Here is a 57,511-nt window from a genome sequence, read left to right as displayed (position 1 = left end):
TGCCAGTAATAGCCTTTAAATTCCTTAAGCAGTTCAGGTGACATTCCTTTTACGTCCTTGCCGAGTTCTTTGTTGTATTTCCTTATGAAATACTGAACAAGCTCTTCTATATCCTCTTTTCTTTCTCTAAGAGGCGGGATGCTTATGCTTACAACATTCAAGCGCCAATAAAGGTCGTCTCTGAACTTACCTATATTTATCAATGATTCAAGATTCTTGTTTGTGGCGGCTATTATTCTGACATCTGTCTTAATCAGCTCTTTTCCACCAAGCCGTTGCAAACATCCATCCTGAAGGACTCTCAGCAATTTTGATTGAAGTGACAGCGGCATATCCCCGATTTCATCAAGAAACATCGTGCCTCTGTCGCACTGCTCAAACTTGCCAATCTTTCTGTTTTCAGCGCCTGTAAAAGCCCCCTTCTCATATCCGAAAAGTTCGCTCTCAAGCAGGGTCTCAGGAATAGCCGCGCAATTAACCGGCAAAAACGGTTTATTGATCCTTTTACTATCGTGGTAAATAGCTCGTGCTATCAGTTCCTTGCCTGTGCCAGTCTCTCCCCTTAAAAGTACTGTAACATCACTTTCTGCTATCTGCCCTATTTTTTTGTATATCGCAAGCATTCCAGGGCTTTTGCCAATAATTCTTTCTCCTTCTTGTGCAGTTCCTTCAAATGTTACAGGAATGGTCATTTTCCCCGCCGCAATAGCTTTTTCCACAAGCGAAATTAACTGGGCATTGTCAACAGGTTTAGTGATAAAATCGTATGCGCCGTACTTCATTGCCGTTATTGCCTTTTCAGAAGTGCTGTAAGCCGTCATGATTATTACAGTGAGGTTCGGATTGTGAGACTTTAACCTCTTAAGCGTTTCAAGGCCGCCGATGTCAGGCATTGTCACATCCATGATAACAAGATTCGGGTGCTCATTGCCCGCCTTTTCAACCGCCTCATGTCCGCTAAGTGCCGTGATGACATCATAGCCGTGACTTCCAAGAATTCTCTTGAACGAGTAGCAAACCCCTTTTTCGTCATCAACAACAAGTATCTTTTCCATTACCCTATTAATTAAAGATTCTCTGTATCCCAGAAACTTCGGGACAGAGAATCTTGAAATGCAAGGAATGTAATTCTTATAACATTCGCTCGCTAACACTGTAGCAAGCTACAGGTAATACGCTCGCTGTGTCATTTTAACATAAGGCAGACGGTTGAGGGAACTGCACCGGAGTGTTCGTTATTAAAAATCCAGCGGGCTCTTCATCTCTTTTACAGTTTTGCTCGGCACGCAGTGAGTGTAAATCATAGTAGTTCTGACATCACTGTGACCGAGCAGTGTCTGGATTGTCCGTATGTCGTAATTAGCCTGAAGCAGGTGCGTGGCAAAACTGCGGCGAAAGGTGTGTGACGTAATACGCTTGGTGAGCTTCGCCCGCCTGACAGCCTCGTAAAGAGCTTCCTGTACATGCTTTTCATGCAAATGGTACCGCCGCCGCTCTTTCGTTTCCGCCACAAAGGTCAATGATTGCTGTGGAAAGAACCATTGCCAGACAAAATCCTTCGCGGCTCTCGGATATTTCCTTTCAAGTTGATCCTCAAGAAACACGCCCGCGCAGCCCGCCGCAATATCCTCATCGTGAAGTTTTTTTTATCAAAGCAAGGATTGGGGTCAGGTCTTGTTTCTTGCATTTTAGAAATTAATATAAAGGGTATCGGGATAAAAAAGAAATCCCTAAAAGCCAGAGATATGCAGACAGGCCAAAGCTTGACATGTTATTTGATGAAAGTATAATAAAAGACAAAACAAAACGGAATAAGATAGCAAAAGAAGCAATAGAGAAATATGGTTATACGCAGAAAGACGTTGCGAATTGCGTTGGGATTCATTATTCTGTAGTAAGTAGAGTGCTAAAAAGCAGCTAATGCAAGAAACAAGACCTGACCCCAAAATCACAAAATCAAATCATAATCATTAGCCTGGAGACGAATGCCCCTTCGGGGCATCGCTCAGCGCCGCATTATCCACACCATTTTACTCATCCACTATGGAACACCACACTTAATTCTTGACATATCAAGTTTTTCAACTTCTGTTCTGGACATTAGTCTAATCGCAAAAAATTACCTCTTGACAATGTAGTGATACCACATATAGTATTATAATATGCCCGATAAAAAAGCGCGGATAGTTCTTGATACGAATGTGCTTTACTCAGGACTTTATTCATCAAAGGGCGCTTCTTTTAGGGTATTACAGGCGATAGAAAACGGAAAGCTTAAAATAATTATTTCTACAACTTTGCTGTTTGAATATGAAGACGTTCTCAAAAGGAATCAGATGGCGTTAGGTTTATCAAACCACGATACAGAGAAGATATTAAATTATTTTTGTCTGGTAAGCGAACATCAAAAGATATATTTCCTGTGGCGCCCTCGTCTGTCTGACCCTAAAGATGATCATATATTGGAATTAGCCATTGCTTCAGGGACTAAGCTTATTGTGACTCACAATACGAAAGATTTCAGAGGGGCAGAGGGTTTTGGCGTAAAATCAATAACACCTAAAGAATTAATGGAGGAAATATTATGAGCGCTTTGAGTTTGAGATTGCCGGAATCAATTCATCGTCATATCAGGGAAATTGCAAAAAAAGAAAAGGTGTCTATTAACCAATTTATTTCATCGGCAGTGGCAGAGAAAATTTCTGCTTTGTTAACGGAAGACTATTTGAAGGCAAGGGCAAAAAGAGCAAAGAAAGAAGATTTCAGGAGAATATTAGCTAAGGTTCCAAGCCGTAGACCAATCCCCGGCGATGAACTATAAATTTACACTGACACATTGGTCATCCCGCTTTCGGCAGTTTTACCGTAAATACCGTCCCGGCCCCTTCTTGGCTGTTAAAAAACAACTTGCCTCCGTGCTCTTTGATTATATTATAAGCTATTGAAAGCCCGAGCCCGGTGCCGCCTGCCTTTGTTGTAAAAAACGGGTCAAAGACCTTTGACTTTATATTTGCCGGTATGCCCGTGCCTTTGTCCCAAACCATTATCTCAACAAAATTACCTTCTGACTTGCCTGAAATTCTTATCTCGCCTCCATCAGGCATTGCCTCAATGGCATTAATAACAAGGTTTAAAAAAACCTGTTCAATGAGCGCCCGGTCTGCCTTTATCGCAGGAAGATTTTCCACAATGTCCTTATGCACTATAATATTTTTGCTTTTGAGATTAAAGGTGGCAAGCGACAGGACATGTTCAATCATTGCATTTATATCAATCTCAGATGTATGCATATCCTTCTGTTTTACAAATCCGAGAAATCTTGTGAGGATATTGTCTATTTTTTCTATTTCACTGTGTATCACTTCGGCATCCTCTTTTGTCATGTCGGGCTGTTCCTTGAACGCCTGAAAAAGCATCTTAAGAGTGGTAATGGGATTTTTAAGCTCATGCGCAAGGCCGGCTGAAATCTGCCCGATGGAAGAAAGCTTCTCTGCCTGAAGCAGGTGCGTGTATGTGTATGCCTCTTCCATTTTTTTCCTTGCCGTCATCAGTTCCAGCGACAGCCTGTTAAAGCTGTACGAAAGGTATCCAATTTCATCACTGGACTGAACCTCCAGTTTCTTGTCAAATTCTCCCCTGCCGAGCCCTTTTGTAAATTCCACAAACCTGTTCAGCGGCTGTGTAATCAAACGGCTCATAAAGATTGAGGCTATTACGGCTAAGAAAATCACAAACATTATAATCGGAACAGTTATTTCCCGCGTTTTTGCAAGTGTGGATTTTAAACTGTCCTCCCTGATGCCGATATGAAGCTCTGACTTTGTGCTATTAATAACACTGACGCCCACATCGCGTATGTAGCCTTTCTCAGTTTCAAGAAGCTGGACATTAACCGCCCTGTTGTTAAGCGGATTCCATGAAAGGATCTCAGGAGGAAAACCGTCTTTAAACGTATGTGCAAACAACCGGCCGTCGGCGTCTGTGACAAATATATATTCCAGATCATTTTCCTTGCTCAGGACCTCATTCAGCGCCTGCGTTGTTTGGAACTGGTCATTCAACGGAATATAGTTTGCGATTCTTTCCGAGAGATTGCCTGCAACAGACCTTGCCTTTTTTTCAAGTTCTTCCCTGAAGGCATTGATGATGACGCCCCTTATAGAAAGTGTGATAAGGAATCCGACCATCAAAACCGATGCTGTTGTTAAAATAATTATTTTCGTTCTTAATTTCATTTCGTCAGCAAGCCGTACCTTCTTGCAAGAACCGCTATCTTGTAAAATTCCGATTCATTTATGCTGATAAAACCGAGCGGCATTTCTGTCTGATTCCAGTCAATAAGCTTGTCTTTATGTCTCCCCTCCGGCTCTAAGACCAAGAGCGCAGACCTGACGGCTTTAACCGTCTCAGCATTCAAAGCGCTGTTATATGCAATAATACTGCTTGGATAGGGTTCGGAAATTTTTAAAATCCTGATCTTTCCTTCCCTCTCAAGCCGCCTGGCAAGCACATCCTGAATTCCCCCTGCTTCGTACTCGCCGTTTAATACAACCCTGACCGTGCTCATATGTGAATCCGTATGAATAAAAGAACTCATATCCCTAACGGTTATGCCTTCATCTTCCAGCATCTTTCTCGGTATAAGGTGTCCCTGCGTTGACATCCTTGGTCCAAAAGCAAACGGCTTGCCTTTTAGATCTTTTATGCTGTGAATACCGGCTCCGGGTCTTGTAAAGATAACCGCCTGGTATCTCGGGTCGCCCTCGTTATTAACTCCGCTCACAAGATACTTAATCCCGTTTCCGTATTTTTCCCTGCCGGCTACATAATTAAGCGGGCCTATGGCTGCAAAGTGTGTAATGCCTTTGCCGAGATTATCAACCGTATCTTCATATTTTTCAGTAAATTTTATGCTGAAACGCTTTCCTGTGGCATTTTGAAGGTATTCAAGAAACGGGCTGTAAATCCTTACGTCTTCTTTGGGGTCCAGCCTGAGGTCAAACCCGAACTTCAGGGTGTTTCTCTCAATGTCGTTAACATCTGCGGAGATCTCAACCGCCCTCTTAAGAAGGCTTGCTTTTTTAGGAGTCTCCTGACGCACACAGCCGGAGAATATTAAAAAAAATAATACGGAAAAACTAAAGAAGAACCTGATGAAAAGCCTTGTAGAGATTTTAAATGGCATTATTGATTTGTCAGCGCCGCTTTTAGATATTATAAAATTACTAAATAGACAAATCAATAAGCGGGAATAAGGCAATTTTTCAATTTACATTTCATTTTTGAATGTGTACACTACTATATGCACAGGGCGGCTGTAATAATTCCGGCTCGCTTTAACTCCACCCGGTTCCCCGGCAAGCCCCTTGCCTCTCTTAAAGGAAAACCAATTATCCAATGGGTTTACGAACATGCTGCGTCTGCGAATTCAATAAATACCACCCTTGTTGCAACTGATAGCAAGCAAATCTATGATACAGTCCTGGGGTTTGGCGGAAAAGTTGTCATGACTTCTGAGAAGCACCAGTCAGGCACAGACAGGATAGCAGAGGCTGCCGGCAGTATAGACTGCGATATAGTCGTAAATGTTCAGGGGGATGAACCGTTTATCATGCCGGAGATGGTGAATGATGTTGTAAGACTTCTGTCAGATGATTCGCGCGCCTCAATCAGCACCCTCGCAAAGAAGATAACGGATCCGGAAGAAATTTTATCTCCCAATGTGGTTAAGGTTGTTTTTGACAATGAGGGTTTTGCCATGTATTTCTCACGGGCGCCAATTCCATATAACAGAGACCTCTGGAAAATTTCATCCCGACTTATTCGGGACAAATTTCAAATTTCAGATTCAACTCATCACGCATTACCCATCACGCATTACGGCTGTTACAAGCATATCGGCATATATGGCTACAGAAAAGACGTCCTGTTCAAGTTTGCTTCAATGCCGCCTGACAAACTTGAACTCACTGAAAAGCTTGAACAACTCAGGGCGCTTGCCTCAGGCATGAAAATCAAGGTAAAAGAAACCCCTTATGATACATTCGGCATTGATACGGCAGAAGACTTAAAAAAAGCAGAAAGGCGGTGGCATATCAACTAAATGGCTAAATTCATCTTTGTGACAGGCGGCGTTGTTTCTTCCCTGGGGAAAGGAATTGCATCTGCGGCAATGGGCGCCCTGCTTGAGGCCAGGGGGCTTAAGGTAACTATTCAGAAATTAGATCCCTACATCAATGTGGACCCCGGGACACTGAGTCCTTTCCAGCACGGAGAGGTTTTTGTCACGGACGACGGCGCTGAGACTGACCTGGACCTCGGACACTATGAGAGATTTACATCCTCACGCTCTTCACAGGCTAACAATTTTACGACCGGAAAGATTTATTACAGCGTTATTTCAAAGGAAAGGCGTGGTGATTATCTCGGCGACACCGTGCAGGTCGTCCCTCACATTACAGATGAGATAAAAAATGCCATAAAATCCGTATCAGGCGATTACGACATTGTCATTGTGGAAATCGGCGGAACCATCGGTGATATAGAAAGCCTTCCGTTTCTTGAGGCCATAAGGCAGTTCAGGTATGACGTAGGAAGAGATCAGGTTCTGTATGTCCATCTTACTTTAGTTCCTTATATAAAAACTTCGGGCGAACTTAAATCCAAGCCGACCCAGCACAGCGTAAAGGAGCTGCGGGAGATAGGTATCCAGCCTGACATACTCCTTTGCCGGACAGACAGATTACTGCCTCCGGAGGTCAAAAGGAAAATAGCCCTCCACTGCAATCTTGATATAGATGCGGTCATCACTGCAAGGGACGTTGACACTATTTATGAAGTTCCCCTTGCCTTAAGGCAGGAAGGTCTTGACGATTTAATTGCCAAAAAGCTTTTGCCCATATCAGTCCCACCTGACCTTAATAAATGGTCAGAGGTCGTTAGAAAAATCAAAGAGCCTGATGATACTGTAACAGTTGCGATAGTGGGAAAGTATGTGGGACTTAAGGACTCTTATAAAAGTCTGATTGAGGCGCTTATTCACGGCGGCATTGCCAATGAGGTTGGTGTTGACATACAGTGGATTAACGCCGAGGAAATAGAAAAACACGGCGCCGATAAGTATCTCCTGGATGTTGACAGCATCCTTGTCCCGGGCGGTTTTGGAGAGAGGGGGATTGAAGGAAAGATTGAAGCAATAAGGCTTGCCAGGGAGAAGAAGATCCCGTTTTTAGGTATTTGCCTCGGCATGCAGTGCGCAGTAATAGAGTTTGCACGTAATGTCTGCGGCATGAAAGGCTCAAACAGCTCTGAATTTGATGAGAATACCCCCTACCCGGTGATTTATCTTATGTCAGAGTGGTATGACTTCAGAAAAATGGCAATAGAAAAAAGAGACGTCACCTCTGAAAAAGGCGGGAGCATGAGGCTCGGCGCTTATCCTTGCGTGATTTCAAAAGACTCATTTGCGCATGACGCTTACAGAATGGCAGAGATCTCCGAGAGGCACAGACACAGATATGAATTTAATAATGCGTTCAGAGAAAATCTCACAGGGAAAGGTTTGAAAATAAGCGGCGCTAGTCCTGACAATCAGCTTGTTGAGATAGTTGAAATAAAGGAGCATCCATGGTTTTTAGGATGCCAATTCCATCCTGAATTCAAATCAAGACCTTTAGAGCCGCACCCTGTGTTCAAGGCTTTTGTCGGGGCAGCGTACAGGGAAAAGAAATTGCTTTTCACGCACACTAAGAAATGGGAAATGAAAAATGAAAAATAAGAAATTAAATGACACTTCTCAGTTCTTAGTGCTTAGTTATCACTTCTCATTTCTCAGTGTAATGCTCCAAAAGCTTTTTGCTATTGTTTTTTGTCATTCCCGTGAAAACGGGAATCCAGACACATGTTTTTACTGGATTCCTGCTTTCGCAGGAATGACAGCGAATTTAGGAACGTCACACAAGTTCTCAGTTCCTATTTCTCAGTTCTCAGTTCTTATTTCTTATTTACTACAGGAGGTATTATGAGTAAAATTTCCGAGATTTTTGCAAGAGAGATTTTAGACAGCAGGGGAAATCCAACGCTTGAAGTTGATGTCTTTCTTGAAAGCGGCGCAGGCGGAAGGGCTGCAGTTCCATCAGGCGCATCAACCGGTCAGAGGGAAGCCGTTGAACTAAGAGACAATGGAAAACGTTATGGAGGCAAAGGGGTAAAAAAAGCCATAAGGAACATCAAAGAGAAAATTACCCCGCGGCTTAAGGGCATAGATGCAGGCAGACAGACATATATTGATAACCTGATGATTTCGCTTGACGGCACTGAAAATAAAGGCCGGCTCGGCGCAAATGCAATACTCGGCGTTTCACTGGCTGCAGCAAAAGCCGCTGCCGCAGAGGTTAAGATGCCGCTTTACAGATACATCGGAGGCGTTAATGCAAAAGAACTGCCGGTCCCTATGATGAATATTTTAAACGGCGGCGCCCATGCCGACAATAATCTTGATATACAGGAATTTATGATAATGCCGGCCGGAGCTCCCAATTTTCATGAGGCAATAAGGATGGGCGCTGAGGTCTTTCACAGTTTAAAAAGCGTATTAAAGAAAAAGGGGTTAAGCGTTTCAGTCGGCGATGAAGGCGGCTTTGCCCCAAACCTTAAGTCAAACGAGGAGGCGCTTTCCCTTATAATTGACGCAATAAAAAAGGCAGGCTATACTGCCGGCAAAGATGTCTATCTGGCCCTGGATGTTGCGGCATCAGAGCTGTACGAGAAGGGTAAATATAGTTTTGAAGGTAAAATGATTGATTCGGGCCGGATGATAGATTATTACGAATCGCTTATAAAAAAATATCCCGTGATTTCAATTGAAGACGGGCTTTCAGAAAATGACTGGGAAGGCTGGCGGGCCATGACTGAAAGGCTCGGTAAAAAACTCCAGATAGTCGGGGACGACGCATTTGTGACTAACCCGAAAATTCTCAGCGAAGGGATACAAAAGGGAATTGCAAATTCTATTTTGATAAAGCTAAACCAGATAGGAACACTTACGGAAACCCTTGAAACTATCTGCATTGCAAAGACAGCCGGTTATACTGCAGTTGTTTCCCACAGGTCCGGCGAAACAGAAGACACGACCCTTGCCGACCTTGCCGTGGCATGCAATGCAGGACAGATTAAGACAGGCTCCTTGTGCCGCACCGACAGGGTGGCAAAATATAACAGACTGCTGAGGATTGAAGAAGAGCTTGGAGGGACGGCTGTTTATAAAGGGAAGAAAGTGTTCTATAATATAAAAAGATAACAGGGTTCATGGATTCCAGGGTTCAAGTGAATCATAGTTATCAGTTATTCGTTTTCCGAATAACTAATAATTTACAAACGAATTTCGTAGGCTGCTTTAACACTTAGCCGCTTGAACCCTTGACCCCTTTTAAAAAATTATTATGCGGAATACACGGCGACAGCAGGTAAGTCAATCAAAAAAGATAAGGCAAATTGTTTTGGTTACGGTAGGAATACTTTGTTTTATCTATCTGACCCTGAGTATTATTTTCGGTGAAAACGGACTTTTGAAATATATGCGGCTTAAATCCGACATGTCCGGACTCAAGGCTGAAATCAACACAATAAAAAACCAGAATACAGAGATAAGGAAACAAATAGAAACATTTAAAAATGATCCTAATGTAGTGGAAGACCTCGCCAGGGGACAGGGACTCACTAAAAAAGGAGAATTGATTTTTAAATACGACGATGAGCAGTAGCCCTCTTTATGTTTCCTTTCTCTGGCATATGCACCAGCCTTATTACAAAAACCCGTTCACAGGGGTTTACCGCCTGCCGTGGGTAAGACTGCACGGCATAAAAGATTATTATGACATGGCCGCCATCCTGGAGGACTTTCCCGCCGTACACCAGACATTCAACCTGGTTCCGTCGCTGATAGAACAGATTTTAGATTATACGGAGGGCGGCGCTTCAGACAATTTCCTTGAAATAAGCAAGGTGCCTGCAGAGGCCCTTACAGAGTCGCAAAGGACCACTATGCTCTCTGATTTCTTCTTCGCTAACTGGGAAAACATGATAGCCCCCCTGCCGCGGTATTACGAACTGCTTTCTAAAAGAGGTAGAACAATCTCAAAGGATGAATTTAAAAAAGTCATGAGGTATTTTTCAACACAGGATTTCCTGGACCTTCAGGTGCTCTTTAACCTCTGCTGGTTTGACCCCATATTCATGGAGAAGCAGCCGTTCCTGAAAGAACTTGCCGGTAAAGGCAGAAACTTCACCGAAGAAGAAAAAGAACTTCTCCTAAAAATGCAGGTTGACATGTTGAAACTCATAATCCCGGAATACAAAAGAATGCACGGCAAAGGGCAGATTGAAATATCAACATCCCCCTTTTATCATCCGATACTGCCTCTTCTTTATAATACAAATTCCGCCAAGGTGGCCATGCCTGACATTAAACTTCCTCAGTTTGTCTTTTCGCATCCGGAGGACGCGGCAGCGCAGGTCAAAATGGCAGTTGAGTATTTTGAAAAGATTTTTGGATTTAAGCCTGAAGGCCTGTGGCCGTCAGAAGGCTCGGTCAGCCCGGATATCCTCAAGACAATAAAAAACGAAGGGATCAAATGGATTGCAACCGACGAAGGAATCCTTGCCGCATCCCTCGGAATTCATCTAAGGGATATTTCAGGCATGGTAAAGGAACCTCAGAAACTTTATAAGCCTTACACTGTAGGAGACGGCTTATCAATAATCTTCAGGGACCACACACTGTCAGACCTTATCGGTTTTGTTTATTCAGGGTGGGATGCAAGAAAGGCGGCAGATAACTTTATTGACAGGCTGTACAAAATAAAAAATTCCCTGCCAAAAGACAGGCCTTTTCTTGTCTCAGTAATACTTGACGGGGAAAACGCCTGGGAATATTACAGAAATGACGGCAGGGATTTTCTTTTCTGTCTTTATGAAAGTTTAAGCAGGGCAGACGGGATTAAGACTGTAACCGTGTCAGAGTATTTAAGGGAACACCCGCCTCACACACAAATAAACAGCCTTTTTTCAGGATCCTGGATTTACAGCAATTTTGCCATCTGGATCGGGCACGAAGAGGATAATCTTGCATGGGATGCGCTTTATGAAGCCAGAGAGTCCCTTGCTGCGCACCAGCAATTGCATCCGGAGGCTGACCTGAAAGAGGCCTGGCAGGCTATATACATTGCAGAGGGCAGCGACTGGTGCTGGTGGTACGGCGATGAGCATGTAACAGAGACTCAGGAGGAGTTTGATGAGCTTTTCAGAGCCAATTTAATGAAGGTCTACAAGCTTATCGGCAAGGAAATTCCTCCAAAACTCAGCATCCCTATCCTGAGGGAAGACAGAAGCGTCAAACCGACTGTTGCAATCAGGGGTTTTATAACGCCTAAGATAGACGGAGAGATAACAAGTTATTACGAGTGGCTTCATTCAGCTTACATGGAAACAAAAAAAATAGGCGGGACCATGCACAGGGCCGAGGCCTTCATTTCCAACATCTTTTACGGGTTTGATTTAAACAACCTCTATCTGAGGACTGATGCGGCAAACTCTTTAATTGAAATTTCAAAGGGAATAACTTTTTCCTTCCACTTCCTCAAACCTGTACAAACCAGACTGGATGTCATCGTGACCGATAAAATCAAGGCAGTATTCTTCAATAGAGTTCAAAACGAGTGGAAACAACTTCAGGAATTGGAAACTGCAGCAATAAATGATATTATGGAAATAGCATTGCCTTTTGCACTGCTCGGCGCAAAGGAGGGCGATGAGGTGGCATTCATCCTCTCGGTTTTGAAAGACGGGAGCGAACTTGAAAGATGGCCGTGTAGGGGATGCATTGCGCTGGAAGTTCCGGGCTCAAGATTTGAGGCAATGATGTGGCAGTGATAAGGGGGCAATATGTATGAACTTTCGGTAGAATCGCAATTCTCTGCTGCGCACCAGCTCAGGGGATATAAAGGGAAATGTGAAAACCTGCACGGCCACAACTGGCGGGTGCAGATATCCGTGTCTGCGGAGAAACTTAATGAAATCGGGCTGGCAATTGATTTTCATGAATTAAAAAACATAGTTATTGAAACGCTGGCAATGCTGGACCATGTAAATCTGAACAATACTTTCCCGTTTACGGAAATCAATCCGTCTTCTGAAAATATTGCGAAATGGATATATGAGTCAATCAGGAAAAAATTAAATAATGATTATGTCAAACTCTCTGCAGTAACGGTATGGGAGGCGGAAACGGCGTCAGCGACGTATTTTGAGTAAAATTTTATATACTGCACCAATCACTGCTTCTCTTTAAGCTGTATTGACACGGTATAAGGCACAAGGACTTCTCCGCCCTGCCCGTCGCTCACTGACACAACTACGCTGTGCTGTCCCTTATCCTCAGGGCTTATATTCCAGCTTATAATTCCGCCTGAATCTATCGTCATTCCCTTAGGCCCCTGTCTAATGCTGTATGCGAGCGCATCCCCGTCAGGGTCTGTCGCATTAATTTTTGCGGTGTAGAAAGAGTTTGAAATATTTGCCTTTATGTTTGAGGAAACCACAGGCAGAGAATTTACAACAACGGCATATAAGGTTATGGCCTGACCATTCTGCTCTCCGTCGGAAGGAGTTATTACAACTGAGACCTTATCGCCCCTCTTAATTGCCGCGCCCCTGAACATGTCAGAAGTTTCGCCAAACACTGTCTCGCCATTCACAAACCATTTATATGAGAGGCTTACTTCGTCATCATCACCATCTAAAGTCTTGACCTCGGTCTGAATGTTGTCGTCCTTCTTAGGGGACTGCGGTATGAGTTTTGCAGACTGAATCTGCGGGATGCTGTTTGCAATGATCAGGGGCTCTGAAGTAAATTCTCCTGCTCCCTTCACCAAAACTATCACCTGAACATTGTCTCTCTTTTTTAGTCCCGGATATTTTAATATACTCCCCTTTACTCCCTCTGTCACCAGGCCGTTTACAGTCCATTTAAAGCTTAAGTCCTGAGGATCCGCTCCCCTTACCGATACAGTAATGACACTGCCTCTTTTTGCATCAGGGGGAGACAGCTCAATCTTATAAATGCCTGTCTTTTGCGGCTCCGAAAAAGAAGAAATCCCCTTTTCTTCTTTTTTACCACAGGCAACAAACAGAAAGACAACCGTCAAGACAGCTACAAAATAGAAGTCAAGCCTTGCGCTTTGTTTTATCTTCATACCCAATATTTCACTTCGTGTTTTTCACTTCTCACTTTATATCACGGTCCCCCGGTTCTCCAGCCGACAATCCCGCTCTTAAGGGCAAACGGCGTTGTCGCCTCCAACTGTAAAATGGCGCCTGTGCTCTGTTGTATAAAAGCCATAGCGCCGGACTGCTCGCCTGACGTCACTGAAAAACCGACAGATGACGGCACGCCCTTGCCGAGATATACATCCCTGAGAACCGTAGTTCCGCTTAAGCCTATAACAGACGAGGTATAAGCAGTTCCTGTCTTATAATATGCGGCATACAGATAGCTGTTTCCGCCAATATAACACACATCACTGGAAGGCGCATATGTTGTCCAGAAGGTTATGCCTCCCAGCACTCCGGGTTTATACAGCGACCTTTCGCCGGCACGCGAGAAGTCCAGATACCAGCCGTTTTTACTGGCGTCATCCAGCGCCGTCTCAAGTCCGCTGAATGTACTTGCCTCAGTCGTGCCTGTCACAACTGCGCTGGTTGAGACCTGCACATTTGTCGCATTAAACAAAGTGCTCTTTAATATCGGATCATACTGGCTTGCGCAGGTGGCATTTGTCCACGGCTGACACTTATCCTTGATGCCGTAAAAGCTCCAGCTTTCAGTGCCGTCAAGGGTGTTATCATCAACATCAAAAAATCTGCCTGTGCCGAAATAAACCCATAGATTGGCCTTGTCGTCAAGGCTTGCCGCCGAGGCGGAAGTTATCGGCTGTGCCGCATTGTAGAGCGTGGAGAGGTTCCAGTTAGACACATCGGAATCGCCTAAATTTGTTACAATCCTGTACATTTTCCCTTTCCAGTTTGAACTTGTGCATGTCGCGCCTGTCTGACAGTAGGTATCTCCCATGTATATGACATCAACCTTATCGTTCAGGTTCACATCAACTGTTATGGGGTCTGCCATAAAAGAATAATTCTCAGTCAAAGTAAAGATCCTTGATACTTCGCCTGTAAAGAGATTTACAATATAAATGTTTGCATACCTGTCGCTTGCGCCTTTATACGAGTCCGTGCCTGCATCAGGACCCGAGCCCATCACCGCATACCATGTGCCGGCAGCAGACACACCCGCACCGACCCTGAGCACAGCCGGGTAAACCGTTGTGAGTCCCAGGTCATAGTTGCCGCTTGGATATGAGCTTGAAGTAACAGGGAGCGTCCACAGCAAAACAGGGTTTAAGGGATCTGTTATATCCAGCGCAAAATACGCCGAGCGGAAGGTCCTCTGAGCCGTCCATGTGGAATCCTGAAAAGCAATGTCCCTTCCCCCAAAACGCATGCCTCCAATAAGAACAGTCCCCCAGCCATAGGGATGAAGGCAGCCTGAAGCGCTTTTGCTTACACTGCATACAAGCTCCTCCGTAAAAATCCTCGCATCAACCACCTTGGGCTTAAGATCAACATAATAGACATGCGTATAATCATTAGAAGTGAGCCACTTCAGATGCGGCAGCAGGCTCTGCGGTATAAACCCCCATAATTCATCCCCGATTCCATAGCTTGATGAATCAGAAAAAGTGCCGCCGGAATAATTCTTCCAGAATTTCAGATTGGCTGCATCATAAAACCCGCCGTTAAAGGCGTGAAGTATGCCGTCGTTGGCGCCGGCATATATGACATGCCTCCGGTTTTTGTGATTACTGACAAACTGCGCATACGTTGAGTCGCTGTAAAGAAGCGAATAATTTTCAGAAGGACGCGCAACTGCCACAGGAGTTGAATAAACTATATCGCCGAGTTTCCAGACCTTGACGCCCTCGCCTGTATCAGAGGTATCACCGTCGCCATTGAGGTCTACGCTGATCTTTCTGGGTCTGTAATCATATGTAGTAGAATTCACTACCGGGTCATCTTCACCGCTGATATATCTTATTATCGCCTCTGCCTCGTCATTTGACGCCGCCCGCAGGAACGGCTTGAGTGTAGATTTATAGGAAGTTGAAAAATCTATCATGCTTGTGCCGTCAACTGTTGTTTTGATGCTTCTGGGGTTTGAAGACAGGTCCCTGGACCACAGTATCCTGCCTCCTTCCCAGATTTTTTTCATGTCATCAAACTCAATGGTTGTATATGTGCCTGTCGGGTTCCCGGTTGTGTCGTCAACAGTGCCGGGGTAAAGCTTAATCCTCGTCCTGTTAGGCACAACCGAATCGTCATAATACATCAGTACGATTTTATCCGTGGACGTACAGCCGGCAGGGTCCCCGCTGCCATAGCAGAGCCTCTTGTCTTCATCAGTGTCCTCGCGCATGTTCCCGTATTTGTCAACAAAGAGTCCGTGCAGATATCCAATCCATTTTATCTCCGTCCCGCCCTCTATCTTGCTCGGCAGGAAGTACGCCTGATAAACCGCGCCCTCGCCTTCTCCTGTGGTTGCAAGCACGGATGCAGACGTGCCTGATGCCGTCCTTCTCAGAATATCGGTCAAGGCCCTGGTGAGCTCGCTTTCAAGCGCTGTTCCTTCCTGAGCCTCAAAATATGTGTCAGGTACACCGTCTTTATCCCGGTCCCATTCAGAGCAGTAGGCATTCGCAGACGATGTCCCGCATGTGCTGTCGGTGTACGGCTTGCCGTCTCCGTTATAATCATCAAACCCTCCGTATTTAGCCGCCTTCTGAAGCAGTGCCCTGCCTATAGGAGAGTCGTCAAAGGCATATACTGTATATGTAGTGATGTTCTGGTCGCCTGTGATATCGCTTCTGATATCATTGACATGCGAATAAAAAGATACTGCCTCCAGATAATAGGTCCCTGACATGCTGTTGGCCATTGTGTCCCACTGGCTTGAGTATCCTTCATTTGCCGCAATGCTGTCCATATAGGTCCTGACTGAAAAATTGCTGTCTGAAATCGTAGACCCCCAATATGACCCCGGGATATTGCGGTCCTGAGTTGATTCTCCGTCTGTTAAAAACAATACAAAATTATCCTGACAGCTTATGCCTCCTTCCATAGGGTCAAAAGCCGTGCTGTAATTGCCGCTGCCGTACGCCTTATTGCCATTCTGGAAAAATCTTACTGCCTCATACATGCTTTCGCCGAGAGGCGTCCAGGTGCTGGGGTCTGTGTTTGATATATCCGTAATAAGACTGGTAAGGTCCGTGCCGACTTTTTTTGCCACATAACCGCCTTCATCGGTGTTAAAGAACATCAATCCGAATCTCATCTGGTCTATGTTGTCATGTAGCAAGCCTGTCGGGACAGTGGCGCCGACCTGCACTCTCACATTATATGTGCTTCCGCTTGTACAGCTTGAGCTTGAACACACCCTTATCTGCTCATAGCTTGCCCCGCTGGATACTTTATAATATTGGGTATTAATCTTTTTCCAGTAATCCCGGTTCGGGTTTTCAGCGGCGATTAGATAGTTGACCTGAGTCTGAGAGCGCGGGGTTGCCTTGCCTCCGACAAGGACCTTTCTTACAACATCCACCCTCCTCATAGCAACCCAGTTCAGGAAGTTGCCGCTCCATGTGCCTGCGGCATCCGCATAGAAAAAGCCTCCGCCGGTGGAATCATAACTGTATTGCGACGACGAATTAAAATATCCGTAATAGGCGGCGTTTGAAATATAGCTGTCATCTGCATTTGAACTGCTCCCGCCTTTGCCCGGGGTTTTATATGCAAATTCATACATACTGCCTGAATTGTCAACAACCAAAAGCACATTCGGCTTTACTCCTGACAGTTGTATAAACGGCGGGTATGCGGTGTAGTCATCAATCACAGGCACGCAGCTTGCAGAGCCTGTCACATCCAATGAGAATGTCTGCGTCCTGGAGACGCCGTTATTATCTGTAAGCTTGACCGTAAATGTTGAGGAGCCTGAAGTTGTAGGAGTTCCTGATATCGTTGTAGAAGGAGAACCCGAGGCGCTTAAAGAAAGTCCTGCCGGCAGGCTGCCGGCTGATAATCCCCATGAATACGGCTGGGCGCCGCCGCTTCCGGTTAATGTGGCTGAGTAACTTGTGCATACAGTTGTAGATAAAGGGCTGAGGTCCACCGTATCAATTGCAAGGTCGCTTAAACGAATAGTAAGTGTAAATGCCTTTGAGGTGTTGTCAGTGCCGTTTGTTAAATAAACCGTGAAGGAATAGGCGCCTCCTGATGTAGGAGTCCCAGAAAGTGTGGTAGACGGTGTTCCTGAAGATGCCAGTGTAAGTCCCGGGGGCAGTCCGTCAGATACCGACCAAGTGTATGTCCCGATCCCTGAACCTGTTATCGTGGTGGAATATGCCGTGCCTTCGGTTCCGTCTGTAAGCGGCGATGTAGTAGTAATCTGAATGGCGCTTGCAATATCCACTGTAAATTCCTGATCATCAGTATTAGGGATGGGGCTGTTGCTGTCTGTTACCCTCACTGTAAATGTATATGTGCCAGCAGTTGTAGGCGTTCCTGAAATAGTGGTAGAGGGGGTGCCGGAAGCGCCTAAAGAAAGCCCTGCAGGCAGACTGCCTGACGATATGGACCACGTATATGAACCTGAGCCGCCGGTTGCAGTTATAGAAGTTGTTGTATAAAGTGTATCTTTAATTCCATCGGGCAGACTTGTTGTTGTAATAGTAAGTGTAGGCGGAGAATTTATTGTAATGCTGTACCAGCCGGATTTAGTAGAGCTGCAGCCGCTGCGTTCCACCTGAAATTTCATCTTATATGTGCCGGTAGTAGTCGGTGTTCCGGAGATGGTAAAAATACTGTCATTCGTTCCACTTGTTGATGTTGTCAGTCCGGGAGGCAGGCTGCCGGACGGCTGGGACCATGTATATGAGCCGCTGCCGCAGCTTCCGCCAGCGGTTATTGTGTCGCTGTATGAGCTTCCCTGTGTGCCTGACGTGAGGGCCACAGCATTGCTCTGACTTGAACCGCCCGAAGGCGTCATTGTGGGAGAGGCGGCCCATATGTTACTGCCTGCAAAAAACATCAAACCAAGACAGATAACCAGAAGGATTAATAACGTTTTAATAATGTGTCTTATCGTTTTCAATTTCTTAATGCCTCCTTCTGAATATTTTTATCTCTGTAATCTCCCCTTTGTCCATTTTGTAGAGAATCTCATCCACCCCTTTCAGTATTTTCAAGTCTTTAGTCAGAATTTCGTCAGAAATATCCTTCATAATTACAGAATCGGATACATAGTGCCTCCTGCCGTCAATGCCGATGGAATTCTCATGCACACTCGTAACACTCCCTTTTTTCCATTCATCCTTGCCTGTTGACTTGGGAAATACAGGCAAAGCCAATGCAAGCAATATTGTACTCATAATCACAATGTTAACAATTTTCTTATCCATTCCCGCCTCCTTCGGCATTCTTACAAAATGCAATTTCACACGCCTATTTAGTAACATATCTATATACTGCATATACGGAATTCTCCGATCCGACACTGCCCTGTCCGACAGAAGTCACTGCATAATAAATGCTCGCGCCCCCTCCGGAAGCGCTCTTGCCAAGCCCCTCATAACCTGATGCAAACTCTACTGCGCTGCCTGCAGAAAAAGCGGCATAAAGGTAATCAACATCTATGGAAACCGTAATTGCTGAAGAGCCGCTTCCCATGGTAAATTGTATATCCGGGGCAGGATTTGTGCAAGTCGGAGACGATACAGGACAATCACCGCTGTCTCCGCCGTTAATCTCATCCAGAAAATCGCTGCTGTCCTGAACCAGCGAAGAATAATTTGAGTCAACACTGCTGTAAAAAGCCGTGTTATCAATGATAGCGGCGCATATATATGCGCCGCTGTCTGCGCCGGCAAAATTGATCTCTTTTACTCTCTGATTACCGGCAATTATAACATTTGTCGTAGATGTTGAGAGCGCTGCTATGCCGACCACAGTTGCCACAAGCAAAAGCAAAAGGCTCACAATAAGGACAATGCCTTTTTCATTTTCTACTGTCAATCGTGACCTGTGACCTGCTGCCTGTTTCTTCATATCGGATTCCTCAGCGATAGTTCCATCGTCCACACCCTTCTCCTGAATTTATCCGTGTCAAGCGTTGTGTTGCCTTCAATGACAATTCCGGTAGAATAGTACGGTTTTGTGGACGGCTCAAGCGTCTGGTCTTCATTTGCAGTGCGCGCAAGGAGACTCACCCTGAGCCGGTCCGTCTTGCCGTCTCCGTCCTGATCTACGGCTGCAACCTGAAAATCCTCAATGTTATTGGCGACTATTTCAGTGCCTCTGCTTGTTGAAACCCTCTGCAGATCGCTTCCGCTGATTTGATATGTAACGCTCTCAACAAGATATATAAACCTGCCGATAGGAAACGGCTTATTTATTCCCCTGTCAAGGGTCAAGGCATATAAAGACGAGCAATTCCCATCCTGCAGGGTGCAGTTGTTTATCTGAGCAAAATCCAGCCCGTCAAGGCTCAGGTATCTCCTGTCGGTTAAATTAAAATAAGTTGTGCCTGTGTAGCTTATACTGATGGTTGTGCCTCCTATAACGGCATCTGCACCATAAAGAGTTGCAATACTTTTGAACCCTGCAAGAAGGGTAATAGTATCGCTGTTGTTCGGTCCTGCCGCATCACTTATAGTGACCGCTCCGGTGCTGCCGTTTATGGAAGGATTCTCAGCAGCCGGATATCCGAAACCGGCATTTCTTACATCATTGGCAATCATGTCAAAAGCAATTTTTGAAGATACCTGTGTCTCTGCCAGTTGATCCTGAGATACAAACGAACGCTGCTGAACTATAAAAGACGTGTAAACCGCCGCAGTCGCAAGGGCCGTTATGACAAGCGCAAGCAATAATTCAGTTAAGGTAAACCCACTCTTAGAACCCAGGGACCAGAGCCCAGAACCCCGACTGTTTTTCCGTGTTCTGTAATCTGTGCTCTGTAATCTGTGTTCTGTAATCTGTATTTTCATGACCTCACCTTCACCCCTGTCATTATTATTGAATGTGCGGCTCCTTTTGCGGTCCAACTTATAGTAACCGTAAGGGTCTTCATGTTCGTTGCAGGGCTGCTGTCCGTCACTGACCAGGTCCTCGTATAAATCTGCGGACCTGTAGTTTGTCCGCGCTCATCTGTGATATTGGCGCTGCCCACACCCACCGCCAGCCCGTCTGACACATCCGTAGAGTCCGGGTGGTTACCCGACAGCAGGGCATTATCAGTGGTTAACGACGTATACTCAAGGGTTCTGAGTTTTTCAAGCATATCCTGTCCAAGCGTTGTTGAAACAGCCATTTCCCTGCCAAACATTCCCCCGCTTATTGACGTTACCTGCATTAAGGCGACACCCAGCAGTCCGATTGAAAGAATTGTCAGCGCTATTAAAACCTCAATTAAAGTAAGACCTTTTTGTCCGTGAACTGTGAACTGTGAACCGTGAACTGTTTTCATCTTATCTCCGTCCATGTCGTAACTGTTGAGTTGTCTTTGTCTCCATTCCATTTCCACATATTCATACTGCCTGAGGTATTGCTTATCTGCACACTATAACTATACCCGCGGCTTGTCTGCTGCATATAAATCAGCCCTGTAGTTTCTGCCGCTCCGTTGGCTGTAAAACTGATAAATGATGCACCGCTATCTAATCCTATGCCTGATGTTGAAATTGCAGCACCGTCAGGCCTGTTGGGCGGAGTAGTTCCGCTCCCATAGCCAAAGACGATGTTGTCCCCGCAATTGTTCAGGTTCACTACCCTCACACAGTCAGGCACGCCGTCTCCGTCAGCGTCTGTATCTCCTTCAGGCAGCCTGTCGCCGTCAGCATCTTTGCAAAAGCCGAACGTATCATTATTCGCGGTGGTAAGCGCATCATCCCCGTCAGCGTCAAAACCGATAAGATATCTTCCGTTTAAAGTATCAAATACTATCAAATATGCCCTATTTTCATTTATCGCCATAGCCCTTGCAAGCCTCATATTCTGAAACAATTCTGTTGCGCACGACCTCAAGTTATAATTTGACTTGAATCTTCCGATCTGGGGGGCTGTAAAAAGAGCTATTATTGCAATTATAGCAACAGCGACTATGAGTTCAATTAATGTCACACCTCTGCTTCCTGTGATAGTCCTTCTGTATCCCCTCACTGCCGTCAGCATTCTCAACTCTCCCTCCATTACCTAAATATGCAAAAAAACTGCCAATAACAAATAGCCTGATTTTACAATGAGATAGTTAAAATTTTAATGCCTCTCTATGTAATGGATTACATATTTATTATGTAATCCATTACATAATTATATCATTAAGATGTCCGGTTCAAAAACAAGTATAATTTTTTATATTGTATAATACAGGTTATGGACACCGGATTATTAGCTTCTGATGCAGTTGAACAAGCCCTAAAAAGCGGCTGCGACGCAGCCGAGGTTTTTATAAAAACCTCCAAAAGACTGTCTGTTGAGGTCAAGTATAAAGCTGTTGAGGCGCTTGAGGCCGCCAATGACTGCGGCATTGCGGTTAGGGTTTTAAAAAACAGGAAACTCGGTTTTTCATATATAACAAAGCCCGAAGAACTCAGGCAGGCGGTGGAAAAGGCAGTTGAAGGGACTTTGTGGACAGAGGCAGACCAATATAATGAAATTCCAAATCCCCCCCATCCCCCCTTTGACAAAGGGGGGATGGGGGGGATTTTAGTGCTGGACAAAGAAATTGAAAACATCAGCGAAGAAGATGCCATAAAAAAGGCTTTTATTCTGGAAGAAGGCGCTGTAAATTTTGATAAGAGGATAAAAAAGGTAAGAAACGCAATGGCGATTTTCAGCGTTTCCACCACTGCAATATATAATTCCAAAGGCATAAACATTTCATACAAAACAAGTGCTGCAACAGCCCATATTCTGGCGCTGGCAAGCGACGGGCAGGACAATCAGCTCGGCGGGGATTTTGCAGTCAGCAGAAGACTGAGTGATATAGATTTCACATCAACCGGCGCAAATGCGTCAAAAATGGCAATAAGCTTTTTAGGCGCAAGGAAGATTTCACCTGTCAAGGCGCCTGTTATACTTGATTCATCAACTGCATTTAACTTTCTCGGCATTTTAAGCGCATCCTTATCCGCAGACGCCGTGCAGAAAAAAAGGTCTTTTCTTGCAGGCAAAATCGGAGAGCAAATCATAAGCCCTCTCATCAATGTGATTGACAATGCCCTTATGCCGTGGGGAATCGGCACTAAGCCTGTTGATGATGAAGGCATGCCCGGCTCAAAAAAGACCCTTATCTCCGAAGGCAGGCTCACCGCCTTTATTCATAATACCTATACCGCAAAAAAAGACGGCGTCGCATCAACCGGAAATGCCGTAAGGGGAAGTTTTAAAAGCCTGCCCGGCGTGGATGTGACTAATTTGTATATAGAACCGTACAAAAAAGTTAGGATTCAAGGATTCAAGGATTTAAGGGGTCAAGTAATTTTTCACTCGAATCCCCGAACCTTTGAACCCTCAAACCCTTTAATAAAGTCGCTATCAAAAGGTCTCCTCGTTCTTGATGCAATGGGCGTGCATACTGCAAATCCGATTTCAGGTGATTTTTCAATAGGCATCTCAGGACTCTGGATTGAAAACGGCTCGGCAGTGTATCCGGTAAAAGAGGCGCTTATTTCAGGCAATATCCTTGAATTGTTTAAAAAAGTAGAAGAAGTTGGAAGCGACCTCAGATTCTACGGCAACATCGGCTCCCCAAGCCTTTTGATAGGGGAAATGGATATAAGCGCATGAAATAAAGAAGGCGCTGAGTGACAAAGGCAAAAAGTTTCTGCCTTTGTGCCGTTGTTCTGCTGTCACTCTGTGCCTTTGTCCCTTTGTGCCTTTTTATCTTTGTTGTTATTAAAAATAGATTTTTTAACGCTGCTTGCGCCATCTTTAAAACGTTTATATAATTTTCTTGCCCAGACAAACTCTGTCGCAAGAATAGCCAGACCAATTGGAATCACTACAGTAGCAGGCCCCGGCAAAACAATCATAGCAACTCCGATAAACAGCACCGTAAATCCAACCACAATCCTGACAACCCGTTTTGCCTGCTGAATGGTTGTTATCGTATGCTTTTTATCTTCATTTATCTGCATGTTTATATTAGTAGTGTCCGGAAAAAATTCTTCAATTCCTATAGCTGTCATTCCCGCGTAGGCGGGAATCCAGGATTATAAAATTCTAGTTCCCCATTTTCATGAGGACGACGTCTGGATTCCGCATTCCCGATGTATCGGGACGGAATGACGAAAATTAAGGTAACCCTGTACCAAAAGCACAGAGAGTTTTCGCAAATTTCTTAAAGTTTTAAAGGCATGTATGCTGTTATTGTCAAGTCTTTATTTACAACACACCCCCGTACCCCTCTTTTTAGAGGGGAAACCAACCTTCATCCCTCATCCTTCAACCTTTTCTATTTCTCTGCTTTTTTCAAAAACGGAGTTACAAGGTCTATGGGCAGCGGGAACAAAATTGTTGAATTCTTCTCTGCCGCCACCTCTGTCAGCGTCTGAAGGTATCTTAATTGCAAAGCCATAGGCGTACTGCCTATTATCACTGCTGCATCAGCGAGTTTCTGGGACGCCTGAAACTCTCCCTCTGCATGAATTATCTTTGCCCTTCTTTCCCTTTCAGCTTCCGCCTGCCTTGCGATGGCCCTCTGCATCTCGGCAGGGAGGTCAACATTTTTTACCTCAACCGCCGTAACCTTAATACCCCACGGCTCTGTCTGCTGGTCTATGATTTTCTGAAGTTCCATATTTAATTCATCCCGCTTGGCAAGGAGGTCGTCAAGCTGGCTCTGTCCGAGAACGCTCCTCAACGTTGTCTGCGCTATCTGGGATGTTGCATAATCAAAAGACTCTACTTCTGTTATTGCCTTTGTAGGGTCAATAACCCTGTAATACATAACTGCGTTTACCTTTACAGTAACATTGTCTCTCGTAATTATATCCTGCGGAGGCACATCCAGCGTCACAGTCCTTAACCCCACCTTGACAAGCTTATCAATGACAGGCCAGATTATCACAAGACCGGGGCCTTTGATAGGTATCAGCCTGCCAAGCCTGAAAACAACACCTCTTTCGTATTCACGGAGAATCTTTATGGCGCTTGACAAAAAGTATATAACCATGATAACAACCAGAATAAAACCTGTTGAAAATATAGGCATCTTACTCCCCCTTTCTTTTTATCCGTCAGAACCGGCTTTTCTAACAGGATAAACCTTCAGCTTTAAGTTTTCAATTGAAACAACTTTGACATTTTCGCCCGTTTTTATCAACTCATCGCTCCACGCCTTCCATATCTCCCCGTGCACAAAGACCGTCCCGCCTTTATCGTTAACATCTGTTTTTGCCACGCCTTCAAGCCCGATTAAGCCTTCCATGCCTGTAACCGGCTTCCGCCTGTAGGCCTTTACCGCAAGCCTGATAGTCAGGGTGAAAAACAATGCGGTAAGCACCACTGCCGGAAGAATAACCTTTATTGAAAGTTTTAAAAACGGCAGCGGCGATTCAAAAAGCATAAGAGAACCAATAAACATGGCTATTATACCGCCCAAGGTAAGCAAACCGTAAGAAACAATTTTAATCTCAAGGATAAAGAAGATAATGCCGAGAATAATCAAAAAAAGTCCGGCATAATTTACAGGCAGTGTCTGCAGTGAATAAAATGCAAGTATCAGCGATATGGCGCCGAATACGCCCGGGAATACAGCGCCCGGGTTTGTAAGTTCAAAAAATATGCCGTAAAAACCAAGCATCAATAATATATATGCCACATTAGGGTCGCTGATGAGGCTTAATAATTTATGCCTCAGATTAATTTCATGATACTTAACCCTGACATCTTTGGTATTTATAACGCGCCTGCCTGCCGCTGTTTCCACCTCCCTGCCGTGGATATCCTTCAGCAACGTGCCCATATCAGGCGCCACTAAATCTATGATGTTCCTTTTAAGCGCCTCCGCCTCAGTAGCAGATATGCTTTTTCTCACAGCATCCTCTGCCCATTTTGAGTCCCTGCCCCTTTTCTCTGCTATTGATTTTATGTATGCGGCGGCATCGTTTTCCACCTTCTCGGACATTGTCTTGTCCATCTTTCCGTCCAGACCAACGGGATGTGCGGCTCCGATATTCGTGCCCGGAGCCATAGCAGCCACATGCGCGGAAAGCGTTATGAAGACGCCGGCAGACGCCGCCCTTGAACCGCTCGGAGATACATAAACCACCACAGGGGTTTCGCTTGCTATTATTTTTTTAACTATAATCCTCATTGATGCATCAAGCCCTCCGGGGGTATCAAGTTCAATAACAAGGGCGCCGGCTTTTTCCTTTACCGCCTCATCAATGCTTTTGGATATATACTCTGCCATTACAGGGTTTACAACGCCGCTTGCCTTAATGATTATTATGTCGGCATTAGAGAGGACAGGCAGGAGAAAAACAGCAGAAACAACAAAAAAAGCAAAAAAGACTTTCTTTTTCATTGAAAAAATTATATCTTTATATTATAAATGGTGTCAAGGACATAAACAGAAAGACAGGATTCAAGGATTCAAGGGGTCAAGTGTTGAAGCAACTTAAGAAATTCGTTATAAGCTATATATTGTTCGGATAACAAATAACATATAACTAAAACTCACAGGAGAAAAAATTATGATAATCAGCAAGCCATTCTTAACAGTAGAGCAAATTCAGCAAAGGGTAAAAGAACTTGCAGGAAAAATCTCCCGTGACTATGAAGGAAAGGAAATTTTGGCAGTTGGAATATTAAAAGGCGCCTTTATGTTTTTTGCCGATATTGTAAGGACCATTCAGGTCCCCATGACAATTGATTTCCTCATTGTGTCAAGTTATGCAAAGACAGAGTCCACAGGGGAAATTGACATACGCACCGATTTAAGGGAAGACATAAAAGGCAAGGATGTAATTTTAATAGAAGATATTGTGGATACAGGCTTTACTCTCAATCATTTAAGGAAGATGCTCCTCACACGCCAGCCTGCCTCGCTTAAGATATGTGCATTTCTGGATAAAAAACCGCGGAGGAAAGTTGATGTGCCGCTGGACTATATCGGCTTTGAGATACCTGACGAATATATAGTCGGCTACGGGCTTGACTATGAAAACAGGTTCAGAAATCTTCCTTATATAGCCATATTCAAAGAAAGCGTCTGAGCTAAAATGTCAAATATCAAAGCTCAAAATTCAAATATTAACGCTTAAATTATAAATTTATTTGGCATTTGGATTTTGAAATTTGGATTTAACCTTACTTTCATGTCTTCAATAAAAACACAAATAATCCCATATGCCGGATGGCAAAACTGCATACAGCTCACAAACGGCATAGTTGATTTAATAGTGACTGTTGATGTAGGTCCGCGCATAATCAGATACGGCTTTGTTGGACAGGAGAATGAGTTTTGCGAGATTGAATCAACTATGGGATTAACAGGCGGGGACGAGTGGCGGATCTACGGAGGGCACCGCCTTTGGCACAGCCCGGAATCAATGCCGCGGACTTATGTGCCTGACAACAATCCGGTAGAATGGGAAAAATTTCATGACGGCATAAAAACCACTCAGGACACTGAACCGCATACCCTAATTAAAAAAGAAATGGAGGTTACACTCTCTACCGGCAACACTGCAGTCAAAATTATTCACCGCCTGATTAATAAAGGGCCATGGCCTGTTGAACTTTCGGTGTGGAGCCTGTCGGCAATGGCAAAAGGAGGCAAGGAGGTCATTCCCCAGAGCAGTAAAGATACAGGACTGCTGCCAAACCGGATAATATCACTCTGGCCTTATACAAAACTGAATGACCCGCGTGCATGCTGGGGAGATAAATATATCATTCTGCAGCAAAATACAGGCATGACAAAGCCCTTTAAATTCGGCGCTTCCAATGAAAACGGGTGGGCTGCATATTTTAATCACAATCATCTCTTCATAAAATATTACACGCATAAAACAGATGCGCGCTATCCTGATTTTGGTGTATCATATGAAACATACACAAATGATTTCATGCTGGAGATGGAAACGCTGTCACCGCTTACCTTGCTTGAGCCGGGGGCAAAAGCAGAGCATATTGAAAGATGGGAGTTGTTTGACAATGTGCCCATGCCGTCTGATAACGAGGATGAAATTGAAACTATTTTATTAAACAAAATAAAAAAAATAATTTGCCACAGATAAACACAGATTCACACAGAAAAAAAGAAACATACAATTTTTTAAAATCTGTGAAAATCAGTGGCTAAATATTAAAATTTTTTAAAGAATATCTGAAAGAAATGAAATACGGCGAAAAAATAATATCAAAGGCAAAACTTGAGAAATGGGAAAACCCCTATCCTGATCGCGACTACAATATAGAAATAGATTTTCCGGAGTTTTCATGCCTCTGTCCGCGCTCCGGCTATCCTGACTACGCAGTAATAAAAATCAACTACATCCCGGATAAATTTATTGTTGAACTCAAATCCCTGAAGCTCTACTTTAACAAATTCAGAAATCTGCACATTTCACATGAGGCAGTGACAAACCGGATTTTTGACGACCTGAAAAAACTTCTTAGGCCGAGGCGGCTGGAGGTTACTGGGGATTTTAATCCGCGGGGAAATGTTAAGACAATTATACGCGTAACGGCGTAATTTACGCTATTGGCCCATGTATTAAATCCCGAAAATGGGCTGTCATTCCCGCAAGCGAAGCGCGTCGGGAATCTCGTAGCGAGTCTCCGCGAAGAGTCGCTACGACCTTCTTAAAGAAAGATTCCGGACAAGCCGGAATGACAACCATTTTGAAATGCTAATTGATAATTTTGCAATGAAAAAAACTTCGTGTCCCCGGCAGGCAGGCTGCTTTCTAAAGATTTTGAGGGTATGCATACCTGCTGGCTACTATCCAATCACTTCCAAAATCATCTTCCTCTTTTCAGGAGGAGTGTCTCCGATTTTCAGCGTACCCATAAATTTCTCCCTTGCCTTTTGAACCAGCGCCTCATCGTGGGTGCAGAAAGAACAAAGCATCTCACCCTTATCAACAAAATCCCCTGTCTTCTTTTTAAGGAGAATCCCTGCCGCAGGATCAATGACAGAATCAATCCGCTCTCTTCCGGCGCCGAGAATCATAGAGGCCGTTCCCACTGCCTCTGCATCAATATGCCTGATATAGCCTTTTTCTTCAGAAAATATATCAACGCTTAAACACGAGTGCGGCAGAAGCGTCGGTCTCTCAATTATCCTTGGATTGCCTCCCTGAAGTTCAACCATTCCCCCGAATTTCTCAAGCGCCGCGCCGCTTTCAATAAGTCTTGCAAGCCTCTTCCTGCCCCCTTCAATATCCAGCTCTATGCCTGCTGTCTTCAGCATCATTGCGCCAAGGTAAAGCGTAACCTCCATCAGATCGTCAGTACCGTTTCCCTTAAAAAACTCTATTACCTCAACCACCTCAATGGAATTTCCTATTGCCATTCCGAGAGGCTCGTTCATATCAGTAATAACAGCGGTTGTCTTAACGCCAAAGGCATTCCCCGTATCCACCATTGCCTTTGCGAGAGTTCTTGCATCTTCAATATCCTTCATGAATGCACCCGAGCCTGTCTTTACATCAAGCACAAGCCCTTCAATGCCTTCGCTCAGCTTCTTAGACATTATACTGCTCGTTATAAGCGGTATGGATTCAACAGCGGCAGTTACGTCCCGCAATGTATAAAGCCTTCTGTCAAGCGGAGCCATCTCATCTGAATAACCAATCATGGCACAATTAATTTTTGAGAGTATTTCCTTAAACTCTTTTACCTTAAGTGAGGTCCTGAAACCCGGGATGCTTTCAAGCTTGTCAAGAGTGCCGCCTGTATGCCCCAGCCCCCTGCCTGACATCATAGGCACCACAACACCGGCAGATGCAGCCAGCGGGGCAAGTATCAGGCTTACCTTGTCTCCGACACCGCCTGTGCTGTGTTTATCAACTTTAGGTCCGGGAATATCCGAGAGGTCAATCACAGGCCCTGAGGAAATCATTATCTCCGTCATATCAGCAGTTTCCTCACGGGTCATGCCCTTAAAAAACACTGCCATGAGAAAAGCAGACATTTGATAGTCAGGAATATCGCCTCTTAAATAGCCTGTCAGAAATCCGGCAAATTCACTGCGGCTTATGCTGTATCCGTCTCTTTTTTTCTTTATAATGTCGTATGCGCGCATTTTACAAATTTTACTCGGTAAAACCTCCCTGCAAATGCATGTATGCCTTTGAAAAACGATTCCGGACAAGCCGGAATGACAGCCTCCCAAAGGCATATGTACCTGAAAAACTTTAAGGGCAACACATTAAAAGTCATGCTGCCTGTATTAAATAGTCCAAAAGCAAATACTTAAAACTTTTTGCAGCATGACAAATAATAATCACAGTTGCTTTCTTAAAGTTTTGAGGGCATATATGCCTTTGAAACCGAAATGACAATCTAAGTAATACCCTCCCTTTGCATCTTCTTCACACGACCCGCCCGTCCAGTATCCTGATAATCCTTCCGCACTTTGATGCAAGGGCATCGTTATGCGTTACGATTAAAAAAGTTATGCCCTTTTTCCTGTTTAAGTCAATCAGAAGATTAAACAGCTCATCCCCTGTCTGAGTGTCAAGGTTGCCGGTGGGTTCATCAGCAAATACAATCTTCGGCTCAAGTATAAGCGCCCTCGCCGCCGCAATCCTCTGCTGTTCGCCGCCTGAGAGTTCTCCCGGCTTGTGATTTCTTCTTTCATATACATCAAGTTCTTTTAAAAGCCTCTCTGCCTTTTCTTTAATCTCTCCATAACTTGACCCCTTGACCCCTTGACCCCTTGACCCCTGACTTATCATCGCCGGCATCATTATATTTTCAACGGCAGTAAATTCCGGCAAAAGATGATGGAACTGAAAAATAAATCCGATTGTCCTGTTCCTGAAGCCTGACAGGGCATTTTCATCAAGTGAAGAAATATCCCTGTCTTCATAAAAAACATCTCCTGATGTCGGCATATCAAGGGTTCCAATGATATGAAGCAGAGTGCTTTTGCCCACGCCTGAAGGTCCCATTATGGCGGCAACCTCCCCTTCATATATCTCAAGGTTTATCCCCTTCAGGACATGAAGCTCTATGCCATTGCCCGAAAAAGTCTTATTCAGATTTCTTACGCTTATTAATGCCTTCATTTTTATCCTGTGCCTGACCCTGCTTTTTATCCTCTTTATTATCCATGCCTTCTTTTATTCCCTTTAATGCCTTTCCCGCCCTTTCCTTCCCTTCCTTTATGCCGTCAACCATGTCGCCGAGCTTTTCAACCGCCCTGCCTGCGGACTCAGTCTTTCTGCCGATCCACCTGAAACCATCCCCACCCTTCCAAACAGCAAGGGCAATAACAGCGACAATCAGGATTACAAAAACAGCAATTATTCTGAAAATAAGCTTAAACATATCCTTAACTTTTAACTCTCAACTTTTAACTTTCTCACTCGTATCTCAGCGGCTCCACAGGATTTAATTTTGCAGCCTGCCACGAAGGATAAATAGTTGCAATAAAACTTATAAAAACAGCAGCGGCTGACACGGCAATAAAATCAGGCAGATTCATCTTTACAGGCAGGTAACTAAGATAATAAACGTCGGCAGGAAGGCTAATAAACTTATATGTCTTCAGCAGATAGCAGACCGTATAACCGCCTGTGATCCCGATAATTGTGCCGACAATTCCTATTATCAGCCCGTGTATCACAAAGATAGACATAATTCCCCTGCTGGTTGCGCCCATTGCCTTAAGGATGGCGATTTCCCTGGATTTTTCAATCACTATCATTACAAGATTGCTTATGATATTGAATGATGCTACAAGCACTATCAGGACAAGTATTATAAACATGACGATTTTCTCCAATTTCAAAGCCGCAAAAAGATTTTTGTTCATCTGTTTCCAGTCCCGCGTGTAATACGGAACACCAAGCGTATTCTCAATCTCAAGGCCTGTCTTTTCTGTGCTGTATATGTCATCAACCTTTATTTCAATTCCAGTAACACTGTCCTGATAATTAAAAAAATCCTGAGCATCTTTTATATTTATATAGGCAAGGCTTGAGTCGTATTCATACATCCCTGCCTCAAAAAACCCGGCGACTTTAAACTTCTTTATCTTCGGGAGCATCCCGAGAGGGCCGGCAATGCCGAACGGCGATATCAGGTTGACCTCATCGCCGACAAACAAACCCAGATTTCTTAAAAGTTCCCTGCCGATTATTATCCCCGGAGTGCCGGTATCTTTCTTCAGCGCATCAATGCTTCCATTTTTAATATTTTTAAAAATATCCGTTGTCATGATTTCAACATCAGGCTCTATGCCCCTTACAACAACGCCATGCCCCTTGGCGCCTGAGCCGAGCATTGCCTGACCATAAACAAATGGGGTGGAATTTTTAATCCCCTTAATCCTGCCGATCTTTTCGCGGAGTTCTGCCTGCCCTTTTAATTTCCCTTCATAACTTAAAACAACAATATGGGCATTCACGCCGAGTATTTTTTTCTGGAGGTCATCCTGAAACCCGCTCATTACCGAAAGGACTATAATCAAAGCCGTAACGCCGAGCGCAACCCCTGCAATGGAGATTGCGGTATTTACCGAAATGCCCCTTTGCTTTTTTTTGGTCCTGAGGTAACGGAGGCTTATGAAAAGCTGATATGGCAGATAAAATGATGTGCCTTTATTAATTTTCTGTTCACTGTTCACTGTATTTATTGTTCCGGTTTTAACTGCGGAAACAGGATTACATCCCTTATTGACTGTGCATTTGCAAGCAGCATCAGCAGCCTGTCAATGCCTATTCCTTCCCCTGCAGTGGGCGGCATGCCGTATTCCAATGCCCTGACAAAATCCTCATCCATAAAACCTGCTTCCTCATCCCCCATTTGCCTTGCCTCCACCTGACTTAAAAATCTCTCCCTCTGGTCTGCCGGGTCATTCAGCTCTGAGAAGGCGTTCGCAATCTCCCGGGCGCCAATAAACAATTCAAACCTCTCCACAAGTCCAGGATCTTCCTTCTTCCTCTTTGCTAGGGGGGAAAGTTCAACAGGATAATCAAGTATAAATGTCGGCTGTATCAGATTGGGTTCAATTTTTTCTTTGAATATTTCGTCAAGAATTTTTCCGTGAGTTGCCTTTTTATCTATATCAATGCCGTTTTTAACTGCGTAATCCCTTGCAGCAGTCAACCCGTTGAAAACAGAAGGGTCAACGCTGTGCATCTGCATTGCGTCATGCATGGTCAGTCTCTTCCACGGCGGAGTAAAATCAATGGTGCCGTCCGCATCTCCGTAAGGCACACTCAATCCGCCGGCAGTCTCTGCGCATAAAAAAGTAATAAGCTCCTCAGTAAAGCCCATCAAATATCTGTAATCAGTATAAGCTATATAAAATTCCAGCATGGTAAATTCAGGGTTGTGCCTTGTGGAAATGCCTTCATTTCTGAAATTTTTGTTGATTTCATAAACCCTCTCGTATCCGCCTACAATAAGCTTCTTTAAATAAAGCTCAGGCGCTATCCTTAGATAAAGGTCCATGCCGAGCGCGTTATGATGGGTCTTAAACGGTTTTGCATTTGCCCCGCCGGGGATGGGATGCATCATAGGTGTCTCAACTTCCATAAAGCCCCTTGCGTCAAAAAAATCCCTGATTGATTTAATAAGCCTGCTCCGTTTTAAAAACATCTCCTTTACGGAAGGATTTGCAATCAGGTCCACATAGCGCTGCCTGTAGCGGGTTTCAATGTCTTTAAGACCGTGCCATTTCTCAGGCAGGGGTCTCAGGGATTTGCAAAGCAGGGTGATATCTTTAGCCTCAATCGTAAGTTCATTTGTCTTGGTCCTGAACACCTTGCCGCTTAAGCCGGCAATATCCCCAATGTCAATATTCTTAAGTATGTCATAGCCTGCGCCGAGGGCATCCTTTCTCAGATAGACCTGAATTTTGCCTGTTGCATCCTGGATGTGGGCAAAGCAGGCCTTTCCAAAGTCCCTCATGGCAATTATCCTGCCTGCAATTGTGCAACTGACATTCTTTGCCTTAAGCTCTTCCTTGCTTAGAGGCCCGTAATTATCAATTATGTCCTTTGCCCTGTCTTTGACATCAAAAGGACCGCCGTAAGGGTCAATCCCGGACTTCTTAAGGGTGTTAAGTTTTTTGAACCGTTCCTGTATTAAATCGTTAGTGTCTTCCATAGCAGTTACTCCACCAGCCCTGACAGAATCTTAGTCTTCTCCTCAATCATCCTGTCAAGATTTTCATGCTCCATCCTGAGCTTAAAGAGTTCATCGGCAATATTAAGAGAAGCCATAATAGCAACTTTAAGGTGGTTTGCCGTAGGGGCGTTGCTGTAAATCTCCCTGAGTTTTTCATCAACATACTGCGCCAGGGATTTTACATATGCCTCATCCTCATCCACCTTGATGGAATAATTCTGCCCTAATATCTGGACTTCAATAGTTTTTGCAGCCATTTGTTTTTTTTCAGGATTCAAGGATTCCAGGGTTCGAGGGTTCAAGTGTTGGTTTTAAAAAGTTTTTCACTTGACCCCTTGAATCCTTTATCACTTGACCCCTTTGTTTTTTACAGCCCTACTGATTCAAGCTCCTTCAGTATTGATTCTATCTGACCCTTTGTGCCTTCCTTCTCCTGCTGCAATTTATTTAAATCAGCGCTCAGCTTGTCGATCTCCTTTGTATTATACTTTAAAGATTCAAGCTGGCTTTCTTTCTTCTTAAGCTCATCTTCAAGCGTTTTTACCCTTGAATTCAGCGTTTTGTTTTCATCTGTTAATCCCTTAATCCTGTCAACCACCTTTAAAATTTTCTCCTCAAGCATCTGCACTTTATCCATATGTGAATCCTCCTTTAAATGCCCTTCCTTCTCCTCAAAAAACGCAAACATGCTCTGTTGCATGGCTTGTAACTTATCAAAATACTGCCAAAAAGTAAACCCCGTTAAGCCGAAGTACATGGATTACAAAGGAGTTTGAAAATCACCCTTGTCCGTCATTGAACCGAAAATACCTTTAAATCCGTCATTGCTCTGAAAATATGTTTAAAAATGTCATTCCCCGATTTAATTGGGGAATCCATTTCCCTTTAAAAAAATCTCTGGATTCCCGCTTAAAACACGCGGGAATGATAACTATAGAGGTATCTCCCCGACGAGGAATTCTCTAACTAAAACGCCGCAGCAGGCAGTCCTTCCATGGCCCTGTACTGCCAGTAGCTTTTTAACACTTTCTTAACATATTTTCTTGTCTCGGCATATGGAATTTCCTCAATAAATTCGTCTATCTCTTTTTTGCCGTTCTGGTCCAGCCATTTCTGCAATACACTTTCCCCTGCGTTATAAGCGGCAATCGCATAAGGCAGGGCTTTAAATTCTTTAATAAGCCATGACAGGTAATGAGCGCCTATCAGAATATTTTTTTCAGCATCGTAAATATCCGAATTATCCTTCAGCTCTATCTTGACCTTACTTTTAAATCTCTGCGCGGTAGCAGGCATAAGCTGCATAAGACCAAGCGCCCCGGCATTAGACGTAGCGGCAGGGTCAAAACGGCTTTCTTCCCTTATTATTGCAGTCACAAGATAGGCATCCACATTTTCACGCTCAGAAGCCATTTTCACAATGTCCCAATAGCCAAGCGGATATGCCATTGGAAGAAATTCATCCTTTTGAATTTCTTCTGTCAGTGCAATTATTTTCCTGTACTCTCCTATGCTCATTGCCGTATAGCCGAGATATAAAAACTCTTCGGGCTTGAGCACCTTTTGAATAACTGCATTTATTTCATTTGCCGCATCATTCTTCATGTCTAAGGATATAAGCGCTTCAATCCTTTCATAAGACTCTCCATCAGGCCTTTGAGTAAATACGCCCCCGCGCTTGATGCCTGCAGGCTGTCCTGAATTTTCAAGAGGACCTGCCGGTACAGCGCTGGATTTAACAAGATAATTGTAATACCCGCTGCCTTCAGAAATTCTTGTTAACACAGCCTCGTCTTTTTCAGGACACCGCTCATCAGCGTTTTTGCCTTCAACCTTAGCCTTCGCACAGTTTTCACTTGATTTCTGAATACTTTTCATCTGCCAGTAAAGATATTTTTTTTGATTATCTCCATTGGAAGATACGGACAGTTTTGAAAAATATTCTGAGGCGGATTTGTAATCCTGCAATGTGTAGCTCATCCATCCAAGCCCCCAGAGGGCATCCTCTGTCATCTGCGGAAAATCTTTTATAATTCTCTTGAATATTTCCCCCGCCTCTGTTGCTTTGCCTGCCTCCCTCAGATTGTCCGCTGATATGAGAAGCAGTTTAGCAAGGCGTTCATCCAAGGGATATTCTTTTTCAAATTTTTTGATAATCCTGCCAAAGCCTTCTTCATCATTAATCCTGTTATACGCCCTGCCCTCCCAAAACATTGCCTCAGGGGTGTTGACTGATGCAAAATTTTTAGCCGCCTTGTCATATTGCCTTAATCTGAACTGGCACATCCCTATTGAAAAAATAATCTTGTTTTTGTCTATAATGCTTTTTGATTCTGGATTTTGAATTCTGGATTCTGCCTTCTGTGTTCCGTAGTCTGTGCCTGCCTGTCCGGTAGGCAGGTTCTGGGTTCTGGATTCTGACTTCTGTCCTTTAAGAACTTCCCTGTAAGTTTCCTCCGCCCTCTGAAAATTACCCTTATCAAAAAGATTATCCGCCCTCTTCAGAAGTTCCTCTGAAGTAAATGTGTCTGCCTTCATATCTTTTAATTCCCATAAGGCGTCAGCGGATACTGGAACTGCATTAATGTATATTTTTTTGAACAAACTGACAGCCTCATCGGTTTTGTTGTGATTTTTTAAAAGCCGTGCAAGAGTTAATCTCAACTCCCATTCATTTGAATAATCTTTGGTGAAGCGCTGAAGCAGGTCCATTGTCTCGTCTTCACGTTTTGCCTTAAACAGCGCTGTAATCTCAGATTTTCTTGCATCTTTTAAAAGAACCTTGTGCTGTATCTGCCGCGCAGTCTCAACGGCTTTATCAAATTTTTCTGCGGAAATATATACATCAGTCAGCAGTTTTAAGGCATAGTCCTTAAGCAGGGGACAGGAACCGACAGCATAAATTAAACGCTCTTCAGCCTTATCAAATAAATTCTGCTCCTTGTAAATCCTGCCGAGCAAAAGATACACCTTACCCTTCCATAAATTATCGCCTGTTAATTTTAAAAGAATTTCCTCTGCATCCTTATAAGAGCCTGTTCTGCTTAATTCAACTGCCTTTTTAAATTGCTCCTTAATCTGCTCCTGAGAATCGTCCTTTACAACCGCAGAAGGTTTATTATCCAGGTCAGAGGCAAAACAGACTAATGGAGATAAAAAAACAAGCAGTATAAAAAAAACTGCGATAAGAAAACGTGGCTTAACTAATACCGGATGCATTGAATTATATTAGCTTAAAAACTTTACGGCAGGCAAGCCTGCTTTGGCAGGCAGTTCACTGATTACCGTTCACTGTCATCTGTCATCCGTCAACTGTTAACTGTATTAAAAAAGTGAAGGCGGCGAGCGGATTTGAACCGCTGCATAAAGGTTTTGCAGACCTCCCCCTTAGCCACTTGGGTACGCCGCCGGTAATCTGTAACCCGTAATGCGTTATGGGTTTATTACTTAGTACTCATCACGCTTAACGCATAACGGTCTTTAAAGTTTAACAAATTTCACCATTTCTTTGCCAATGCTTCCTTCTTCCGTCTGTCCTTACCTGTAAGCATGGTTCTATTGACATATCTTTTTTTGTTGGTTTAAACTACCAACAGACGACGGCAAACCATAAGGGTTCAACATGAAGATTAAAAAAGTGGAAATCAGGATTAAGAGCATCAACAATGTTTTTAATGATGTCAAAGAGACTGTGAAAAAGATTGAACGTGGGGAGAAATTAAAGCCTGTAACAGAGCCTGAGATATACTTCACAAGTTTTGAGGCATTCAGAAAGGCATTAACGCCTAAAAGGCTTGAACTACTGCACATTATCAGGATTAAAAAACCTTCTTCTTTGCATGAGCTTGCAAGAATAACAAAAAGAGACATTAAAAATATAGCTGAGGACGTGGACTATTTAGAGCATATGGGATTGATTGAGAAGAAGGCAGAGAACAAAAAGATAGCGCCTGTCATTAGCTATGACAAAATAGCATTTGAGATAGCCGTGTAGCTTCTGCTCCCATATATAGACTATCCATTCTATATTTTAATATGCCCTTCCAGTGGAGATACTTTCTTTGACCACCAAAGAAAGTATCCAAAGAAATAGAAAAGGGGAGAAATAGAAAAGGGGACGGTTCTATTTTCTTAGTAAAATAGGGAAACAGTGCCCCGTTTTTTATTTCCATCTCTGAAACAAAAGACATCCCGTTAAGTCGTGATTCCCCCTTCGCTCCGCTGCGGGAGAACCATGAGATTATGTCCCAAAATAAAATTTGCTTATGTCATATATAGTACGGTATAATGTACATTATATTGTACGAGGTGATATATGAAAAGATTAAAAGTCAATGAAGATATCAGACCGATGTCTGAATTTAGGACTGGAATCGCTTCCTTTATTAAAAAAATACATGATACAAAACGTCCGCTTATTATTACGCAGCATGGGAAAGGCGTGGCTGTTTTGCTTGACGCTGATGAATTTGAGTCAATGCAGGAAAGGATTGAACTCCTTCAGGATATACAAACATCTATTAACCAGATTGAAGGCGGACAAGGGATTAAACATAACGATGCTAAAGCAGCCGTGCTTAGCAGGATCAAAAAATGAAAATAATATGGTCTCCTCTTGCCATAGAAAGGGCACGCGAGATCGCAGAATATATAGCCCATGACAATATGATTATGGCAGAAAACTGGATTGATACGGTTTTCGCTAAAGTAGAACAACTAAAATCGTTTCCGGGAAGCGGGCGAATAGTTCCGGAAATCAACAGCAGGACAATTAAAGAATTAATCTACGGCAATTATAGAATTATTTGCAGGATAGAAGAAAAACAAATCTCTATTCTTACAGTCCGGCATGGGAAGCAAATCTTACCGACAGATGAAATCATGGCATAACATTTCAATGCACCAAATTAAATATACTCTGCACTCTTAACTATTTTAAAAATGGAGCGGGCGACGGGATTCGAACCCGCGACCCCAACCTTGGCAAGGTTGTGCTCTACCACTGAGCTACACCCGCAACGGAAATTTGTCCCGAAACTTCGGGACAAATTTCCAAGTTAAAAGTTAAAAGTGTAAAGTTAAAACACGTCATTCTCCGACTTGATCGGGGAATCTAGTGGTTTAAATCCATTTTCAAAGGGAAGACGTCTGGATTCCGTGTCAGGCACGGAATGACAGAAACATTTTTCACTCTTCACTTTTAACTTTTCACTGTCTGTTAGGTTATAATACTAAATGTTTTACCCTGATTTCAAGGAATTTGAAGAAAAGGCAAAAGAAGGCAACCTCATTCCGGTCTACAAGGAAATCCTTGCTGACCTTGAAACGCCGCTTTCCGCCTATCTTAAATTAAAGGTAAAAACAGGCTTTCTGCTTGAAAGCGTGGTAGGTGGTGAAAAATGGGCCAGGTACTCCTTTATCGGAGGCAACCCGTCTGTGATAATTGAGGGAAAAGGGAAAAACCTGATAGTTAAAAGAGGGCTTCAAAAAGAAAAAATTAAAACAGACGACCCTTTAAAGGTTATCTCTGATGAATTAAAAAAATACAAGCCAGTAACCATGCTCGGTCTTCCAAGATTTTTCGGAGGATTTGTCGGCTATATCGGCTATGACACGGTAAGGCATTTTGAGAAGCTCCCTGACAAACATCTTGCGGGACTGAACCTTCCTGATTTATTCCTGATGCTTACTGATACTTTGCTGGTTTTTGACGGCTTGACGCAGAAAATAAAGGTCATATCAAATGCACATACAGACGGCAAAAACGCAAAAAAAGCCTATGACGAGGCAATTCAAAAGATAGAAAGCATAGAGAAGAAATTGAAATCAAGGGCAGTGCCGCCAAAAGAAAAAAGTGTCAGTGCCGGTGTCGGTGAACAAAAACAGTTTACATCCAATTTCAAAAAAGAGAATTTTCTAAAGGCAGTTGAAAAGGCAAAGGATTATGTGACGGCAGGCGATGTTATTCAGGTGGTGCTGTCACAGAATTTCCAGAGGGACGTTGATATTCATCCGATAAATGCCTACCGCGCTTTAAGGGTAATTAATCCATCGCCTTACATGTATTATATTGAAACAGGGAAAAGCGCCATTGTTGGCTCATCCCCTGAAATACTTGTAAGACTTGAGGGCAATACGATAGAGCTGAGGCCCATTGCAGGGACCAGGAAAAGGGGGAATACCGCTGAAGAAGACAAGCGGCTTGAGCAAGAGCTTAAGGCTGACCCAAAAGAGCTGGCAGAGCACATCATGCTCGTAGACCTCGGAAGGAATGATGTGGGAAGGGTTGCAGTCACCGGCTCTGTGAATGTTACTGAATTAATGACTGTTGAACGGTATTCGCATGTAATGCATCTCGTCTCTAATGTCACAGGCAAACTCCACAATGGTCTTGATGCATTTGACGTGCTGAGGGCATCCTTTCCTGCAGGGACGGTAACGGGCGCGCCAAAGATACGCGCAATGGAGATTATTGAAGAGCTTGAGCCGACAAAACGCGGACCATATGCAGGATGCGTCGGGTATTTTGATTTCTCAGGAAACATGGACATGTGCATTACAATCAGGACTATAATATTTAAAGGCAAAAAAGCTTACATACAGGCAGGAGCCGGATTAGTGGCTGATTCCGTACCTGAAAATGAATACACAGAGACGGTAAACAAGGCAAAAGGGATGTTCAAGGCAGTTGAAATGGCGGAGAATAATCTTAGTTAAGTTAAGAGCTTACCTGCCGGTTTTTTGGGCAGGTTAAAAGTTATTTGTTATTTGTTAAGAGGTAGGCATTAAGCGTTAAGCAGGCGTTGATGCCTGAAAGAACTTTATTGCAACACATCTGATATGATATGTTGCAATAGTTAAACGTATGGATTTAGATGAAAACCTTCAAATATTTGCAACATAGCATCTAAATAAATCTTGTTGCTTTTCTAAAGTTTTTGAAGGTATCTATGCCTGCTTATACATAAGGTAGGAGTTTAAAATTATGCTTTTAATGATAGACAATTACGATTCTTTCACCTATAACCTCGTTCAATATTTAGGCGAGCTTGGAGAAGACATCCGCGTCTTCAGAAATGATAAGACCTCAATCCCTGCGGTTGAAAAACTAAATCCTAGGCGGATAGTTATTTCACCTGGACCATGCACGCCGAAAGAGGCAGGAATTTCAATAGATGTGATAAAACATTTTGCAGGAAAAGTCCCGATTCTTGGCGTATGCCTCGGGCATCAGTCAATAGGCGCTGCCTTTGACGGTGAAATAATAAGCGCCCCGAGATTAATGCATGGAAAGACTTCCATCATCCATCACGACGGAAAAACAATTTTCGAAGGGCTTCCAAACCCCTTTGAGGCAACAAGGTATCATTCATTGATTATAAAAAAAGAAACACTGCCTGACTGCCTTGAGATAACTGCATGGACTGACAAAGACGAAATTATGGGTGTAAGGCATAAGAAATATGTGATTGAAGGCGTCCAGTTCCATCCCGAGTCAATACTTACAAAGGTCGGGAAGGACCTGCTCAGAAATTTCTTAAGGCTTAGACAGGTTTAGCCTTCAAAATCCCCATCCTCATTCCATTTTGCTATTAAAACAATTAAAACCTTCATCAATTGCCGCATGGTATCTCAATAATTAGTCATTGCATTTCTAAGAGATTTTTATGTACCTTGCCTCCTTGCAAATGCCGTGTTAATTAAGTTAATTGCATTATTCGCAGTATTCCTACTTCAGATTCACCACCATGAGCCTCAGCTCCGTCATCTCCTCAATTGCGTATTTTATCCCTTCACGCCCAAAGCCTGACATCTTTACCCCGCCGTAAGGCATATGGTCAACCCTGTATGCCGGTACATCATTGATAATAACCCCTCCAACTTCAAGGGCTTCAAATGCCGTGTAAGCATGTTTTAAATTGTCCGTAAACACCCCTGCCTGCAGCCCGTAAATAGAATTATTAACGGCATCCAGCCCTTCTTTAAAGTCCTTAATCTTTGTCAGAGTCACAATCGGCGCAAACACCTCCATGCAGTTGACCTTCATCTCCGGCGTTGTATTTCCAAGCACAGTAGGCTCGTAAAAATTGCCGTTCTTTTTTCCGCCTGTAAGCACGGTTGCGCCTTTGTCCACCGCCTCTTTAATCCATGCCTCAACACGCAAAATATTTTCAGCATTTATCATCGGCCCTATGTTTGTAGATTCATCAAGGGGATCTCCTATTTTCAACGTCTTAACCTTTTTAAGAAAACTCTCCTGAAATTTTTCATAGACCTTCTCATGAATATAAATCCTCTGCACCGAGATACAAACCTGTCCGGAATATGAAAAAGCGCCTGTGACGCATCTTGATGTCGCATATTCAAGGTCGCAGGCTTCATCAATAATGACACCGGCGTTCCCGCCAAGCTCAAGAATCACCTTTTTCTGATTTGCCTTTGATTTTAAACTCCAGCCGACTGATGCACTGCCTGTAAAGCTGAATACCTTAATCCTTTCATCTGTGACAATCTTTCCGGCGACCTCATTACTGCAAGGAATTATGCTGAGGCATCCTTCAGGCAAACCTGAATCCATAATAATATCTCCGAGCATCAGCGCGGTAACAGGCGTCTTTGACGCAGGTTTAAGTATTATTGGATTGCCTGCGGCAATGGACGACGCAATCTTATGGCTGACGAGATTTAATGGAAAATTAAAGGGCGCAATGCCGAATACCGGGCCTGCAGAAAATCTCCTTGTCATGCCCCATCTGCCTTCAGAGATTTTATTCCTGTCCAAAGGAATAAGTTCTCCGCCGATTCTTGATGCCTCTTCAGCGGCGATTTGAAACGTGAGCGCCGCCCTGTCAACCTCTGCCCTTGAATCTGAAATTGGCTTGCCGCATTCCAAAGTAATAATCTTTGCAAGCTCTTCCTTTTTTGCGCTGATTCCATTGGAGATGTTTGAGAGGATACCGGCTTTTTCATGCGAAGGCATTTTTGAGATAATGTCTTTTGCCTTGTCAGCAATATCAATTGCTGTTTCTGCCTCTTTTTGCAACGCACGGCAAACACTTGTGATTTGCTTGCCGTTAAACGGATTTATTACATTTAAAAAATCTGTTGTTTCAACATGCCTGCCGCCAAGAAGCAGGGGGTATTTGTCTTTCATAAGATTATTCTATCACATATAAAAGAATAGTCGGTTTGCGGTAATATTAAATACAGGATAATAAATGGACTCACCCTTGCACTCAGGACATTTGCCGGGTTTTTTCAGTTTCTCCCTTTTTTCAAAAATAAAACCGCATTTTTTACATTCAGCAGGCGAAACAGAAAGCCGGCGGTCGTGCCTGTTTAATGTCATCCGTATGTGCTCAAGATGCTCATAAACTTCCTTCTCAGAGATTTTGATTGCAGCTGAAATCTCCTTTGCAGTGAGTGCGTTTCCTTCAATAAGCGCAATTATCCCATGCCTCAGCGTGTCTTTTCTTTCAACCGGGACAAAAGGCTTTTTGGGCTTCACTTTCATAGATAATCCTTGCAGGTAAAACAAGGCAGTCAGCCGATAATATGCTGTGCACGGGTCATGTTTGCCGCTTGTGCACTTGTTATGTGTTGAGGGCACTCCTTACTTTAAGCAAATTCAACTACAGGAACTGAGCGTTTAACCGCAAAACTCTTTTTGTGCAGCTTAATGCGCTCAATTTCATGAAGCGTCTCTGCCTCAAGATAACTTTCTCCACAGTGAGGACAAGTTACAATAGGGACATTCTCTATGACCAAAATGCCTTTGCCCTTACCATATGTCCTTGCAACCCTGCGGATACGAGCACCCTCTTTACTGCAAACATCACAAATCATTTGTCTCCCTCCCGCCATATTTATATTATGTCACATACACCGTAATGATAACCAGCTTGCCTGTTGGACTTATTTTAACAACAACTTCTGCTTCACCGCCTGAAAGAGATTTACCATTTATACGGTATTTCCATTCCATAGTGGCTTTATCTTTTTGGCGTTCTAAAATTTTCCCGGTGAGAATACAGTGTTCAACGTCAAAAATAGACAAGGAATCATTATCCATTTCTTCTTCTCCATGGATAGTCATAATATATGCATAGAATTCTTTTGCTTCTTAAACTTATTTCTTATCACAAAAAACTTTTACCGCTCTAATTATTGACCAAACCCTTTGTATTGTCAAACAAAAAATTAAGCTGTTTTTACAGCCTTGATTGCATAAAGGAGAATGAAATTTTCTCTCCCCCCTTTGTAAAAGGGGGGTAAAGGGGGATTCTAAAAACAAATAACTTATTCATAAAATCTCCCCTCGCCCCTCTTTGTCAAAGAGGGGTATTTTCAGGCAATGACGACTTAAAAGAAATGTCTAATGAGGTATAATTTACCTTATGGACCTTAAGGAGAAATTAAATAAAGTCCCCTTTTCTCCCGGCATCTACATAATGAAAGGCTCCAAAGAGCGCGTGATTTATGTCGGCAAAGCCAAGAACCTGCGAAACAGGCTCAGGTCATACTTTCAAAAGTCAGTATCCCTTGATACAAGAAAATCCGCAATGGTCAAGGAGATCAGGGACTTTGATTATGTCGTCACTGATAATGAGCTTGAGGCGCTTGTGCTTGAGGCTAATTTCATAAAAAGATTCAGGCCCGGATACAACATAATTCTAAGAGACAATAAGAATTATCCCTACCTCAAACTCACAGTCAATGAAGACTGGCCCGGACTTGAGGTAGTAAGGAAAATCACAAAAGACGGTGCGTTATACTTCGGTCCCTACGTGCCCGCAGGAATAATGTGGGAGACATTGAAATTTATCAGGCGCACCTTTCCGTTAAAGCAATGCAAGTACAATCTTGAGAAGTCGTTCAGACCGTGCATCCAGTATCAGATAGGCAGATGCCTTGCCCCTTGTGCAGAGGATCTCAGGGAGCCTGAACACAGGCAAAGATACGCTGAAATTGTTAAAGAAATTCGGCTTTTTTTACAGGGAGAAAACAAAAAACTTCTCATAAGCCTTCAGGAAAAAATGCAAAAACTTTCAGATGAATTAAGATATGAGGAAGCCGGAGAATTAAGGGACAGAATTAAAATACTCGAGAGGGCATGGGAAACGCAAAGGGTCATCTCCCCGGGATTAGGCGATATGGATATGATAGGAATGTATAGGGAACATGATAATGCGTTAATATTCATGCTGTTTGTAAGAAACGGCATGGTCATAGGACAGAAAAATTTTTTTCTTAAAAACCTCAAAGGCATAGATGACAAAGAGCTGACGGCAGGTTTTATTGAACAGTTTTATTCCAAAGAAATTTTGATACCTCCAAAAATTATTCTGCCTGTCAGAGACAGTTTTGAAACTCAGAGGCTCTGGTTAAGTAAAAAAAGAGACGGCAGGGTTAAACTCCTGCCTGCAAAAAGCAAAGAAGAGAAAGAAGTCTTTAAGATGGCATCTGACAATGCCCTTCATTCATTCATCGGTCATAAAGAGACAAAAACCAGTGAGGTTCTCATATCATTAAAAAAACTTCTTAGTCTAAAGGCAGTCCCGAAAAGGATTGCGGCTGTTGATGTTTCCAATATCTCAGGCTCTGAGGCGGTAGGCGCCGTTGTCGTATGGGAAGACGGCAGTTTTGCTAAGGATGATTACAGGCTGTTTAAAATTAAAACTGTTGGAGGCATTGATGATTTTGCTATGATAGGTGAAGTGGTCGGCAGGCATTTTCGCAGCATGTCTGAGAAGGGAGAAGGGTTGCCGCAATTATTCCTGATTGACGGAGGAAGGGGACAGCTTGAATCAGCGCTGAAAGCGATTAAGCCCTTGGCCCTTCCGGTAGAAATAGCCGCAATTGCAAAGGCAAAAGAAGAAAAAGCCGACAGGATTTTTCTTCCCGGAAAGACGACAGCCATACCTCTGGAGCCGGCATCAGCCTCAACGCACCTGCTTCAGCGGATAAGGGACGAGGTTCACCGGTTTGCAATAAGCTATCATAAAAAATTAAGGGCAAAAAGGACGCTTGAATCGCCGCTTGAGAAGATTAAGGGCATAGGGAAAAAGCGCCGGCTTGCGCTTTTAAAGCATTTCGGGAGCATTGATAATATAAGAAAAGCATCGCATGATGACATTGCGGGGATAAAGGGATTTAATAAAAAAATAGCAGAAAAGGTTCTTGAGGGAGTAAAATAATAAAATTATACTGAAACTCAGTGTATATCAGTAGTATACATGCCCTCAAAATTTTAGCAATGCGACAAAATTCTTGTGATGCCATATTGCCTGATAAGTTTTACCAAATAAGTTTGACTTTTTACTATTGCAATATGGCATTGTTAAAGTGTCGCTGCTAACCTTTTTCGGACATATATACCACTGAATATAAAGAGTGCTCAGGGATATATGTTTGAAAAACTTTAGTGCAACACATTAGAGTCATGTTGCCTTTTAAATCAGTGTCCTGAGCAAAAAGGCTTAACATTTGCAACATGACATTTAATAATATTTGCCGGCAGGCAAGTTGCTTTCTAAAGTTTTGAAGGCATATATTCCTGAGCACTACTAAAAGGAGGCTTCATGCAGATTTACGTTTCCGGCTCAATGGCATATGACAGGATTATGGATTTCCCGGGAAAATTCGCAGACCATATCCTGCCTGACAAGATTCACATCCTGAATGTATGCTTTACCGTCAACAAAATGATTGAAAAATTCGGAGGTACGGCTGGCAATATCGCCTATTCTCTCAGCCTCCTCGGCGAAAACCCTGTCATTCTTGCAACCATAGGCAAAGACTATGACCGTTATTTTGAGTGGCTGAAAAAAAATAGTCTCTCACTTGAGGGGATTAAGATAATTAATGAAGAATTTACCGCCGGCGCATACATAACCACCGACAAGTCCGACAACCAGATAACAGGATTTAACCCCGGCTCAATGAAATACAAATCCGAATATAAATTCGGCAGTATAAACCCTAATGATTCAATTGCGATTATTGCGCCCGGAAATCTTCAGGACATGATTAACTATGCAAGCGTATATAAAGAAAAAGGGATTAGCTATATCTGCGACCCGGGGCAGTCGCTTACGGCATGGGAAAAGAATGCGCTGATTGAGTGGATTAAAGGCTCAATGATGCTTATAACAAATGACTATGAGCTTGAGATGGTTATGAACATGACCGGGCTGGACAAAAAAGGGTTGTTGAAACTTACAAAAACAATCGTCACTACGCTCGGAGAAAAAGGCTCGCTTATCAGCGACGGCAAGTCAGATACAAATATTTCATCAGCCAAGGTCAATGAAGTCATGGACCCAACCGGCGCAGGCGATGCGTTCAGGGCAGGACTGCTTAAAGGCATGGTCACAGGCAAAGACCTCCAGACTGCCGCCAAAATGGGCGCCGTAGCCGCAACATACGCAATAGAGTATTACGGGACGCAGGAACATAGTTATACCAATAAAGAATTCGCTGAAAGATACAGGGATAATTTCGGAGAGATGTAAGAGACGAGATGGTTTTATAATGGATGTGTTAAAAGATAAAAAGATTATGATTATAGGAAGCGAGCATGAGCTTAAAAAGGCTTGAGTCTAAAGATAAACTATGGATATAGAGGATTTAAGAAAAATCGGCAGACGCCTGCGGCAGGAGCTTCCTCCGCTTGTGCAGAAATTTTACGGAGGCGCGCCCCTCGGCAAAGGCGCAGGCGGCGACAAGACATATCCCATTGACAAGTGCGCCGAAGAAATAATCTTTGAGGAAATAGAAAAAATCAACAAGCCCGTTACAATCATATCAGAAGAATATGGATTTAAAGACATAAAAGGCGGCGGTTTGAAACTTCTGATAGACCCCATTGACGGAAGTAAAAATGCGGTATCAGGACTGCCTTTGTTTTCAACATCAATCGCAGTCATTGAAGGTGATACGCTTGAACATACCAAATTAGGTTATGTGATAAATTTAATTAATGGAGATGAATTCTGGGCAGTAAAGGGCGGCGGTAGTTTCATAAATGGAGTGTCAATTAAAACTCAGCAGGATGATTTGTGCCGTGTAATCGCTTATGAGGCTCAAACACCGAAAACCGACATTCCAAAAATCATGCCCCTGTTCTCCCTTTTCCACAGGACACGATGCCTCGGCTCAACTGCCCTTGACATGTCGTTTCTTGCTCAGGGCGCAGTCAGTATGTTTATAACACCCTCGCCGTCAAGGAGTTTTGATTTTGCGGCAGGTTATCTGCTTGTCAAAGAAGCCGGCGGGATTGTTACAGATTTAGACGGAAAAAGCTTAGATAAGATTCCCGTCGGTATTGAGAAGATTTCCCCTATCCTTGCATCAGCAAATGAATTACTTCACAGAAAAGCGTTAAATGCGCTGAAGTAACGCTGTATTAAAAGCAATATATAACAAAGGCATGTGTGCCTGAAAAACTTTAAGGCAACACCTTAAATGTCATGCTGCCTTTTTACAAATAGTTCAGAAAGCAAATGCTTAAAACTTTTTGCAGCATGACAGATAATAATTATGGTTGTATTCTTAAAGTTTTGAAGGGATATATGCCTTTGTTACCTTCATTAAGAGGCGTGTGTTTAAAAACGTTTTTTACCAAGTGCATGCCTCTCAAACAAGCAAAGCCCTTTCATATGCCTGTCCGTAAAATCATACGAAATGCATTTCCAGTACTGAACAAGTTCTTTTTCACTAAGCCATTTCTTATGGGATGCATGTTTTGCAATTAGGGAAAATTTTTTGTATGCATACTCCTTCGCCCGAACTAAATCAGATGTGAAGCTTATGATAAGCTCTTTTTTCTCAGAAAGGGTCTTCTTCTTTACAATCCAGAGTGCAAATACAAACGGCAGGCCTGTGTGTTTAAACCATAATTCACCAAGGTCGTAAACATGGAGGGTTGAAGGTTGAAGGTTGAAAGTTGAATTATGAAGAAGTTGTTTTTCATCCTTCAGCTTTGTTCCTTCATCCTTGCCGGCTACGGCCTTTCTCGCCTTCATCGCATCGTCTCCGATAAGCAGGCAGGCGGAAAAATCAGAAAGTATCTTTCTGACAGAACTGCTGTTTACTTCTGTGAATTTGCACTTGAGTGAATAAAAATCCCTGAGAATAATTTTAAGCAGAGCGACGGAAGTTTCAGACTGGGAAGAAACTGCAATGGTTTTATTATCAAGCGATTCCAACGGGTATTTTGAAAATAAAAAAATACTGCATACAGGGCCTTCGGCGCTTAAAGAAAGCCACGGTACGATTGAATATTTATCTCTGCATTTTAAAAATTCTATGGATGACGACGGACTTATGTCTATTTCCCCATCTCTCAGCTTTTTATTCAGTGCGGACGGCACACCTTTGACAAACTTATATCCTGCATTTCTGCATTTGTCCTCAAGATAGTGATAAATAGGAAACAAATTGGCATACGGAATTTTGCCGATTCTGAGAGTGGATTTTTTTCTGACACTCTGACACTTTGACGCTTTGATAGGCACTCGGTAATTTTAGCATAAAACTTGTTTTTATTTTTTCATTTTGACGCTTTGACACTCTGATGCTTTGACACTCTGACACTCTAACACTTTGACACTTTGACACTCTGACACTTAATATACTTCATGCCTGACATACTGAAAATAACAGCTGTATTCGCAATCATCGTCCTGCTGCTGAAAAAGCGCTGGAACTTAGGGCTTGTAATGGTTTTATCTTCAGTCATCCTGTCGGTTTTTTACCTGCTTGCGCCCGGAGACTTTCTCAGGGCTTTATTAAAAGCAGTCACTGATAAGACGACGCTCATGCTTGCAATTGCCCTTACACTGATAAGAATATTTGAAAACATTACAAGGGAAAAAGGACTGATGCAGGAAATGATGGACTCATTCAGGGGAATGGTTATGGACAGGAGAATTTTGATGGCGTCAATGCCTGCACTGATAGGGCTTTTGCCGTCTATGGGCGGCGCCCTTTTTTCAGCGCCTATGGTTGAAGAGGCGTCAAAGGAGATTAAAGTCTCCCCTGAAAAAAAGGCGTTCATCAATTACTGGTTCAGACACCCGTGGGAGTTCATACTTCCGCTTTATCCCGGCGTTGTCCTCGCATCTGCGATTTCTGGATATCCGCTGAGAAGCCTTATAATTGCAAACCTGCCCTACTCCGTCTGTCTAATCATAGGCGGAATTCTCTGGGGACTTAAAGGAGTGGGAGTTCATAAAGAAGGCTTTAAGACAATCACAGTACGCGGACTGATGAGTTTTCTGCCGCTGAGTTTAATTTTAATTATGGTGATATTTTTCCATGTTGATATCTCTTTGAGCATGGGAGCCGTGATTTTAGGATTGTTCATATTTTTAAGATATTCCTTCAAGGATATCACGGTAACAATCAGGGAGGGATTTTCCTTTGAGATTATCGCAATCATCTTAGGCGTAATGACATTCAAGGCAGTGCTCAATGCCTCAGGCGCGGTATTAAATATAAGCACTTTTTTTTCGGAAAAAGGGATTCCTGCACTGCCGGTGCTTTTCATCATCCCATTTATTTCAGGACTGCTCACAGGGCTGACAGTAGGTTTTGTAGGCAGTACATTCCCGATAATCTTAGGTCTTGAAAATACGCAGAATATAGCCTCTATCTCATTTGCATTTGCCTCCGGCTACACAGGCGTCCTGCTCTCACCTGTCCATCTGTGCCTTGTGCTTACAAGAGAGTACTTTAAGGCTGAAATGGCAGGGATATACCGGAAAATAATCAAGGGAGTTTTATTAATTCTGCTTGCGGCTCTGGCTGGATATTTTATGAGGATATCGTAAGGATGAAGGTTGAAGGATGGAGGATGAGTAAAAAAACATTGTGCCATCTCAACTCTGACCTGTTAGAATATATTTTTAAGTGGAGCAAACAAATTTGAACAAATACATTGAGCAATTCAACATTTCACTAAGGGCGGAGCGTGACGTATCTATCCACACCCTCAGGGCATACAATAAAGACCTTGAAGAGTTTTTTTCATTTATGGACAAAAAACCACAGGAAATTGACAATCTGGACATAAGAAGCTTTCTTGCATCACTTTACAGCAGAAAACTCAAAAAGACCTCCATTGCAAGAAAGCTTGCAACCATCAGGTCTTTCTTCAAGTTCCTAAACAGGGAAGGCATTGTCAAAAAAAATCCCGCTAAACTCGTCTCAAGCCCTAAAGTTCCTAAAGCCCTGCCAAAATTTCTCACGATTGACGAGGTATTTTCGCTTGTAGATGCCCCAAAGGGCGAGACATTCAGCATGTCCAGGGATAAAGCCATACTTGAACTCCTTTACTCATCAGGGCTCAGGGTATCAGAGCTGACAACTCTTGACATGAATGATTTTGACATGAAAGAGTTCCTTTTGAGGGTCAAGGGAAAAGGGAAAAAAGAGAGAATAGTCCCTATCGGGTCAAAAGCAGTTGATGCGCTTAAGAATTATCTTCCTGAAAGAATCGCAATAAAGAAAAAATCACAGGCGCTGTTTCTGAATAACCGCGGTGAAAGGTTGACAGACAGGAGCGTCAGACGTATAGTAGTAAAGTACAGCAGGATGGTCGCGCTTAAGAATCACTTAGGTCCCCACGCCTTAAGACACACTTGTGCGACTCACATGCTTCACGGCGGCGCTGACCTGAGGACAATCCAGGAATTGCTGGGGCATTCATCGCTTTCAACAACACAGAAATACACCCATGTGGACATTGCCCATATCATGGAGGTTTACGACAAGGCGCACCCGAGGGCAAAAAACAGTGAAAAGTTAAAAGTTAAGAATTAAGGAGATGAAGATGTTTCATGGAACAACAATTCTCTGCGTAAGGAAAAACGGGAAGGTAGCAATTGCCGGAGACGGGCAGGTAACTCTCGGACAGACGGTAATTAAACATAACGCAAAAAAAATCAGAAGGATGTACAACGATAACGTAATTGCCGGTTTTTCCGGCGCAACTGCTGATGCGTTCACCCTTTTTGAAAAATTTGAGGCAAAGATTGAAACCTACAGGGGCAATATTACACGGGCGGCAGTAGAGCTTGCCAAAGACTGGCGGACAGATAAAATACTCAGAAGGCTTGAGGCGCTTTTGATTGTAGCGGACAGGGAGCATACCTTTATCATATCAGGCAACGGCGACGTGCTTGAGCCTGAAGACGGCATCGCCGCCATCGGCTCTGGAGGTCCCTATGCGCAGGCGGCGGCAAAGGCGCTTATGCTGCACTCAAACCTTGAGGCAAAGGACATCATTAATGAGGCAATGAAGATTACATCAAAAATATGCATTTACACCAATGAGCAGATTTCAACAGAGGAGCTAATTTAATCCGGAGGCAGATTATTTCATGGATAACCTTACACCAAGAAAAATTGTTGCAGAGCTTGATAAATACGTAATCGGACAGGACAAGGCAAAACGGGCCGTTGCTATCGCCCTCAGAAACAGATGGCGGAGGCAGCAGCTCTCGGATGATTTAAGAGACGAGGTGCTTCCAAAAAATATTCTCATGATAGGGCCTACAGGCGTAGGCAAGACCGAGATTGCAAGAAGGCTTGCAAGACTGGTCGGGGCGCCGTTTATAAAAGTTGAAGCCTCAAAATTCACAGAAGTCGGTTATGTAGGCAGGGACGTTGAGTCAATGGTAAGGGATCTGACGGGATTGGCGGTAAGCATGGTCCGGATTGAGCATATGGAAAAAGTCTATGAAAAAGCGCAAACGCTTGCAGAGGAAAAACTCCTGGACCTTTTACTGCCGTTTCCGCGTATGAGCAGGAAACCGGCAACTGCGGAGACAATTGCAAAGACAGAAGAGGAGAAGGAAAGCTATACCGAGACGCGTGAAAAATTAAGGACGCAGCTTAAAGAAGGCAAGCTGGACCAGAGATATGTGGATGTTGAAGTGCATGAAAAAGTTGTGCCCTTCGGCATTGTTTCAAATATCGGCATGGACGAGATGGAGATGAATTTAAAAGAGATGCTCGGTAATTTCCTTCCGCAAAAGGCACGCAGAAAAAAGCTCAAAGTCCCTGAGGCGCTGACGCTTCTTGTGCAGGACGAGGCAAATAAACTGATTGACATGGATAAGGTAATAAAAGAGGCACTTGTAAGGACCGAGCAGAACGGAATCATATTTATTGATGAAATTGACAAGATAGCAAGCAAAGGACAAAGTTACGGTCCTGATGTATCAAGAGAAGGCGTGCAGAGAGACCTGCTTCCCATTGTTGAAGGCTCAACCGTCTCTACAAAGCATGGGCCCGTAAAAACAGACCACATACTTTTCATAGCCGCAGGGGCGTTTAATGTGGCAAAACCGTCTGACCTCATCCCCGAACTGCAGGGGAGATTTCCGATCAGGGTTGAGCTTGACGCCCTCGGCAAAAAGGAATTTCTGAGAATTCTTAAAGAACCGCAGAATGCGCTGACCAAACAATACATCGCACTGCTTGAAACCGACGGGGTTAAGATTAAATTTGAAGAGGAATCAATCGCAGAGATAGCAGGCATTGCCGAAGAGGTAAATGAAAAGACCGAGAACATAGGCGCAAGAAGGCTTCATACCATTCTTGAAAAACTCCTTGAGGACATCTCCTTTGACGCCCCGGACAGAAAAAACGGCACCGTCAAAATAGATGCCAAGTATGTCAAAGAAAGACTGTCCGATATTGTAAAAAATGAGGATTTAAGCAGGTATATTCTGTAACGGTCGCCCTCCTACTTAAAAAACCCTTGACATTAAAGTTTGTTAAATTTTATTCTTTAATGTTTTTCCTTTTTCCAAAAACAGGTATTTCTATAAGTTAGGTCTGTGACCTGCTAAATGAGGTTAGGATAATTGAGCAAGTTTGCTACTTTTGAGAGAGGGATACACCCTGCAGAAGCAAAAGGATTAACTTCAGGCAGTCCTATTACAAGGGCTGACCTGCCTAAGAGGGTCGTGCTCCCGTTAAGTCAGCACACCGGCGCGCCTGCAAAACCTGAGGTTCAAATCGGCAACCTTGTAAAAAAATATCAGTTAATCGGCTCTGCGCAGGGCTTTGTCTCAGCGCCTGTCCACGCCTCCATATCAGGAAAGGTCACGGCAATTGCCGAGTTCCCTCATTCATCAGGGAGGATGATACAGTCCGTTGTCATTGAAAGCGACGGAAACGACGAGGGCCTCGCCTTAAAAGAAAATCCGGATTATCTCAATCTAAGCGCCGAAGAAATTAAGACCCTGATAAAAGACGCCGGCATAGTCGGGCTTGGAGGCGCGGCCTTCCCTACAAATGTCAAACTTTCGCCGCCTAAGGAAAAACCAATAGATACAGTCATCCTTAACGGCGCTGAGTGCGAACCATATCTTACAGCAGACCACAGGCTGATGCTTGAGCAGTCTGAAGGGATTGTCAGCGGCTTAAAGATTATTATGAAGGCGCTCGGCGTAACCAGCGGTTATATCGGCATAGAAAATAACAAGCCTGACGCCATTGAAAAGATGAAGTCAGCAGTTTCAAAGGAGCAGTGCCTTGAGGTAATGCCCCTCACGGTGAAATATCCGCAGGGCGCTGAAAAGATGCTGATTAAGGCTGTCAAAGGCAGGGAAGTTCCAAGCAAAGGGCTTCCGATGGATGCTGGGTGTGTAGTTCAGAACGTTGGCACTGCGTTTGCAGTTTATGAGGCCGTGCGTTTCGGCAAGCCTCTGATTGAAAGGGTCGTAAGTGTAACCGGCAATGGCATAAAAAAACCTAAAAATCTGCTCGTGCGGATCGGCACCCTTGTTTCAGAACTCATAGAACAGTGCGGCGGACTTTCTGAAAAAGTTATTAAGGTCATAGCCGGAGGTCCGATGATGGGATTTGCGCAGTGGAGACTTGACGTCCCAGTAGTAAAAGGCACTTCAGGTATATTGACCCTTACAGATGATGATTATGTGCCGTCTGAAGAATATTTTTCATGCATAAGATGCGGAAGCTGTATAGACGCATGCCCTATGGGGATTAACCCTTCAATGCTCAGCATCCTTTCTGAAAAGGGTCATTATGAAGAGGCAAAAGAATACAATTTATTTGACTGTTTTGAGTGCGGTTCATGCGCCTACGTCTGCCCTTCAAACAGGCCGATGGTGCAGTTTATAAGACTGGCAAAGTCTATGGTGAAACCGTGAACATAAAAATAGTTCTTCAGGAATTCCTGTGGGTACATATCCCCTATCCGTCATTCCGGCTTGTCCGGAATCTTTCCGAGGGGTGCTCAAAAGGATTCCCGACGCGCTTTGCTTGCGGGAATGACATCCACACAACAGTCGGAAGAACCATAAAAATTAAGGTGTCAAGGGGTCACGGGTAGAAAAAACTTGGCTGAGAAGAAAGAACATGAATTAATAGTTTCCGTCAGTCCTCATGTAAAAGGCGAGGAGTCTGTCAGCCGCATCATGTGGACTGTCAATCTGGCTTTGCTGCCTTCATTTTTAATGTCTGTTTATTTCTTTGGACCAAGGGCGCTCTGGATTTTATCGCTCAGCATCGGATCGTCGGTGCTTTCCGAGTACATCTATAAAAAAGCCCTTAAAATAAACAGCACGGTAAGCGATGGAAGCGCATTTTTAACAGGGCTTCTCCTTGGAATGAACCTTCCGCCATCCATTCCCTTTTACATCCCGATAGTCGGCTCTTTTGTGGCAATCATCATTACAAAACAGCTTTTCGGCGGATTAGGCTACAACATCTTTAACCCTGCGCTCATCGGCAGGGCTTTTTTGCTAATTTCATGGCCCAAGGCAATGACCGTGTGGACAGAGCCGACTGCGCTTTTTATTAAAATGGATGCAAAAACAACTGCAACGCCTCTGGGCATTTTAAAGGAAGAAGGCATTGGAAAGCTCATGGAAATTTTTGGAGACAAGGCGCATCTCTACATGCAGCTCCTTACCGGAAACAGGGGCGGCTCGCTCGGTGAAACATCTGCAATCGCGCTGCTTTTCGGAGCGGCATTCCTCATTTACAGGGGATATATCACATGGCATATCCCCTTTTCATTTCTCGGAACAGTTGCAGCGCTTGCATGGATATTCGGCGGAAAGGGCGCACTATTTACCGGCGACCCGGTCATTCATCTTCTAAGCGGCGGGCTTATGCTCGGCGCATTTTTCATGGCAACAGATTATGTCACATGCCCTTCAATAAGAAAGGGGCAGGTAATATTCGGCATTGGATGCGGAGTCATTACGATGCTGATAAGGTTAAAGGGCGGCTTTCCAGAAGGCGTTATGTTTGCAATACTGCTTATGAACTGCTTTGCCCCGCTGATTGACAGAGGAATAAAAACAGATCAATTCGGGGCGATAAAGAAGAAAAAAGATAAAACATAAAACCACAGAGGGCACGGAGAAAAACAAAACTGAATTTAGCCACAGATTGCACAGATTAACACAGATTTTTTAAAAAGTTTTTTCTTTTTAAGATGTAGTTAATAAGGAACAAAATATGACACCAAAAGACATGGCAAAAATAACCGTTAACCTCATCGTGATATATCTTATCGGAGGGCTGATTATTGCCTTTGTGTACGCAAAGACGTCTCCTGTAATGTATAAAAAGGGGCTTGAGGAAAAAGAGGCGGCGCTTAAGACAATGATGCCTGAGGCGGATAAGATAGAAGAAATAGGCAAGTGGGAGCCGCATCATAAGCATGCCGGATACTATATCGCTAAAAAAGGCAGTGAAGAACTCGGCTACATAGTTGAGGGGTTTGGCAAAGGCTATTCAAGTTACATCAACTTTTTGGTTTCAATTGATAAAAATTTTACGGTTAAAAAGGTAAGCATTCTGCATCATGCGGAGACACCGGGGTTGGGAGATGAGATTGAAAAAGATTATTTTTTGAAACGCCTTGAAAGCAAAAATGTTGATACGCTTGTTGTTGTAAAAGGAGAAGCAGGGGATAAGGTAGAGGCGATTTCAGGCGCTACAATCTCCAGCCGGGCAGTGACAGAAGACGGCGTAAGAAAGGGCGTGGAGATGCTTAAAGGAAAATTGTCCGGCGCAAAAACAGAAGAACAGGGGAAGGAACACCAGCATGGCACACATTCATAAAAGCAACTGGGAATTAATCAAAAACGGAATATTCAGCGAAAATACTATATTTAAAATGGCGATAAGTTTATGCCCTTCCATTGCCGTTACCAACAGTTTAAAGAACGGTTTTTTTATGGGTGTTTCGGTCATTTTTGTTCAGACAATGGTCAATCTCACTGTTTCATTAATAAGAAATTTTATTAATCCAAAAATCCGCATCCCGATATTTATGATGATTATTGCAGGCTATGTCAGCATCATTGATATGTCAATGGCGGCATGGGCAAGGCCTGTTTATAAACAGATAGGACTTTATATACAGCTTATTGTTGCTTTTGCCTCAATCTTTGCAAGGGCAGAGGTTTTTGCGATAAAAAACAGGATTATCCCATCAATAAGCGACGGTCTCGGCATGGGCATAGGATTCTTTCTGGCAATGGTTATAATCAGCTTTTTCAGAGAGCTTTTGGGACAGGGCGCATTATGGGGTTTCCCTATCGTATCAGGCAATCCCCTGCTCATAATGGTCCTGCCGGCAGGAGGATTTTTTGCCGTCGGCATACTGATGGGATTTTTCAACTGGATGGACATGAAATTGGCTGAACGCAAGGCAGCGGCGGGTGGTTGATAAAAATACGCATAAAAATGTCATTCCGGCTTGTCCGGAATCTTTCTTTATGAAGGATTCCCGACTAAGCGGGAATGACAAGCAGGAGAAAACATTATGGACTTTAATAAACTTTTTGAACTGGTAGTAGCGGCATCACTTATAAACAATTTTGTGTTTACAAGATTCCTGGGGCTTTGCATTTTTTTTGGTGTCTCAAAGAGGATGGAAACTGCCGTTGGAATGAGCATAACTTTTACCGCTGTCATGGTAATAAGTTCGGCCTTAAGCTGGATTGTCTTTAAATATATCATGATACCT

The 57,511-nt window shown here is 43.6% G+C and carries 57 protein-coding genes and 2 tRNA genes (1 of these 59 cut by a window edge); 30 read left to right on the top strand and 29 right to left on the bottom strand.

Going from position 1 to position 57,511, the window contains the following annotated elements; genetic code table 11:
• Both HZA10_08380 and HZA10_08375 read right to left on the bottom strand, forming a co-directional pair.
• A protein-coding gene (locus HZA10_08380; protein ID MBI5196324.1) for a sigma-54-dependent Fis family transcriptional regulator crosses the window boundary here: on the bottom strand, window positions 1–1,055 show its 5' portion. It extends 334 nt beyond the left edge of the window; the window shows 1,055 of its 1,389 coding nt (coding positions 1–1,055); it begins with the start codon at window positions 1,053–1,055; its stop codon lies beyond the left edge, outside the window.
• A gap of 183 nt (window positions 1,056–1,238) precedes the next feature.
• Window positions 1,239–1,625 carry a tyrosine-type recombinase/integrase gene (locus HZA10_08375; protein ID MBI5196323.1) on the bottom strand — a complete coding sequence of 129 codons (387 nt, stop codon included), beginning with the start codon at window positions 1,623–1,625 and terminating at the stop codon, window positions 1,239–1,241.
• A 537-nt stretch (window positions 1,626–2,162) separates the two neighbouring features.
• Between HZA10_08375 and HZA10_08370 the strand changes: the two genes are divergently transcribed.
• Together HZA10_08370 and HZA10_08365 are read left to right on the top strand one after the other, a co-directional pair.
• On the top strand, window positions 2,163–2,588 hold the full coding sequence (locus HZA10_08370) for a putative toxin-antitoxin system toxin component, PIN family (protein MBI5196322.1): 426 nt from the start codon (window positions 2,163–2,165) through the stop codon (window positions 2,586–2,588).
• Complete coding sequence (locus HZA10_08365; protein ID MBI5196321.1) at window positions 2,585–2,821, top strand: toxin-antitoxin system HicB family antitoxin; 237 nt, start codon at window positions 2,585–2,587, stop codon at window positions 2,819–2,821. Before HZA10_08370 ends, HZA10_08365 begins: the two co-directional genes overlap by 4 nt.
• A 19-nt stretch (window positions 2,822–2,840) precedes the next feature.
• On the opposite strand, the gene HZA10_08360 is transcribed toward HZA10_08365, so the two are convergent.
• Window positions 2,841–4,235: a HAMP domain-containing protein gene (locus tag HZA10_08360; GenBank protein ID MBI5196320.1), complete on the bottom strand. Its 1,395-nt coding sequence runs from the start codon at window positions 4,233–4,235 to the stop codon at window positions 2,841–2,843.
• Window positions 4,232–5,185, bottom strand: coding sequence for a phosphate/phosphite/phosphonate ABC transporter substrate-binding protein (phnD, locus tag HZA10_08355; protein MBI5196319.1), 954 nt, complete (start codon window positions 5,183–5,185; stop codon window positions 4,232–4,234). Before phnD ends, HZA10_08360 begins: the two co-directional genes overlap by 4 nt.
• A gap of 117 nt (window positions 5,186–5,302) precedes the next feature.
• Here phnD and kdsB point away from each other — a divergent pair, with 117 nt between their 5' ends.
• The 6 genes from kdsB to queD all read left to right on the top strand — a co-directional run bounded on the left by kdsB (window position 5,303) and on the right by queD (window position 12,309).
• The gene (gene kdsB, locus HZA10_08350; GenBank protein MBI5196318.1) at window positions 5,303–6,103 is read left to right on the top strand and encodes a 3-deoxy-manno-octulosonate cytidylyltransferase; all 801 of its coding nucleotides are present in this window, start codon (window positions 5,303–5,305) and stop codon (window positions 6,101–6,103) included.
• On the top strand, window positions 6,104–7,777 hold the full coding sequence (locus HZA10_08345) for a CTP synthase (protein ID MBI5196317.1): 1,674 nt from the start codon (window positions 6,104–6,106) through the stop codon (window positions 7,775–7,777).
• A 243-nt stretch (window positions 7,778–8,020) separates the two neighbouring features.
• Window positions 8,021–9,298 (top strand): phosphopyruvate hydratase, encoded by a 1,278-nt coding sequence (gene eno, locus HZA10_08340; protein MBI5196316.1) that lies wholly within the window; start codon window positions 8,021–8,023, stop codon window positions 9,296–9,298.
• A 199-nt stretch (window positions 9,299–9,497) separates the two neighbouring features.
• Complete coding sequence (locus tag HZA10_08335) at window positions 9,498–9,761, top strand: septum formation initiator family protein (protein ID MBI5196315.1); 264 nt, start codon at window positions 9,498–9,500, stop codon at window positions 9,759–9,761.
• Window positions 9,751–11,928, top strand: coding sequence for a glycoside hydrolase (locus HZA10_08330; GenBank protein MBI5196314.1), 2,178 nt, complete (start codon window positions 9,751–9,753; stop codon window positions 11,926–11,928). Before HZA10_08335 ends, HZA10_08330 begins: the two co-directional genes overlap by 11 nt.
• Window positions 11,929–11,940: 12 nt before the next feature.
• Entirely contained in the window at window positions 11,941–12,309 is a 369-nt protein-coding gene (gene queD / locus HZA10_08325; GenBank protein MBI5196313.1) for a 6-carboxytetrahydropterin synthase QueD, read from the top strand.
• 20 nt (window positions 12,310–12,329) lie between these two features.
• Here queD and HZA10_08320 read toward each other — a convergent pair whose 3' ends face one another.
• Genes HZA10_08320 through HZA10_08290 form a run of 7 tightly spaced genes read right to left on the bottom strand, consistent with a single transcriptional unit; the run spans window position 12,330 to window position 21,339 of the window.
• Entirely contained in the window at window positions 12,330–13,250 is a 921-nt protein-coding gene (locus HZA10_08320) for an Ig-like domain-containing protein (GenBank protein ID MBI5196312.1), read from the bottom strand.
• A 41-nt stretch (window positions 13,251–13,291) separates the two neighbouring features.
• Window positions 13,292–18,262 carry a putative Ig domain-containing protein gene (locus HZA10_08315; protein MBI5196311.1) on the bottom strand — a complete coding sequence of 1,657 codons (4,971 nt, stop codon included), beginning with the start codon at window positions 18,260–18,262 and terminating at the stop codon, window positions 13,292–13,294.
• Window positions 18,263–18,266: 4 nt separating this feature from the next.
• On the bottom strand, window positions 18,267–18,569 hold the full coding sequence (locus HZA10_08310; GenBank protein ID MBI5196310.1) for a hypothetical protein: 303 nt from the start codon (window positions 18,567–18,569) through the stop codon (window positions 18,267–18,269).
• A 43-nt stretch (window positions 18,570–18,612) separates the two neighbouring features.
• Window positions 18,613–19,248, bottom strand: coding sequence for a hypothetical protein (locus HZA10_08305; GenBank protein MBI5196309.1), 636 nt, complete (start codon window positions 19,246–19,248; stop codon window positions 18,613–18,615).
• Window positions 19,212–20,156 carry a prepilin-type N-terminal cleavage/methylation domain-containing protein gene (locus tag HZA10_08300; GenBank protein MBI5196308.1) on the bottom strand — a complete coding sequence of 315 codons (945 nt, stop codon included), beginning with the start codon at window positions 20,154–20,156 and terminating at the stop codon, window positions 19,212–19,214. Before HZA10_08300 ends, HZA10_08305 begins: the two co-directional genes overlap by 37 nt.
• Entirely contained in the window at window positions 20,153–20,635 is a 483-nt protein-coding gene (locus tag HZA10_08295; protein ID MBI5196307.1) for a prepilin-type N-terminal cleavage/methylation domain-containing protein, read from the bottom strand. Before HZA10_08295 ends, HZA10_08300 begins: the two co-directional genes overlap by 4 nt.
• A complete protein-coding gene (locus HZA10_08290) occupies window positions 20,632–21,339 on the bottom strand; it encodes a prepilin-type N-terminal cleavage/methylation domain-containing protein (protein ID MBI5196306.1) in 708 nt (235 codons plus the stop codon). The genes HZA10_08295 and HZA10_08290 overlap by 4 nt, the downstream gene beginning before the upstream one ends.
• Before the next feature lie 201 nt (window positions 21,340–21,540).
• Here HZA10_08290 and HZA10_08285 point away from each other — a divergent pair, with 201 nt between their 5' ends.
• Window positions 21,541–22,956 carry a TldD/PmbA family protein gene (locus tag HZA10_08285; GenBank protein ID MBI5196305.1) on the top strand — a complete coding sequence of 472 codons (1,416 nt, stop codon included), beginning with the start codon at window positions 21,541–21,543 and terminating at the stop codon, window positions 22,954–22,956.
• A gap of 62 nt (window positions 22,957–23,018) precedes the next feature.
• Here HZA10_08285 and HZA10_08280 read toward each other — a convergent pair whose 3' ends face one another.
• The 3 genes from HZA10_08280 to HZA10_08270 all read right to left on the bottom strand — a co-directional run bounded on the left by HZA10_08280 (window position 23,019) and on the right by HZA10_08270 (window position 25,699).
• Entirely contained in the window at window positions 23,019–23,306 is a 288-nt protein-coding gene (locus HZA10_08280; GenBank protein MBI5196304.1) for a PGPGW domain-containing protein, read from the bottom strand.
• A 317-nt stretch (window positions 23,307–23,623) separates the two neighbouring features.
• Window positions 23,624–24,382, bottom strand: a complete 759-nt coding sequence (locus tag HZA10_08275) for a slipin family protein (protein MBI5196303.1) — start codon at window positions 24,380–24,382, stop codon at window positions 23,624–23,626.
• A gap of 18 nt (window positions 24,383–24,400) precedes the next feature.
• Entirely contained in the window at window positions 24,401–25,699 is a 1,299-nt protein-coding gene (locus tag HZA10_08270; protein ID MBI5196302.1) for a nodulation protein NfeD, read from the bottom strand.
• A 169-nt stretch (window positions 25,700–25,868) separates the two neighbouring features.
• On the opposite strand from HZA10_08270, the gene hpt reads away from it, so the two are divergent.
• The 3 genes from hpt to queF all read left to right on the top strand — a co-directional run bounded on the left by hpt (window position 25,869) and on the right by queF (window position 27,874).
• Window positions 25,869–26,390: a hypoxanthine phosphoribosyltransferase gene (hpt, locus tag HZA10_08265; protein MBI5196301.1), complete on the top strand. Its 522-nt coding sequence runs from the start codon at window positions 25,869–25,871 to the stop codon at window positions 26,388–26,390.
• Window positions 26,391–26,492: 102 nt separating this feature from the next.
• A complete protein-coding gene (locus tag HZA10_08260; protein ID MBI5196300.1) occupies window positions 26,493–27,416 on the top strand; it encodes a hypothetical protein in 924 nt (307 codons plus the stop codon).
• Between the two features lie 98 nt (window positions 27,417–27,514).
• A complete protein-coding gene (queF, locus tag HZA10_08255; GenBank protein MBI5196299.1) occupies window positions 27,515–27,874 on the top strand; it encodes an NADPH-dependent 7-cyano-7-deazaguanine reductase QueF in 360 nt (119 codons plus the stop codon).
• 249 nt (window positions 27,875–28,123) lie between these two features.
• Here queF and HZA10_08250 read toward each other — a convergent pair whose 3' ends face one another.
• The 9 genes from HZA10_08250 to HZA10_08210 form a co-directional block, all read right to left on the bottom strand.
• A complete protein-coding gene (locus HZA10_08250; GenBank protein MBI5196298.1) occupies window positions 28,124–29,428 on the bottom strand; it encodes a thymidine phosphorylase in 1,305 nt (434 codons plus the stop codon).
• A 289-nt stretch (window positions 29,429–29,717) separates the two neighbouring features.
• Window positions 29,718–30,416, bottom strand: a complete 699-nt coding sequence (locus HZA10_08245) for an ABC transporter ATP-binding protein (protein ID MBI5196297.1) — start codon at window positions 30,414–30,416, stop codon at window positions 29,718–29,720.
• Window positions 30,382–30,678, bottom strand: a complete 297-nt coding sequence (locus tag HZA10_08240) for a hypothetical protein (GenBank protein MBI5196296.1) — start codon at window positions 30,676–30,678, stop codon at window positions 30,382–30,384. Before HZA10_08240 ends, HZA10_08245 begins: the two co-directional genes overlap by 35 nt.
• A gap of 34 nt (window positions 30,679–30,712) precedes the next feature.
• Entirely contained in the window at window positions 30,713–31,936 is a 1,224-nt protein-coding gene (locus HZA10_08235) for a lipoprotein-releasing ABC transporter permease subunit (protein MBI5196295.1), read from the bottom strand.
• Between the two features lie 47 nt (window positions 31,937–31,983).
• Window positions 31,984–33,465: a lysine--tRNA ligase gene (lysS, locus tag HZA10_08230; protein ID MBI5196294.1), complete on the bottom strand. Its 1,482-nt coding sequence runs from the start codon at window positions 33,463–33,465 to the stop codon at window positions 31,984–31,986.
• Between the two features lie 5 nt (window positions 33,466–33,470).
• Entirely contained in the window at window positions 33,471–33,743 is a 273-nt protein-coding gene (locus HZA10_08225) for a cell division protein ZapA (GenBank protein ID MBI5196293.1), read from the bottom strand.
• Window positions 33,744–33,853: 110 nt separating this feature from the next.
• The gene (locus HZA10_08220) at window positions 33,854–34,123 is read right to left on the bottom strand and encodes a hypothetical protein (protein MBI5196292.1); all 270 of its coding nucleotides are present in this window, start codon (window positions 34,121–34,123) and stop codon (window positions 33,854–33,856) included.
• Between the two features lie 329 nt (window positions 34,124–34,452).
• Window positions 34,453–36,705, bottom strand: coding sequence for a transglycosylase SLT domain-containing protein (locus tag HZA10_08215; protein MBI5196291.1), 2,253 nt, complete (start codon window positions 36,703–36,705; stop codon window positions 34,453–34,455).
• 117 nt (window positions 36,706–36,822) lie between these two features.
• Window positions 36,823–36,895 (bottom strand) — tRNA-Cys (locus HZA10_08210).
• 213 nt (window positions 36,896–37,108) lie between these two features.
• Here HZA10_08210 and HZA10_08205 point away from each other — a divergent pair.
• The 3 genes from HZA10_08205 to HZA10_08195 all read left to right on the top strand — a co-directional run bounded on the left by HZA10_08205 (window position 37,109) and on the right by HZA10_08195 (window position 38,376).
• Window positions 37,109–37,480 carry a hypothetical protein gene (locus HZA10_08205; protein MBI5196290.1) on the top strand — a complete coding sequence of 124 codons (372 nt, stop codon included), beginning with the start codon at window positions 37,109–37,111 and terminating at the stop codon, window positions 37,478–37,480.
• A gap of 321 nt (window positions 37,481–37,801) precedes the next feature.
• The gene (locus HZA10_08200) at window positions 37,802–38,083 is read left to right on the top strand and encodes a type II toxin-antitoxin system Phd/YefM family antitoxin (GenBank protein ID MBI5196289.1); all 282 of its coding nucleotides are present in this window, start codon (window positions 37,802–37,804) and stop codon (window positions 38,081–38,083) included.
• Window positions 38,080–38,376, top strand: coding sequence for a type II toxin-antitoxin system RelE/ParE family toxin (locus HZA10_08195; GenBank protein ID MBI5196288.1), 297 nt, complete (start codon window positions 38,080–38,082; stop codon window positions 38,374–38,376). Before HZA10_08200 ends, HZA10_08195 begins: the two co-directional genes overlap by 4 nt.
• Before the next feature lie 52 nt (window positions 38,377–38,428).
• Here HZA10_08195 and HZA10_08190 read toward each other — a convergent pair.
• Window positions 38,429–38,503, bottom strand: a tRNA-Gly gene (locus HZA10_08190).
• Between the two features lie 218 nt (window positions 38,504–38,721).
• Here HZA10_08190 and trpE point away from each other — a divergent pair.
• On the top strand, window positions 38,722–40,203 hold the full coding sequence (gene trpE / locus HZA10_08185; GenBank protein MBI5196287.1) for an anthranilate synthase component I: 1,482 nt from the start codon (window positions 38,722–38,724) through the stop codon (window positions 40,201–40,203).
• Window positions 40,204–40,471: 268 nt separating this feature from the next.
• Window positions 40,472–41,044 (top strand): aminodeoxychorismate/anthranilate synthase component II, encoded by a 573-nt coding sequence (locus tag HZA10_08180; GenBank protein ID MBI5196286.1) that lies wholly within the window; start codon window positions 40,472–40,474, stop codon window positions 41,042–41,044.
• A gap of 171 nt (window positions 41,045–41,215) precedes the next feature.
• Here the strand turns inward: HZA10_08180 and HZA10_08175 are convergent, their stop codons facing one another.
• From HZA10_08175 to HZA10_08160, 4 genes are all read right to left on the bottom strand, one after another.
• Window positions 41,216–42,640 (bottom strand): aldehyde dehydrogenase family protein, encoded by a 1,425-nt coding sequence (locus HZA10_08175; GenBank protein ID MBI5196285.1) that lies wholly within the window; start codon window positions 42,638–42,640, stop codon window positions 41,216–41,218.
• Window positions 42,641–42,652: 12 nt separating this feature from the next.
• Entirely contained in the window at window positions 42,653–43,000 is a 348-nt protein-coding gene (locus tag HZA10_08170) for a transcriptional regulator (protein MBI5196284.1), read from the bottom strand.
• A gap of 104 nt (window positions 43,001–43,104) precedes the next feature.
• Complete coding sequence (locus tag HZA10_08165; GenBank protein ID MBI5196283.1) at window positions 43,105–43,332, bottom strand: type II toxin-antitoxin system MqsA family antitoxin; 228 nt, start codon at window positions 43,330–43,332, stop codon at window positions 43,105–43,107.
• 25 nt (window positions 43,333–43,357) lie between these two features.
• Window positions 43,358–43,582, bottom strand: a complete 225-nt coding sequence (locus HZA10_08160; GenBank protein ID MBI5196282.1) for a DUF4258 domain-containing protein — start codon at window positions 43,580–43,582, stop codon at window positions 43,358–43,360.
• A gap of 301 nt (window positions 43,583–43,883) precedes the next feature.
• On the opposite strand from HZA10_08160, the gene uvrC reads away from it, so the two are divergent.
• From uvrC to HZA10_08145, 3 genes are all read left to right on the top strand, one after another.
• Complete coding sequence (uvrC, locus tag HZA10_08155) at window positions 43,884–45,683, top strand: excinuclease ABC subunit UvrC (protein ID MBI5196281.1); 1,800 nt, start codon at window positions 43,884–43,886, stop codon at window positions 45,681–45,683.
• Between the two features lie 384 nt (window positions 45,684–46,067).
• The gene (locus tag HZA10_08150; protein MBI5196280.1) at window positions 46,068–47,000 is read left to right on the top strand and encodes a carbohydrate kinase family protein; all 933 of its coding nucleotides are present in this window, start codon (window positions 46,068–46,070) and stop codon (window positions 46,998–47,000) included.
• Between the two features lie 100 nt (window positions 47,001–47,100).
• Window positions 47,101–47,886: a hypothetical protein gene (locus HZA10_08145; GenBank protein ID MBI5196279.1), complete on the top strand. Its 786-nt coding sequence runs from the start codon at window positions 47,101–47,103 to the stop codon at window positions 47,884–47,886.
• Window positions 47,887–48,092: 206 nt separating this feature from the next.
• On the opposite strand, the gene HZA10_08140 is transcribed toward HZA10_08145, so the two are convergent.
• Window positions 48,093–49,004, bottom strand: a complete 912-nt coding sequence (locus HZA10_08140; GenBank protein MBI5196278.1) for a menaquinone biosynthesis protein — start codon at window positions 49,002–49,004, stop codon at window positions 48,093–48,095.
• Window positions 49,005–49,127: 123 nt separating this feature from the next.
• On the opposite strand from HZA10_08140, the gene HZA10_08135 reads away from it, so the two are divergent.
• The 10 genes from HZA10_08135 to HZA10_08090 all read left to right on the top strand — a co-directional run.
• Window positions 49,128–50,321, top strand: coding sequence for a DUF401 family protein (locus HZA10_08135; GenBank protein ID MBI5196277.1), 1,194 nt, complete (start codon window positions 49,128–49,130; stop codon window positions 50,319–50,321).
• A gap of 94 nt (window positions 50,322–50,415) precedes the next feature.
• Window positions 50,416–51,312: a tyrosine recombinase XerC gene (xerC, locus tag HZA10_08130; GenBank protein MBI5196276.1), complete on the top strand. Its 897-nt coding sequence runs from the start codon at window positions 50,416–50,418 to the stop codon at window positions 51,310–51,312.
• 4 nt (window positions 51,313–51,316) lie between these two features.
• Window positions 51,317–51,853: an ATP-dependent protease subunit HslV gene (gene hslV, locus HZA10_08125; protein ID MBI5196275.1), complete on the top strand. Its 537-nt coding sequence runs from the start codon at window positions 51,317–51,319 to the stop codon at window positions 51,851–51,853.
• A 19-nt stretch (window positions 51,854–51,872) separates the two neighbouring features.
• Window positions 51,873–53,231, top strand: a complete 1,359-nt coding sequence (gene hslU, locus HZA10_08120) for an ATP-dependent protease ATPase subunit HslU (GenBank protein MBI5196274.1) — start codon at window positions 51,873–51,875, stop codon at window positions 53,229–53,231.
• A gap of 132 nt (window positions 53,232–53,363) precedes the next feature.
• Window positions 53,364–54,674 carry an electron transport complex subunit RsxC gene (gene rsxC, locus HZA10_08115; protein ID MBI5196273.1) on the top strand — a complete coding sequence of 437 codons (1,311 nt, stop codon included), beginning with the start codon at window positions 53,364–53,366 and terminating at the stop codon, window positions 54,672–54,674.
• Window positions 54,671–54,856: a hypothetical protein gene (locus HZA10_08110; GenBank protein MBI5196272.1), complete on the top strand. Its 186-nt coding sequence runs from the start codon at window positions 54,671–54,673 to the stop codon at window positions 54,854–54,856. Before rsxC ends, HZA10_08110 begins: the two co-directional genes overlap by 4 nt.
• A 7-nt stretch (window positions 54,857–54,863) precedes the next feature.
• Window positions 54,864–55,877 (top strand): RnfABCDGE type electron transport complex subunit D, encoded by a 1,014-nt coding sequence (locus tag HZA10_08105; protein ID MBI5196271.1) that lies wholly within the window; start codon window positions 54,864–54,866, stop codon window positions 55,875–55,877.
• 115 nt (window positions 55,878–55,992) lie between these two features.
• Window positions 55,993–56,601, top strand: coding sequence for an FMN-binding protein (locus HZA10_08100; GenBank protein MBI5196270.1), 609 nt, complete (start codon window positions 55,993–55,995; stop codon window positions 56,599–56,601).
• The gene (rsxE, locus tag HZA10_08095) at window positions 56,585–57,211 is read left to right on the top strand and encodes an electron transport complex subunit RsxE (protein ID MBI5196269.1); all 627 of its coding nucleotides are present in this window, start codon (window positions 56,585–56,587) and stop codon (window positions 57,209–57,211) included. The genes HZA10_08100 and rsxE overlap by 17 nt, the downstream gene beginning before the upstream one ends.
• A 96-nt stretch (window positions 57,212–57,307) precedes the next feature.
• On the top strand, window positions 57,308–57,511 hold a 204-nt coding region (locus tag HZA10_08090; GenBank protein MBI5196268.1), incomplete at its 3' end, for a hypothetical protein.

This window comes from Nitrospirota bacterium, from assembly GCA_016212185.1.
Classification (GTDB): domain Bacteria; phylum Nitrospirota; class Thermodesulfovibrionia; order UBA6902; family DSMQ01; genus JACRGX01.
The sequence above is the reverse complement of the archived record's forward strand: the minus strand, read 5'-3'. Positions and strand labels throughout refer to the sequence as shown.

What these genes read in the sequence shown, in the direction of transcription:
- eno (MBI5196316.1), top strand. Translation starts at nt 8,021, where the DNA reads ATGAGTAAAATTTCCGAGATTTTTGCAAGAGAGATTTTAGACAGCAGG.
- HZA10_08100 (MBI5196270.1), top strand. Translation starts at nt 55,993, where the DNA reads ATGACACCAAAAGACATGGCAAAAATAACCGTTAACCTCATCGTGATA.
- HZA10_08145 (MBI5196279.1), top strand. Translation starts at nt 47,101, where the DNA reads ATGGATATAGAGGATTTAAGAAAAATCGGCAGACGCCTGCGGCAGGAG.
- HZA10_08215 (MBI5196291.1), bottom strand. Translation starts at nt 36,705, where the DNA reads ATGCATCCGGTATTAGTTAAGCCACGTTTTCTTATCGCAGTTTTTTTT.
- HZA10_08160 (MBI5196282.1), bottom strand. Translation starts at nt 43,582, where the DNA reads ATGACTATCCATGGAGAAGAAGAAATGGATAATGATTCCTTGTCTATT.
- HZA10_08165 (MBI5196283.1), bottom strand. Translation starts at nt 43,332, where the DNA reads ATGATTTGTGATGTTTGCAGTAAAGAGGGTGCTCGTATCCGCAGGGTT.
- HZA10_08135 (MBI5196277.1), top strand. Translation starts at nt 49,128, where the DNA reads ATGCCTGACATACTGAAAATAACAGCTGTATTCGCAATCATCGTCCTG.
- HZA10_08360 (MBI5196320.1), bottom strand. Translation starts at nt 4,235, where the DNA reads ATGAAATTAAGAACGAAAATAATTATTTTAACAACAGCATCGGTTTTG.
- HZA10_08240 (MBI5196296.1), bottom strand. Translation starts at nt 30,678, where the DNA reads ATGTTTAAGCTTATTTTCAGAATAATTGCTGTTTTTGTAATCCTGATT.
- queF (MBI5196299.1), top strand. Translation starts at nt 27,515, where the DNA reads ATGAAATACGGCGAAAAAATAATATCAAAGGCAAAACTTGAGAAATGG.
- uvrC (MBI5196281.1), top strand. Translation starts at nt 43,884, where the DNA reads ATGGACCTTAAGGAGAAATTAAATAAAGTCCCCTTTTCTCCCGGCATC.
- HZA10_08170 (MBI5196284.1), bottom strand. Translation starts at nt 43,000, where the DNA reads ATGAAAGTGAAGCCCAAAAAGCCTTTTGTCCCGGTTGAAAGAAAAGAC.
- HZA10_08275 (MBI5196303.1), bottom strand. Translation starts at nt 24,382, where the DNA reads ATGCCTATATTTTCAACAGGTTTTATTCTGGTTGTTATCATGGTTATA.
- HZA10_08205 (MBI5196290.1), top strand. Translation starts at nt 37,109, where the DNA reads ATGAAGATTAAAAAAGTGGAAATCAGGATTAAGAGCATCAACAATGTT.
- HZA10_08290 (MBI5196306.1), bottom strand. Translation starts at nt 21,339, where the DNA reads ATGCTGACGGCAGTGAGGGGATACAGAAGGACTATCACAGGAAGCAGA.
- HZA10_08250 (MBI5196298.1), bottom strand. Translation starts at nt 29,428, where the DNA reads ATGCGCGCATACGACATTATAAAGAAAAAAAGAGACGGATACAGCATA.
- queD (MBI5196313.1), top strand. Translation starts at nt 11,941, where the DNA reads ATGTATGAACTTTCGGTAGAATCGCAATTCTCTGCTGCGCACCAGCTC.
- HZA10_08330 (MBI5196314.1), top strand. Translation starts at nt 9,751, where the DNA reads ATGAGCAGTAGCCCTCTTTATGTTTCCTTTCTCTGGCATATGCACCAG.
- HZA10_08175 (MBI5196285.1), bottom strand. Translation starts at nt 42,640, where the DNA reads ATGAAAGACAAATACCCCCTGCTTCTTGGCGGCAGGCATGTTGAAACA.
- HZA10_08245 (MBI5196297.1), bottom strand. Translation starts at nt 30,416, where the DNA reads ATGAAGGCATTAATAAGCGTAAGAAATCTGAATAAGACTTTTTCGGGC.
- rsxE (MBI5196269.1), top strand. Translation starts at nt 56,585, where the DNA reads ATGGCACACATTCATAAAAGCAACTGGGAATTAATCAAAAACGGAATA.
- HZA10_08300 (MBI5196308.1), bottom strand. Translation starts at nt 20,156, where the DNA reads ATGAAAATACAGATTACAGAACACAGATTACAGAGCACAGATTACAGA.
- HZA10_08150 (MBI5196280.1), top strand. Translation starts at nt 46,068, where the DNA reads ATGCAGATTTACGTTTCCGGCTCAATGGCATATGACAGGATTATGGAT.
- HZA10_08220 (MBI5196292.1), bottom strand. Translation starts at nt 34,123, where the DNA reads ATGGATAAAGTGCAGATGCTTGAGGAGAAAATTTTAAAGGTGGTTGAC.
- HZA10_08280 (MBI5196304.1), bottom strand. Translation starts at nt 23,306, where the DNA reads ATGCAGATAAATGAAGATAAAAAGCATACGATAACAACCATTCAGCAG.
- HZA10_08285 (MBI5196305.1), top strand. Translation starts at nt 21,541, where the DNA reads ATGGACACCGGATTATTAGCTTCTGATGCAGTTGAACAAGCCCTAAAA.
- HZA10_08225 (MBI5196293.1), bottom strand. Translation starts at nt 33,743, where the DNA reads ATGGCTGCAAAAACTATTGAAGTCCAGATATTAGGGCAGAATTATTCC.
- HZA10_08270 (MBI5196302.1), bottom strand. Translation starts at nt 25,699, where the DNA reads ATGAAAAAGAAAGTCTTTTTTGCTTTTTTTGTTGTTTCTGCTGTTTTT.
- HZA10_08180 (MBI5196286.1), top strand. Translation starts at nt 40,472, where the DNA reads ATGCTTTTAATGATAGACAATTACGATTCTTTCACCTATAACCTCGTT.
- HZA10_08370 (MBI5196322.1), top strand. Translation starts at nt 2,163, where the DNA reads ATGCCCGATAAAAAAGCGCGGATAGTTCTTGATACGAATGTGCTTTAC.
- HZA10_08195 (MBI5196288.1), top strand. Translation starts at nt 38,080, where the DNA reads ATGAAAATAATATGGTCTCCTCTTGCCATAGAAAGGGCACGCGAGATC.
- hpt (MBI5196301.1), top strand. Translation starts at nt 25,869, where the DNA reads ATGATAATCAGCAAGCCATTCTTAACAGTAGAGCAAATTCAGCAAAGG.
- HZA10_08310 (MBI5196310.1), bottom strand. Translation starts at nt 18,569, where the DNA reads ATGGATAAGAAAATTGTTAACATTGTGATTATGAGTACAATATTGCTT.
- hslU (MBI5196274.1), top strand. Translation starts at nt 51,873, where the DNA reads ATGGATAACCTTACACCAAGAAAAATTGTTGCAGAGCTTGATAAATAC.
- lysS (MBI5196294.1), bottom strand. Translation starts at nt 33,465, where the DNA reads ATGGAAGACACTAACGATTTAATACAGGAACGGTTCAAAAAACTTAAC.
- hslV (MBI5196275.1), top strand. Translation starts at nt 51,317, where the DNA reads ATGAAGATGTTTCATGGAACAACAATTCTCTGCGTAAGGAAAAACGGG.
- kdsB (MBI5196318.1), top strand. Translation starts at nt 5,303, where the DNA reads ATGCACAGGGCGGCTGTAATAATTCCGGCTCGCTTTAACTCCACCCGG.
- phnD (MBI5196319.1), bottom strand. Translation starts at nt 5,185, where the DNA reads ATGCCATTTAAAATCTCTACAAGGCTTTTCATCAGGTTCTTCTTTAGT.
- HZA10_08320 (MBI5196312.1), bottom strand. Translation starts at nt 13,250, where the DNA reads ATGAAGATAAAACAAAGCGCAAGGCTTGACTTCTATTTTGTAGCTGTC.
- HZA10_08345 (MBI5196317.1), top strand. Translation starts at nt 6,104, where the DNA reads ATGGCTAAATTCATCTTTGTGACAGGCGGCGTTGTTTCTTCCCTGGGG.
- HZA10_08295 (MBI5196307.1), bottom strand. Translation starts at nt 20,635, where the DNA reads ATGAAAACAGTTCACGGTTCACAGTTCACAGTTCACGGACAAAAAGGT.
- HZA10_08200 (MBI5196289.1), top strand. Translation starts at nt 37,802, where the DNA reads ATGAAAAGATTAAAAGTCAATGAAGATATCAGACCGATGTCTGAATTT.
- HZA10_08365 (MBI5196321.1), top strand. Translation starts at nt 2,585, where the DNA reads ATGAGCGCTTTGAGTTTGAGATTGCCGGAATCAATTCATCGTCATATC.
- HZA10_08260 (MBI5196300.1), top strand. Translation starts at nt 26,493, where the DNA reads ATGTCTTCAATAAAAACACAAATAATCCCATATGCCGGATGGCAAAAC.
- trpE (MBI5196287.1), top strand. Translation starts at nt 38,722, where the DNA reads ATGTTTTACCCTGATTTCAAGGAATTTGAAGAAAAGGCAAAAGAAGGC.